The sequence below is a fragment of the Microbacterium sp. MYb45 genome (assembly GCF_002979655.1).
GTDB lineage: Bacteria > Actinomycetota > Actinomycetes > Actinomycetales > Microbacteriaceae > Microbacterium.
The window spans coordinates 57,423-113,612 of the sequence record NZ_PCPG01000003.1 but is presented as its reverse complement, the minus strand read 5'-3'; the positions used below and the strand labels follow the sequence as shown (position 1 = coordinate 113,612).

54 protein-coding genes (2 of these 54 running past the window's edge) are annotated in these 56,190 nt (G+C 69.7%); 25 read left to right on the top strand and 29 right to left on the bottom strand.

Going from position 1 to position 56,190, the window contains the following annotated elements; all coding sequences use genetic code 11:
- From CQ034_RS08405 to CQ034_RS08375, 8 genes are all read right to left on the bottom strand, one after another.
- Nucleotides 1-300, bottom strand: partial view of an iron-siderophore ABC transporter substrate-binding protein gene (locus CQ034_RS08405; RefSeq protein WP_105710679.1) — the start only. The gene continues 729 nt to the left of window position 1, outside the view; only the first 300 of its 1,029 coding nucleotides appear in the window; its start codon is at nt 298-300; the stop codon falls past the left edge of the window.
- A 192-nt stretch (nt 301-492) separates the two neighbouring features.
- Complete coding sequence (locus tag CQ034_RS08400) at nt 493-696, bottom strand: cold-shock protein (RefSeq protein ID WP_017831237.1); 204 nt, start codon at nt 694-696, stop codon at nt 493-495.
- Between the two features lie 74 nt (nt 697-770).
- Nucleotides 771-3,659, bottom strand: a complete 2,889-nt coding sequence (locus tag CQ034_RS19835) for an AAA family ATPase (RefSeq protein WP_181156256.1) — start codon at nt 3,657-3,659, stop codon at nt 771-773.
- Between the two features lie 56 nt (nt 3,660-3,715).
- Nucleotides 3,716-4,006: a hypothetical protein gene (locus CQ034_RS19565; RefSeq protein WP_181156255.1), complete on the bottom strand. Its 291-nt coding sequence runs from the start codon at nt 4,004-4,006 to the stop codon at nt 3,716-3,718.
- Nucleotides 4,007-4,173: 167 nt separating this feature from the next.
- A complete protein-coding gene (locus tag CQ034_RS08390; protein WP_105710677.1) occupies nt 4,174-5,073 on the bottom strand; it encodes an Abi family protein in 900 nt (299 codons plus the stop codon).
- A gap of 204 nt (nt 5,074-5,277) precedes the next feature.
- Nucleotides 5,278-6,339, bottom strand: coding sequence for a DUF998 domain-containing protein (locus CQ034_RS08385; protein ID WP_258134142.1), 1,062 nt, complete (start codon nt 6,337-6,339; stop codon nt 5,278-5,280).
- Nucleotides 6,340-6,418: 79 nt separating this feature from the next.
- Nucleotides 6,419-6,583, bottom strand: coding sequence for a hypothetical protein (locus tag CQ034_RS19560; protein ID WP_168380842.1), 165 nt, complete (start codon nt 6,581-6,583; stop codon nt 6,419-6,421).
- 71 nt (nt 6,584-6,654) lie between these two features.
- Complete coding sequence (locus tag CQ034_RS08375; RefSeq protein ID WP_029261433.1) at nt 6,655-7,110, bottom strand: SRPBCC family protein; 456 nt, start codon at nt 7,108-7,110, stop codon at nt 6,655-6,657.
- A gap of 130 nt (nt 7,111-7,240) precedes the next feature.
- On the opposite strand from CQ034_RS08375, the gene CQ034_RS08370 reads away from it, so the two are divergent.
- The 7 genes from CQ034_RS08370 to CQ034_RS08340 all read left to right on the top strand — a co-directional run bounded on the left by CQ034_RS08370 (nt 7,241) and on the right by CQ034_RS08340 (nt 14,109).
- Nucleotides 7,241-8,278 carry an aromatic acid exporter family protein gene (locus CQ034_RS08370; RefSeq protein ID WP_105710675.1) on the top strand — a complete coding sequence of 346 codons (1,038 nt, stop codon included), beginning with the start codon at nt 7,241-7,243 and terminating at the stop codon, nt 8,276-8,278.
- A gap of 23 nt (nt 8,279-8,301) precedes the next feature.
- Nucleotides 8,302-8,970, top strand: a complete 669-nt coding sequence (locus CQ034_RS08365) for a DNA alkylation repair protein (RefSeq protein ID WP_105710674.1) — start codon at nt 8,302-8,304, stop codon at nt 8,968-8,970.
- A 267-nt stretch (nt 8,971-9,237) separates the two neighbouring features.
- Nucleotides 9,238-9,609 carry a hypothetical protein gene (locus tag CQ034_RS08360; RefSeq protein ID WP_105710673.1) on the top strand — a complete coding sequence of 124 codons (372 nt, stop codon included), beginning with the start codon at nt 9,238-9,240 and terminating at the stop codon, nt 9,607-9,609.
- Nucleotides 9,606-10,256, top strand: a complete 651-nt coding sequence (locus CQ034_RS08355; protein ID WP_146114819.1) for a hypothetical protein — start codon at nt 9,606-9,608, stop codon at nt 10,254-10,256. The genes CQ034_RS08360 and CQ034_RS08355 overlap by 4 nt, the downstream gene beginning before the upstream one ends.
- Nucleotides 10,253-10,789, top strand: a complete 537-nt coding sequence (locus CQ034_RS08350) for a roadblock/LC7 domain-containing protein (RefSeq protein ID WP_051662392.1) — start codon at nt 10,253-10,255, stop codon at nt 10,787-10,789. Before CQ034_RS08355 ends, CQ034_RS08350 begins: the two co-directional genes overlap by 4 nt.
- A gap of 29 nt (nt 10,790-10,818) precedes the next feature.
- A complete protein-coding gene (gene deoD, locus CQ034_RS08345) occupies nt 10,819-11,532 on the top strand; it encodes a purine-nucleoside phosphorylase (RefSeq protein ID WP_105710671.1) in 714 nt (237 codons plus the stop codon).
- 42 nt (nt 11,533-11,574) lie between these two features.
- Nucleotides 11,575-14,109 (top strand): RNA helicase, encoded by a 2,535-nt coding sequence (locus tag CQ034_RS08340; protein ID WP_105710670.1) that lies wholly within the window; start codon nt 11,575-11,577, stop codon nt 14,107-14,109.
- 170 nt (nt 14,110-14,279) lie between these two features.
- Here CQ034_RS08340 and CQ034_RS08335 read toward each other — a convergent pair whose 3' ends face one another.
- The 3 genes from CQ034_RS08335 to CQ034_RS08325 are packed head-to-tail and all read right to left on the bottom strand — an operon-like array spanning nt 14,280 to nt 17,244.
- Nucleotides 14,280-15,296, bottom strand: coding sequence for an ABC transporter substrate-binding protein (locus CQ034_RS08335; RefSeq protein WP_105710669.1), 1,017 nt, complete (start codon nt 15,294-15,296; stop codon nt 14,280-14,282).
- Nucleotides 15,293-16,105 (bottom strand): ABC transporter ATP-binding protein, encoded by an 813-nt coding sequence (locus CQ034_RS08330; RefSeq protein WP_029261415.1) that lies wholly within the window; start codon nt 16,103-16,105, stop codon nt 15,293-15,295. Before CQ034_RS08330 ends, CQ034_RS08335 begins: the two co-directional genes overlap by 4 nt.
- On the bottom strand, nt 16,102-17,244 hold the full coding sequence (locus CQ034_RS08325; protein WP_105710816.1) for an iron ABC transporter permease: 1,143 nt from the start codon (nt 17,242-17,244) through the stop codon (nt 16,102-16,104). Before CQ034_RS08325 ends, CQ034_RS08330 begins: the two co-directional genes overlap by 4 nt.
- Nucleotides 17,245-17,330: 86 nt before the next feature.
- Here CQ034_RS08325 and CQ034_RS19830 point away from each other — a divergent pair, with 86 nt between their 5' ends.
- Both CQ034_RS19830 and CQ034_RS08315 read left to right on the top strand, forming a co-directional pair.
- Nucleotides 17,331-18,986, top strand: coding sequence for an ATP-binding cassette domain-containing protein (locus CQ034_RS19830; protein WP_105710668.1), 1,656 nt, complete (start codon nt 17,331-17,333; stop codon nt 18,984-18,986).
- Nucleotides 18,983-20,650, top strand: a complete 1,668-nt coding sequence (locus CQ034_RS08315; protein ID WP_258134141.1) for an ABC transporter ATP-binding protein — start codon at nt 18,983-18,985, stop codon at nt 20,648-20,650. The genes CQ034_RS19830 and CQ034_RS08315 overlap by 4 nt, the downstream gene beginning before the upstream one ends.
- Here the strand turns inward: CQ034_RS08315 and CQ034_RS08310 are convergent.
- The 5 genes from CQ034_RS08310 to CQ034_RS08290 are packed head-to-tail and all read right to left on the bottom strand — an operon-like array spanning nt 20,637 to nt 24,849.
- Entirely contained in the window at nt 20,637-21,026 is a 390-nt protein-coding gene (locus tag CQ034_RS08310) for a VOC family protein (RefSeq protein ID WP_029261411.1), read from the bottom strand. The two genes, CQ034_RS08315 and CQ034_RS08310, sit on opposite strands and share 14 nt — an antisense overlap.
- 40 nt (nt 21,027-21,066) lie before the next feature.
- Complete coding sequence (locus tag CQ034_RS08305) at nt 21,067-22,107, bottom strand: acyltransferase family protein (RefSeq protein WP_105710667.1); 1,041 nt, start codon at nt 22,105-22,107, stop codon at nt 21,067-21,069.
- The gene (locus tag CQ034_RS08300) at nt 22,104-23,054 is read right to left on the bottom strand and encodes a D-alanine--D-alanine ligase (protein WP_105710666.1); all 951 of its coding nucleotides are present in this window, start codon (nt 23,052-23,054) and stop codon (nt 22,104-22,106) included. The genes CQ034_RS08305 and CQ034_RS08300 overlap by 4 nt, the downstream gene beginning before the upstream one ends.
- Complete coding sequence (alr, locus tag CQ034_RS08295; RefSeq protein ID WP_105710665.1) at nt 23,051-24,172, bottom strand: alanine racemase; 1,122 nt, start codon at nt 24,170-24,172, stop codon at nt 23,051-23,053. The genes CQ034_RS08300 and alr overlap by 4 nt, the downstream gene beginning before the upstream one ends.
- A complete protein-coding gene (locus CQ034_RS08290; protein WP_105710664.1) occupies nt 24,169-24,849 on the bottom strand; it encodes a M15 family metallopeptidase in 681 nt (226 codons plus the stop codon). Before CQ034_RS08290 ends, alr begins: the two co-directional genes overlap by 4 nt.
- Before the next feature lie 87 nt (nt 24,850-24,936).
- Here CQ034_RS08290 and CQ034_RS08285 point away from each other — a divergent pair, with 87 nt between their 5' ends.
- Both CQ034_RS08285 and CQ034_RS08280 read left to right on the top strand, forming a co-directional pair.
- Nucleotides 24,937-25,608, top strand: a complete 672-nt coding sequence (locus CQ034_RS08285) for a response regulator transcription factor (protein ID WP_105710663.1) — start codon at nt 24,937-24,939, stop codon at nt 25,606-25,608.
- Nucleotides 25,609-25,618: 10 nt separating this feature from the next.
- Nucleotides 25,619-26,686 carry a HAMP domain-containing sensor histidine kinase gene (locus CQ034_RS08280; protein ID WP_105710662.1) on the top strand — a complete coding sequence of 356 codons (1,068 nt, stop codon included), beginning with the start codon at nt 25,619-25,621 and terminating at the stop codon, nt 26,684-26,686.
- A 178-nt stretch (nt 26,687-26,864) separates the two neighbouring features.
- Here CQ034_RS08280 and CQ034_RS08275 read toward each other — a convergent pair whose 3' ends face one another.
- Complete coding sequence (locus CQ034_RS08275) at nt 26,865-27,521, bottom strand: FMN-dependent NADH-azoreductase (RefSeq protein WP_105710661.1); 657 nt, start codon at nt 27,519-27,521, stop codon at nt 26,865-26,867.
- A gap of 77 nt (nt 27,522-27,598) precedes the next feature.
- Here CQ034_RS08275 and CQ034_RS08270 point away from each other — a divergent pair, with 77 nt between their 5' ends.
- Nucleotides 27,599-27,937, top strand: a complete 339-nt coding sequence (locus tag CQ034_RS08270) for a helix-turn-helix domain-containing protein (protein WP_105710660.1) — start codon at nt 27,599-27,601, stop codon at nt 27,935-27,937.
- A gap of 157 nt (nt 27,938-28,094) precedes the next feature.
- Here the strand turns inward: CQ034_RS08270 and CQ034_RS08265 are convergent, their stop codons facing one another.
- The 8 genes from CQ034_RS08265 to CQ034_RS08230 form a co-directional block, all read right to left on the bottom strand.
- A complete protein-coding gene (locus CQ034_RS08265; RefSeq protein ID WP_029261402.1) occupies nt 28,095-29,615 on the bottom strand; it encodes an SDR family NAD(P)-dependent oxidoreductase in 1,521 nt (506 codons plus the stop codon).
- Between the two features lie 179 nt (nt 29,616-29,794).
- Entirely contained in the window at nt 29,795-30,748 is a 954-nt protein-coding gene (locus CQ034_RS08260; protein ID WP_105710659.1) for an ROK family protein, read from the bottom strand.
- Nucleotides 30,745-32,412 (bottom strand): ABC transporter ATP-binding protein, encoded by a 1,668-nt coding sequence (locus CQ034_RS08255; RefSeq protein ID WP_105710658.1) that lies wholly within the window; start codon nt 32,410-32,412, stop codon nt 30,745-30,747. Before CQ034_RS08255 ends, CQ034_RS08260 begins: the two co-directional genes overlap by 4 nt.
- Entirely contained in the window at nt 32,409-33,287 is an 879-nt protein-coding gene (locus tag CQ034_RS08250) for an ABC transporter permease (RefSeq protein ID WP_244175958.1), read from the bottom strand. The genes CQ034_RS08255 and CQ034_RS08250 overlap by 4 nt, the downstream gene beginning before the upstream one ends.
- Nucleotides 33,284-34,303 carry an ABC transporter permease gene (locus CQ034_RS08245; RefSeq protein ID WP_081859906.1) on the bottom strand — a complete coding sequence of 340 codons (1,020 nt, stop codon included), beginning with the start codon at nt 34,301-34,303 and terminating at the stop codon, nt 33,284-33,286. The genes CQ034_RS08250 and CQ034_RS08245 overlap by 4 nt, the downstream gene beginning before the upstream one ends.
- A 12-nt stretch (nt 34,304-34,315) precedes the next feature.
- Complete coding sequence (locus CQ034_RS08240) at nt 34,316-36,124, bottom strand: peptide ABC transporter substrate-binding protein (protein ID WP_105710657.1); 1,809 nt, start codon at nt 36,122-36,124, stop codon at nt 34,316-34,318.
- Nucleotides 36,125-36,279: 155 nt separating this feature from the next.
- On the bottom strand, nt 36,280-37,767 hold the full coding sequence (locus CQ034_RS08235; protein WP_105710656.1) for a M81 family metallopeptidase: 1,488 nt from the start codon (nt 37,765-37,767) through the stop codon (nt 36,280-36,282).
- An 82-nt stretch (nt 37,768-37,849) separates the two neighbouring features.
- The gene (locus CQ034_RS08230; RefSeq protein WP_029261395.1) at nt 37,850-39,025 is read right to left on the bottom strand and encodes an ROK family transcriptional regulator; all 1,176 of its coding nucleotides are present in this window, start codon (nt 39,023-39,025) and stop codon (nt 37,850-37,852) included.
- Nucleotides 39,026-39,282: 257 nt separating this feature from the next.
- On the opposite strand from CQ034_RS08230, the gene CQ034_RS08225 reads away from it, so the two are divergent.
- Nucleotides 39,283-39,726, top strand: a complete 444-nt coding sequence (locus CQ034_RS08225) for a hypothetical protein (protein WP_105710655.1) — start codon at nt 39,283-39,285, stop codon at nt 39,724-39,726.
- Between the two features lie 115 nt (nt 39,727-39,841).
- Here CQ034_RS08225 and CQ034_RS08220 read toward each other — a convergent pair whose 3' ends face one another.
- A complete protein-coding gene (locus tag CQ034_RS08220) occupies nt 39,842-41,050 on the bottom strand; it encodes a hypothetical protein (RefSeq protein WP_105710654.1) in 1,209 nt (402 codons plus the stop codon).
- A 66-nt stretch (nt 41,051-41,116) separates the two neighbouring features.
- Nucleotides 41,117-42,337 carry an ABC transporter gene (locus CQ034_RS08215; protein WP_105710653.1) on the bottom strand — a complete coding sequence of 407 codons (1,221 nt, stop codon included), beginning with the start codon at nt 42,335-42,337 and terminating at the stop codon, nt 41,117-41,119.
- A gap of 215 nt (nt 42,338-42,552) precedes the next feature.
- Between CQ034_RS08215 and CQ034_RS08210 the strand changes: the two genes are divergently transcribed.
- From CQ034_RS08210 to CQ034_RS08185, 6 genes are all read left to right on the top strand, one after another.
- Nucleotides 42,553-43,623, top strand: a complete 1,071-nt coding sequence (locus CQ034_RS08210) for a M4 family metallopeptidase (protein ID WP_105710652.1) — start codon at nt 42,553-42,555, stop codon at nt 43,621-43,623.
- Nucleotides 43,598-43,906: a protealysin inhibitor emfourin gene (locus tag CQ034_RS08205; protein ID WP_029264107.1), complete on the top strand. Its 309-nt coding sequence runs from the start codon at nt 43,598-43,600 to the stop codon at nt 43,904-43,906. The genes CQ034_RS08210 and CQ034_RS08205 overlap by 26 nt, the downstream gene beginning before the upstream one ends.
- 79 nt (nt 43,907-43,985) lie before the next feature.
- A complete protein-coding gene (locus CQ034_RS08200; protein WP_105710651.1) occupies nt 43,986-44,192 on the top strand; it encodes a hypothetical protein in 207 nt (68 codons plus the stop codon).
- A 102-nt stretch (nt 44,193-44,294) separates the two neighbouring features.
- Nucleotides 44,295-45,116 (top strand): ribonuclease H, encoded by an 822-nt coding sequence (locus CQ034_RS08195; RefSeq protein WP_029264105.1) that lies wholly within the window; start codon nt 44,295-44,297, stop codon nt 45,114-45,116.
- Nucleotides 45,117-45,145: 29 nt separating this feature from the next.
- Nucleotides 45,146-45,535, top strand: coding sequence for a DoxX family membrane protein (locus CQ034_RS08190; RefSeq protein ID WP_046746984.1), 390 nt, complete (start codon nt 45,146-45,148; stop codon nt 45,533-45,535).
- 126 nt (nt 45,536-45,661) lie between these two features.
- The gene (locus CQ034_RS08185; protein ID WP_258134139.1) at nt 45,662-46,399 is read left to right on the top strand and encodes a Pr6Pr family membrane protein; all 738 of its coding nucleotides are present in this window, start codon (nt 45,662-45,664) and stop codon (nt 46,397-46,399) included.
- Nucleotides 46,400-46,466: 67 nt separating this feature from the next.
- Here CQ034_RS08185 and CQ034_RS08180 read toward each other — a convergent pair whose 3' ends face one another.
- Complete coding sequence (locus CQ034_RS08180) at nt 46,467-47,819, bottom strand: FAD-dependent oxidoreductase (RefSeq protein ID WP_105710650.1); 1,353 nt, start codon at nt 47,817-47,819, stop codon at nt 46,467-46,469.
- Nucleotides 47,820-48,014: 195 nt separating this feature from the next.
- On the opposite strand from CQ034_RS08180, the gene CQ034_RS08175 reads away from it, so the two are divergent.
- The 6 genes from CQ034_RS08175 (at nt 48,015) to CQ034_RS08150 (ending at nt 56,004) form a co-directional block, all read left to right on the top strand.
- On the top strand, nt 48,015-49,676 hold the full coding sequence (locus CQ034_RS08175) for an ABC transporter substrate-binding protein (RefSeq protein ID WP_105710649.1): 1,662 nt from the start codon (nt 48,015-48,017) through the stop codon (nt 49,674-49,676).
- A gap of 116 nt (nt 49,677-49,792) precedes the next feature.
- Complete coding sequence (locus CQ034_RS08170; protein WP_105710814.1) at nt 49,793-50,761, top strand: ABC transporter permease; 969 nt, start codon at nt 49,793-49,795, stop codon at nt 50,759-50,761.
- A complete protein-coding gene (locus CQ034_RS08165) occupies nt 50,758-51,654 on the top strand; it encodes an ABC transporter permease (protein WP_105710648.1) in 897 nt (298 codons plus the stop codon). Before CQ034_RS08170 ends, CQ034_RS08165 begins: the two co-directional genes overlap by 4 nt.
- Nucleotides 51,651-53,312: an ABC transporter ATP-binding protein gene (locus CQ034_RS08160; RefSeq protein WP_105710647.1), complete on the top strand. Its 1,662-nt coding sequence runs from the start codon at nt 51,651-51,653 to the stop codon at nt 53,310-53,312. Before CQ034_RS08165 ends, CQ034_RS08160 begins: the two co-directional genes overlap by 4 nt.
- Nucleotides 53,309-54,619, top strand: a complete 1,311-nt coding sequence (locus tag CQ034_RS08155; protein WP_105710646.1) for an acyl-CoA dehydrogenase family protein — start codon at nt 53,309-53,311, stop codon at nt 54,617-54,619. Before CQ034_RS08160 ends, CQ034_RS08155 begins: the two co-directional genes overlap by 4 nt.
- Entirely contained in the window at nt 54,616-56,004 is a 1,389-nt protein-coding gene (locus CQ034_RS08150; RefSeq protein WP_258134138.1) for an NtaA/DmoA family FMN-dependent monooxygenase, read from the top strand. Before CQ034_RS08155 ends, CQ034_RS08150 begins: the two co-directional genes overlap by 4 nt.
- Before the next feature lie 93 nt (nt 56,005-56,097).
- Here CQ034_RS08150 and CQ034_RS08145 read toward each other — a convergent pair whose 3' ends face one another.
- Nucleotides 56,098-56,190 carry the 3' portion of an SRPBCC family protein gene (locus CQ034_RS08145; RefSeq protein ID WP_105710645.1) on the bottom strand. Its footprint extends 885 nt past the window's final position, so the window shows 93 of its 978 coding nt (coding positions 886-978); its start codon lies off the right edge, out of view — the gene reads right to left on this strand; it ends in the stop codon at nt 56,098-56,100.

Sequence of the window (56,190 nt, the reverse complement as noted above, 5' to 3'; positions counted from 1 at the left end):
CCAGGGCAGCACGCCGTTGTCGTCGTCGTCGCCCCAGCTGGCCTTGCTCATGCCGACCGGGACGATGCCGAGCGCCAGCGGCACCTCGTGATTCGCCCAGGCGACCGTCGCGATGCGCTCGGGCTTCTCCGAGATGGTGGTCTCGCCGTAGGCGTGCTCCACCGTGACGGGGAAGGCATCCGCGGAGGCGGGGTTACCGCCGGCTGTTCCGGTCGATTCCGGCGCGGGGGACGCGCAGGCGGAGAGGCCGACGGCGAGTGCAGCGGCCGCGCCGATGGCGAGGATTCGAGAGATGCGCACAGGCGTTCCCTTCGGGTTCGGGGTGAGGGGGCGGCGCGAGAGGTGCGCCCAGCCTTTGGTAAGCCTGGCCTAATCTAACACGGAGGTTAGGGCGACCTCACTTCGAGTCCTGGAACCCCGCGCAGTTGCGGGCACAGAAAAAGCCGGCCGGATCCGTGAGGATCCGGCCGGCTTCAGGAAGTCAGCGCGCGCTCAGAGAGCGCGGATGTTCGCCGCCTGCATGCCCTTGGGGCCACGCTCAGCGTCGAATTCGACCTTCTGGTTCTCGCGGAGCTCCTTGAAACCGGAGCCGGCGATAGCCGAGTAGTGGGCGAAAAGGTCGTCCGAGCCGTCATCGGGAGCGATGAAGCCGAAGCCCTTTTCCGCGTTGAACCATTTCACAGTGCCAGTGGCCATGTGTTTCTACTTTCTGTTGACTTAGCCGTTTACACGGCCTACGCCGAATCGGAACATCCGAGACGCGCGCATTGTCACGCTACCACGGCAGGCTGACCAACAGCACTGTGCGACGGATTCTTCTGCAGAAGTGCCGCCTCGGTGCGCGTGCTGACCCCGAGTTTCCGCAGCACCGCCGACACATGGACGCTCACTGTCTTGACGCTGATGAACAGCCGCTCGCCGATCTGGCGGTTGCTCAGCCCCTCGGCGATGAGCTCGAGCACCTGCTTCTCCCGCGCGGTCAGCGGGTCGGTGCCGATGGAAGGCTCCGCATCGATGCGGAGCCCGAGCCCCGCATCGGTCGCGAAACGAGCGACGGCGGCCTGCAGCTGCGCGTGCCCCAGGGCCGCGGCGATCTCGGCCGCCTCGGCCAGCACGGTCGACGCCGCTGCGCGGTCGCCCGCCTGCACCCGCATCCGCGCCTGCTCGAGCCGGATCACGACGCGGAAGGTGACCGGAACGTCATCGCCGTCGGCACACCGCAGCGCCGCATCGAGCGAGTCGGGATGCGGGTCGAGCAGGGCCACGAGGATCGTCGACCAGGCGTCGTCTTGGAGCTGCGCGGGCTGCGCGAGCCAGGCGGTGCGAATCGCGTCGGCTGCGTCGGCGACCGCGGACCCCTCTGCCCGCAGCTCGGAGAGGAGCGCCCCGCCCTGCAGCATGAGTCGCCGCTGGTGCAGCAGGGCCGGCCGATCATCGCGGAGCATCTCGAGGATCGTGTCGAGAGCACCGCGGAGGTCGCCCGCGCTCTCGGCCACCGCGACCGTCATCATCACCCGGTCGTACCAGATCTGCCGCTCCGAGATGCCGGTCTCCTCGAACGCGGGCAACCACGTCTGCAGCAACTCCGCCGCCTCGGCTGACCGGCCGCGCCAGGCCAGCACCCGCACGTGCGTCATGCTCATGTACATGCGGAACACCCGCAGAGTGCCCTGCACGAAGTCGCGCGACAGCATGTCTTCGACCCGGTCGATCTCCCCCAGCTCGAGCAGCGGCACCACCATGTTCTGCGCCATGATCGAGCCCGATGTGCGTTCGACGCGGAGTTCGCGCGCCCGGCGCAGCCCCTCCTCGGCGACCTCGACGGCCTCGCGGTAGCGGCCGAGCAGAGTGAGCAGATCGGAGTAGTTGACGCGGTAGCGCATCTCGGCGTCCGAGCCCGTCGCGAGCTGCCGTGCATGTTCGTATTCGCGCACGCCCGCCTCGACCTCACCCAGGTGCGCGAGCGAGCCGCCGCGCACATTCGCGGCGACGGACAGCTGATCGGAGGAGCCTGCGCCCGCCGCCCTGCGCTCGGCCTCGTCCGCGAGACGGATCGCCTCTTCACGGTCGCCCGCGATCATGCGGCGGCTGGCGAGACGGTTGAGCAGCTCGGCGCGGAAGGCCTCATCGTCGATGTGCTCCTCGGCGATGGCCAAGGCCTGTTGCAGCAGCGGGATCGCCCCGAGGCGCCCGAGGTTGACCAGGTACAGCGCCTTGTTGCGCAGCAGCCGCGCATGCAGACGCGGATCCACCGTTTCGGGGTCGACCTCGGCGAGAGCGAGGTTCGCGACGGCGAGCGCCCGCTCACCATCGCCCGCGTTGCGGAGGATCGACCCCAGGACGAGAAGCAGATCGAGGCGCTCGATCCGCGCGGCCCCGGCAGCATCGGGGACGAGCGGCCACAGCTCCAGCACGAGCTCGCCGAAGCGGGCGGCGGTCGCGAACGCGTACTGCGACTTCGCGTGGCGCATCGCATCGGCGGCGGCGACGAGCGCCTTGCGGTCGTCTTGCGCGAGCTGCCAGTGGTACGCGAGCGCGGCGGCATCCCCCGAGTCACTGCCCGCGCCCTGGGCCTCGAGCGACTCGGCATAGGCGCGATGCAGCCGGGCGCGCTCACCCGGGAGCAGATCGTCGTGCACTGCTTCACGAAGGAGGGCGTGCCGGAACCGATAGTCGTCGTCGACCACGACCAGGATGCCGCTGCGCGTCGCCTCGCGGATCGCCTCGTCGAGCTGCTGCTCGGGGCGATCGGCGAGGCGCGTGATCAGCGGATGCGACAGCGGGCGCTCCGCACCGGAGGCGACCTTGACGACGTGCTGCGCATCGTCGCCGAGACGATCGAACCGGGCCAGCAGCAGGTCGCGGAGGCCATCGGGAAGAGAGCCGTTCGCGCATCCCGCGATCTCCTCGACGAAGAACGGCACGCCCTCGGCACGTTCCTGCATGCGGTCGAAGGCGGCTTCGGACAGCGGGCGACCGGTGATCTGCTCAGCCAGCTCCCGCACCGCGGCTTCGTCGAGCCGGGCGAGCGTGAGGCGCTCGAGCAGACGCGCACGGGTGGCCTCGCCGATGAAGCGGCTCACGGCGTCGCCACGCCGCACGTCGTCGCTCCGGCAGGTGAGGAGCAGCAGGATGCGACCGCGGCCGAGGGCGCGCAGGAGGAACGACAGGATCGCGAGCGTCGACTCGTCGGCCCAGTGCAGGTCTTCCACCACGAGCACCTGCGGAGCCCGTTCGGCGGCCGCCTCGATGAGGGAGGCGATGGCGTCGCGGAGCCGCTCAGGGCTGGTGCGCTCGCGATCGGTCGGAGCATCGACGAGCTCAGGCAGCAGCATCCCCAGCGCCTCGACGCCCACACCGACCGACTCGCGCACCCGTTCGATGCCCATGCGCGTGACGATCGAGCGGAGGATGCCGGTGAGCGGGCCGTAGGGCGTGCGGGAGGCCCCGAGGTCGAGGCACCAGCCCACATGGACGTCGGCGGTGTTCCTGATCTCGGTGGCGAACTCGCGCAGCAGCCGGGACTTGCCGATCCCCGCCTCGCCCTCGACGAGCAGCGCTGCCGGCACGCCCTCGCGCACGCCCTCGAAAAGACGGCGCACCTCGGAGAGCTCGGCCGCACGACCGACCATCGCGGCGCTCGGTGCGGAGGAAGGCATGGATTCATCGTGCCACCCTCCACCGACACCGGGGGCGCGTTCCGCGACGACGATGCTCACCGTGCGGGTGCCGCCGTCGGCTCGCATCCGGAGCTCGCCCGCTCCGAGGCCGCGTGCCCCACGCCGGGACGCGCGTTCGTGGCACTGCGGCCCGCGTCGCGTGCACCCACAGTGCTGGCCGTCGATCCACGGAAGATGCGCGTCAGCATCCGGCGCACCGCTCCCGGGGGACGGGGCACGATCTGGTCGGCGTGCTCGATGAGCATGCGCCGCCGCGCGGCTGCGCGTTCCATCTCCTCCTGCTGGTAACCGGTGTACTGCTCGGTGAAAAACGTGTGCTCGAACATGGGGATCTCCTCGGCGGTGTGCGGTATCCCTACACTCCGCTCTGAGGTACCCCGCCGACATCGGACGGATTCCCTATCTTTCTGCCGCCGATGTCTAGGGATGCCGGCGTCTAGGAATCGCGAAGCTGCTCGCGATGCGACGCCATCAGGCTCATTCGCGGTGAAACTCAGACGCTCCAGATGCTGAGAGTCCGCCAGCTGTCAGGAAACCCCATCTCATTCGGAGAGCGCTGCGCATGCATGCCGAAAATACTGTCCATCTCGTCCACGACCCTTGCCACCCATCTGGCCCCGGGCGACGTGGTCTCGAGAATAGTTGCCACGACGGAAAGCGCGCCGAAGACGTCCTCGCTCTGACCTGCAGGGAGGGATTCGAGGCCAGAGACTGTTCTCATCGCGCTTGTGGCTGCCGGAACCAGTGTTCGATTCCACAACCGTCCGTGGTGCGCAGTGATGTTTCGTAGGACGGTCAACTGTTCGAGCCACCGGGCGAGCGGGTGGTTCTTGAGCGCCTTCCGTCGTTGCGAGCTGCCGAGCTGATCAAGGTCGAATTTGATTCCGAGACCCTCGGCGACCTTGTACTGATCCCCAGCCCGCAGCGCCTCGAACAGCATGGAGACGTCCGCGAAGTCGAGCACGTCGACGAGGACCCAAATGGGGATGTCGCCGCCATATCTGTCTGTGTGGTGGCGAATGTACGCGGAGCTTCGGGCAGTCCGCGCCACCCGGACCCTCGCCTTCGTCATCCAGGCCGCGTGATCGAATTCTGTGCGAAATGTCGTGGGGTCTTCGTGAGCGAGCGGGTCGCGCGCGCCGAGCACGTAGCTGACGTGACTCCGGAGCGCCACCTCGATCCGCTCGATACCGTCATAGACCAGTGTGCGGAGCTTCCGGTCGAACTCGTAAAGCGCGGTTACGGCAGAGAACGTCGTTCCCTCCTGGAACTCGTCAGCGCGCGCAAACGTGCCGTCCCTCGTAACCACAGCCCGATAGACATACCAGTACCCGCTCAATCGGTAGTAGTTGACTGCGCGGAGCCACCGTTCGGGCTCTCCATCGAGTTGCATGCCTCGGCTTTTCAGCAAGCTGATCTGCTCGTCGACCGTGAGGTATTACTTCAAGGGTGCCGTCACACCGATGATCTTGCCACCCCTAAAGAAATCCAGCCCACACCGGGAATCCGGGCGGGCTGAATGATTGACATCAATCTAGCACGTTGGGCTGACATCAAGCCCAGTACCTCATTCAGCGCTCGCTCGAAGCCCCCCCAACTAGGTGCGCGGCGACTCGGCGCGCAGCGGTGACCGCCGGGCCGAGGGGCGGGACTGCGACGGCACGAGGATCGCCAGCACCCGCACGAGCGTGGCCATCCACAGCAGTCCGAGCCCGACGACGACGGCTTCGAGGGCAGTGGCCGAGTACAGGCCGAACGGGACCCACAGCACGACGGCCACCACGATGAGCAGGCCGACGCCGACCGACGTGATCAGCAGCGCGCGGGGAGGAGCCGGGATCGCGGCCACGGTCGCGGCCGCAGACCCGAGGAACAGGACGAGCGTCGCGACGGCGGCGATGTCGTGCGGAAGGGGCACCCGGTGCAGGGGCAGCAGCCCGACGGCCGCGAGCGCGACACCGGCCGCCGCCCACAGCGCGACCACCACGGCGATGCGGCGCAGAGCGGAGTCGCCGAGCATCCGGTGCAGGTCGCGGCCGATGTACGAGCCGACGGTCGCGATCAGCAGGCCGGCCACGACGAGGGTGCCGTTGAACGCCCATCCCGACCCGAGCTGCGAGAAGTTCTCCTCCCACCAGCGCGGGTCGGCGGAGGTGACCATGGCGAAGAGCGTACCGATCACGAGGAATCCGAACAGGAGCGCGGACAGGTCGGCGGTGCGCAGCCCGATGCCGGCCCCAAAGGCGAAGCGACCGCCGACGGCCGAAGCGACGCCTGCGAGCAGACCACCGCCGACCGCCGCGAGCTGCAGCCCCTGAAGGCCGACGGCGAGGATCTCGGCCGTGAGCAGCACACCCATCAGCGTGACTGCGCCGAAGGCCACGGTGAGCGCGACGGTCGAGAGGCCGGAGACCACGGCCTGCCAGCGCGGCATCGGCCCGGTCTCCGCGCGACGGTGCATCAGCGTGCTCACGAGGAATGCGGCGGCCGCGACGATCCCGGCGATCGTTGCGACGGGCGCCGCCAACGACCCCGGACCGGTGAGCGGGCGCGCATCGCCACGCAGGAGCAGGATGCCGGCGACGGTGCCGACGACGAAGCAGATCACGGTCGCCCAGACGGCCCTCGTCTCGCCGCGCAGCTTCTCTTCCTGCTCCATGAGCCCATGCAAGCACGCACCTCGGACGCGCGGAAGATCCCGCGCACTCCGCCCGGCAGCTCAAGCCTGAGCTGGTCCGTCAGGCGTGCTGCAGAGCCTTGGGGGTGAAGTAGGCGACCTCTCCGGTCTCGTCCTCGATGCCGAAGATGAACTGCCCGGAGGGCGTCGCGCAGATGTCGATGACCTTCCCCCGTGAACGCGGGGTGATGACTTCGTCCCCCGGCTTGAATGTGGTCTTCGTCATGGCGCGAGCGTACAACGATGACGCGAGGCCCGGATGCCGAAACGGCATCCGGGCCTCGCGTCGGATTCGCGTCAGGCGTCGACGTCGCCGCGCCAGGATCCGGTCTCGACGCCGCGGCCCTCGATGAACTCCTTGAAGTTCTGCAGGTCCTTCTTGACGGCGTGACCGCCGGCGCCGACGAGGGAGCCGAGCTTCTCGAGCAGCCCCTCCGGCGCCCAGTCCAACTGCACCGTCACGCGGGTCGACGTGTCGTCGAGCTTGTGGAACGTCACCACACCGGCGTGCTCGGTCTCGCCGCCGGTGCTGTTCCACGCGACGCGCTCATCCGGGTGCTGCTCGGTGATCTCGGCGTCGAACTCGCGGGTCGCGCCGCCGACCTTCACCTTCCAATGCGTGTGCGTGTCGTCGATCTGAGTGATCGACTCGACCTCGTCGAGGAACTTCGGGAAGCTCTCGAACTGCGTCCACTGGTTGTACGCCGTGCGCACGGGGACGTCGACGTCGATGGTCTCGATGATCTGCACCATGTGATGCTCCTCACTTCTCGTCGTTCGTGTTCCTCCATTCAGCCCGGAACGGCGAGGATCGGCGACGGGGTTGACATCCGCATCGCCGGACGACGATCATCCGCGACACCACGGCACTACCGTTGAGGGCATGCGCATCCCCGCCGCGATCCGCGCCTCCCAGCGCTCTCCGCTGCTGCAGGTCGTGAAGTCGGCCGCGGCGACGATCGCCGCGTGGCTCATCGCCGGATGGGTGTTCCCCGCGCAGCTGCCGGTGTTCGCCGCGATCGCCGCGCTCCTGGTCGTGCAGCCCAGCGTGAACCAGTCACTGTCGAAGGCGCTCGAGCGCAGCATCGGTGTGATCGCCGGCGTCGTGATCGCCGTCGCACTCGGCCTGCTGCTGGGGTCGCCGAGCTGGATCGTGCTGCTCGCGATCGTCGTCGCGATGCTGGTCGCGTGGATCTTCCGGGCCTCCCCCGGCACCGGCAACCAGGTCGCGATCTCGGCGATGCTCGTGCTGGCGCTCGGATCGTCGAGCCCGGAGTATGCGTTCGCGCGCATCGTGGAGACCTTGATCGGGGTGGCGATCGGCATCGTCGTGAACGCGCTGATCGTGCCTCCGGTGCTGGTCGCCCCCGCTCGACGCGATGTCGGACTGCTCGGGCGGGAGCTCGCCGCCAGCCTCGACCGCCTGGCCGTCGCGCTGCCGGAGCCGCAGACGGCCGCACAGCTCCAGGAGCTGATGCTGGAGGTGCGGCTGCTGCGTCCGATGAAGGATGCCGCCGACGCCTCCATCGCCGCGGGCGAGGAGTCGCTCACCCTGAACCCGCGGCGCTCGACCCACCGCACCGAGCTGCAGGAGATGCGGGAGCTGCTCGAGCGTCTGTCGCCCATCGTGACCCAGACGATCGGCATGACCCGTGCATACTTCGACCACTACGACGACACGATCGGCGAAGAGCCCGCCGTCACCGCGATCGCCGAGCAGCTGCGGCGCGCCGGGCACGACGTGCGCCTGGCCGTGCAGATCGCCGAGGCGTCGCCCGAACCCGACACGATGACGTCCGCGATCCCCGCGCTCACCGCCCCACTCGTGATCCGACCGCCGTCATCGCAGCACTGGATCCTGATCGGCTCGCTCATGGAAGACCTCCGCCGGATCCGGGGCGAACTACTCGACGAGGACTGACCGACTCCGCCTACGCTGGTGGCATGTCCGACATGACCGTCGCGGAGGCCCTGGGCGAGCTCGCCGCACTGGAAGATCCGAAGATGCGCGCCGCCAACGAGAAGCGCGGCGACGACCACGGCATCAACCTCAGCCGGATGCGCGCGCTCGCGAAGCGGATCAAGACCGACCAGCCGCTCGCGGAAGAGCTCTGGGCGACCGGCGAGACCCCGGCGCGACTGCTGGCCCTGCTGATCTGCCGCCCCCGCGACTTCAGCGCCGACGAACTCGACGCCATGCTGCGCGAGACCCGCCCGCCGAAGGTCAACGACTGGTTCGTGAACTACGTCGCCAAGAAGACGCCGCTCGCGGAAGAGCTGCGGCTGCGTTGGTTCGACGACGCCGACCCCACGGTGGCCGCGGCCGCCTGGTCGCTCACGACCGTGCGCGTGATGAAGGACGCGGACGGCCTGGACCTGCCGCACCTGCTCGACCTCATCGAGCGGGATATGAAGGATGCGCCGTCGCGTCTGCAGTGGGCGATGAACGAGACCCTCGCCAACATCGGCATCTTCCACCCGGAGTACCGCGCGAGCGCGCTGGAGATCGGGGAGCGCCTGCAGGTCCTCGCGGACTACCCCACCGCGCCCGGCTGCACCTCGCCGTTCGCGCCGCTGTGGATCGGCGAGCTCGTGCGGCGCCGCGAGGGCTGAGCGCGTTCAGGGTTGCAGCGTGCTGCCACCCACCTGGCGCGAAGGAGATCTCACGCTCTGAAGGAGAGCATCCGGGATCCACTCCTTCATTGCGTGAGTTCTCCTTCGGAACTCGCTTGACCCGGCATCCGCCTCGGTGACGGCAGGCGTGTCCCGCCCCGATTCCGCATTTGAGCCAGTAACGTTATACACTTTATGAGTCGCGGGGGCTCTGGGGTGATCGCATGGGGCGGTCTCTGCCGCGCGCGACACGACCTGGGGAGCAACATGACCACGCAAGACGAACTGAACACACTCATCGCCGACATCGCGCGCGACATCAACGGCTTCATCGGCGCCTCCGTCGTCGATCTGGAGTCCGGGATGCCGCTCGCCTCGAGCTCGGTCCGACCGGACTTCGACCTCGACGTGGCGAGCGCGTACAACAGCGAGATCGTCAAGAACAAGATGCGCACGATCGAGGCGCTCGGCCTCGACGCGACCCTCGAGGACATGCTGCTCACGCTCGACACGCAGCTCCACCTGCTCAAGATGATCACCGACGAGATGTTCATCTATCTCGCTGCCGACCGCCAGGCGACCAACCTCGCGCTTCTCCGTTCTGCCGTCAACCGCCACGTGGCGGCCCTGAACACTTGACCAGGGAGGCCGTGCGCAGCGACGGCCTCGAGGAGATCTCGTGGGTGCGCTCCGCGTCGGTGGAGACACCGATGCGGCGCGCGCGCTGGCGGCACGTGAATCTGCCGAACCGTTACCGGCTCATCTTCGCCGGGCCGGTCGGGGCGGGGAAGACGACGGCTGTCCGGGCGCTGAGTGACGTCCCGCCGGTCGACACCGACGTTCCCATCTCGGCCGGATCGGCGGAGTACGGCGACGGCGAGAAGACCACCACCACGGTGGGCCTCGACTACGGCGCGTGGAAACCCACGCCCGAGATCGCCGTCACGCTCATCGGGGTTCCCGGGCAAGACCGCTTCGCTCCCGCCCGCCGCAGATCCTCGACGGCAGACACGCGCATCCTGCTCTGGCTTCGTGCCGACCGGCCACACCTCGCCGCCGATGCCGCCACATGGATTCCGCGGTTCGCCGGCGACGGCCAACGAATGGTCATCGCGGTGAGCCACTGTGAGGAAGAGGCGCTGCCCACGGTGCGCCAGGAGCTCACCGAGGTCCTGGCGCGATACGGCATCTCCCCGAACCGCGTTCATGTCGCCGACGCGCGCGATCGCGACAGCGTGATGCGAGTCGCCTGCGTGGCCCTTGATCTTCCGGAAGAAGAGTCGTGAACACACACAACCGAACAGACCACCCCCCTCTCTCCCACGACGCTGCACATCGGCACGACGCGACCTACGGTGGCGACCCCGTGCTCATGCATCCGGAGATCGCGGCGCACTGGGAGCTCTGGTCGAGCGTGGTGAGCCAGGCCGCTCTCACCCGACTGCGTCATCTCCAAGAGCGCTTCCCGGAGCTGACGACGGCTGTCCTCTCGACCGCCGACGGCCTGCACATCGCCTCCGTCGGCGCACGGGACGAGACGGGAGAGCGGCTGGCGGCGATCAACGGTTCGCTGTTCGGCGTAGCCAGGGCCGAGGCCGAGATCATCTCCGGGGGAACCGAACCGAGCCTGTCGGCCGTCGTGTCGGTGTCGATCGGTCAGAGCCAGCTCTCGTTGCTCAGCTTCGTCCTGGCGCCCTACGGCCAGTTGCTCCTGTCGGTGTCGGCGGCCGGAGTCCAGGTCGGCACCGTGATCGTGCAGGCGCGCTCGGCGGCGTACGAGCTCATCACCGCGCTCGGGCTCGCCGGAACCCCCGGCTGAGGCATGGGGTCGCTGGCTACGCTGGGGCGATGAGCACGCACATCGCCGCTGAGCCCGGCCAGATCGCCCCCATCGTCCTGTTTCCCGGCGACCCGCTGCGAGCGAAGTGGATCGCCGAGACGTTCCTCGAGAACGCCGAGCTGTACACCGAGACGCGCGGCATGCTGGGCTTCACCGGCACGTGGGAGGGGCACCGCATCTCGGTGCAGGGTTCCGGCATGGGCCAGCCGTCGATGGCGATCTACGCCAACGAGCTGTTCGACTCCTACGACGTGCAGACGATCGTGCGGGTCGGGTCGTGCGGGGCGCTGACCGAGCGCGTCAAGGTGCGCGACATCATCATCGCCAACGGGGCTTCCACGGATTCCGGCATCAACCGCGTGCGCTTCCACGGACTCGACTACGCGCCGGTCGCGGACTTCGGGCTCCTGCGCGCGGCGGTGGAGGCGAGCGAGGCGGAAGACCTCGAGTCGACCGTGCACGTCGGGCAGCTGTTCTCGAGCGACCAGTTCTACAGCACCCGCCCCGAGCTCACGGAGCCGTTCGTGCAGCACGGCATCCTGGGCGTCGAGATGGAGGCGGCCGGGCTCTACACCCTCGCGGCCTACTACCGTCGGCGCGCACTCGCCATCTGCACGGTCAGCGACCACATCGTCACGGGCGAGGAGACCACGGCGCAGGAGCGCGAGCAGACCTTCGGCGACATGATCCGCATCGCCCTGCGCGCCGCCACCGCAGTCTGAACCGGTCTGGCCCGTCCTCGCGGATGGGATGATCGAGGGACCATGACTTCCTCTCCGCGGCTCGATCCCGCCCTCGTTCCGGACGCCGCGGATCCGGATGCCGTCTACCTCGCCTTCGTCGAGTGGGCGGAGTCGACCGGCATCAGCCTCTATCCCGCGCAGGACGAGGCGGTCATCGAGATCGTCTCCGGCAACAACCTGATCCTCTCGACGCCCACGGGCACCGGCAAGTCGCTCGTGGCGATCGGCGCGCACTTCGCCGCCCTCGTCGCCGGACGCCGCAGCTACTACACCGCTCCCATCAAAGCCCTGGTGAGCGAGAAGTTCTTCGCACTGGTCGATGTGTTCGGCGCCGAGAACGTCGGCATGGTCACGGGTGATTCCTCGGTCAACGCCGACGCCCCGATCATCTGCTGCACCGCCGAGATCCTCGCCAACCTCTCGTTGCGTCAGGGCACGGATGCCGACGTCGGACAGGTCGTGATGGACGAGTTCCACTTCTACGCCGACCCCGACCGCGGGTGGGCGTGGCAGGTTCCGCTGCTCGAGCTGCCGCAGGCGCAGTTCATCCTGATGTCGGCAACCCTCGGCGACGTCACCGAGCTGGCTGCCGACCTCACCCGCCGCACCGGTCGCGAGACGGCGACGGTCACGGGCGTCGAGCGTCCCGTCCCTCTGCACTTCTTCTACGAGACGACCCCGATCCACGAGACCATCGACGACCTGCTGAACACCGGGCAGGCGCCGATCTACGTCGTGCACTTCTCGCAGGCGGCGGCGATGGAGCGTGCGCAGGCACTGTCGAGCACGAAGGTCGCCACGCGCGAGCAGCGGGACGAGATCGCGGCGCTGATCGCCGAGTTCCGCTTCACGACCGCATTCGGCAAGACGCTCTCACGCTTCCTCCGCGCCGGGATCGGCGTGCACCACGCCGGGATGCTGCCGAAGTATCGGCGCCTCGTCGAGCAGCTCGCCCAACGCGGACTGCTGCGCGTGATCTGCGGCACCGACACTCTCGGCGTCGGCATCAACGTGCCGATCCGCACGGTGCTGCTCACTGCGCTCACCAAGTTCGACGGCACGCGGATGCGGCAGCTGAACGCCCGCGAGTTCCATCAGATCGCCGGACGTGCAGGACGAGCGGGATACGACACCGCCGGCACCGTGGTCGCCCAAGCCCCTGAGCACGAGAGCGAGAACGTCGCCGCGGTCAAGAAGGCCGGCGACGACCCGAAGAAGAAGCGCAAGATCGTGCGCAAGAAGGCGCCAGACGGCTTCGTCTCGTGGGGCGAGCCGTCTTTCCGCAAGCTCATCGACGCGGTGCCGGAGACCCTGACCTCGCACATGCAGATCACGAGCGCCATGATGCTGAACGTGATCGCCCGTGGTGGCGACGTCTTCGCGAATATGCGCGCGCTCGTATACGACAATCACGAGCCGCGGAAACGCCAGCGCGAGCTCGCGCTCCGAGCCATCGGCATCTACCGCACGCTCCGCGAATCCGGCATCGTCGAGAAGACTCCGGAGGGCGACATCCGCCTGACGGTCGACCTGCAGCCGAACTTCGCGCTCAACCAGCCGCTGTCGCCGTTCGCTCTCGCGGCGTTCGAGCTGCTCGATCCCGATCCGGCCGCCGGCACGGGCACCCGCTCCTACGCGCTCGACATGATCTCGATCGTCGAGGCCACGCTCGACGATCCGCGTGCCGTGCTCAGTCAGCAGGAGTTCCTCGCCCGCGGTGAGGCGGTCGCCGCGATGAAGTCGGAGGGCATCGAGTACGACGAGCGGATGGAGCTGCTCGAGCAGATCACGTATCCGAAGCCGCTCGACGAGCTGCTGACGGCCGCGTTCGAGACGTTCAGCGCCGCTCAGCCGTGGATCCGCGACTTCGAACTGCACCCCAAGTCGGTCGTACGCGACATGTACGAGCGGGCCATGTCGTTCGGGGAATATGTCGCCTACTACAAGATCGCCCGCTCCGAGGGCGTGGTCCTGCGCTATCTCTCCGACGCCTACCGTGCGGCATCCCAGACCATCCCGGAAGAGCTCAAGGACGAGGACCTGCGCGACCTCATCGAGTGGCTCGGCGAGCTCGTCCGCCAGGTCGACTCCAGCCTGCTCGACGAGTGGGAGGAGCTGATCGCCGGGGTCGACAACGGCCGCTTCGATCCGCACGCCCCCGACGAGCCGATCGTCCCGCCCGCGCCGAAGCGCCTCACGAGCAACATCCGCGCCTTCCGCATCCTGGTGCGCAACGAGCTGTTCCGCCGCGTGCAGCTCGCGGCGCGAGAAGACGTGACCGCCCTCGCCGAACTCGATCCCGGCTTCGGCGCCGATGCCTGGTCGGACGCGCTCGACGGCTACTACGACGACCACGACGAGATCCTCACCGGCGCAGACGCACGCAGCTCGAAGCTGCTGATCCTCACCGAGAGCACCACCTCGTGGACCGCGCGACAGATCTTCGACGACCCCGCCGGCGACCACGACTGGGGTATCACCGCGACGATCGACCTCGCCGCATCCGACGAAGCGGGTCAGGCCGTCGTCACCGTGACAGGCGTCGACCGGCTGTAGCGCTCCGCGGCCCGCGAACGCCTGGGGCGGAGACCTCCTGTGCGGGCGGATGCTTCGCGCGAGAATCTCCTCCCGATCCGGAGCTCACCGCCCGAGGGCGAAGAGCCCCCGACGCACGATGGCCCGGACCGCACGCATCGCGCGCAAGGTCCGGGCCCCCGGCACGGCGCTCAGGCGAAGGCGTCGGGGTACAGCGCCTGCGCGATCCTGTGGACGACCGAGATGTTCCCGAGCGTGCCGGGGAAGGTGTCCGAGGTGGAGATGGCGATCAGCCGCTCCTCCTGCACCGCCGGCATATCCGGGAACGTCGCAGTGAGGTACGCGCGCGCGGCGGCCTCGTGCGCGGGGTCGGTCGCGGCGAAGACGAGTGCGTCCGGGGCCGCGGCCGCGAGCGCCTCCGGGGTGATCTCGGCGGCGAAGAAGTCGGCGAAGGCCGGGTCCTCCGGGGTGAACACGGCCTCGGCGCCCGCACGCCGCAGGATGTCGTACTCGATGCCCGCGCCGATCGCGGTCAGAGTCGTGCCGTCGACGTACACCTGCGCCACGCGCAGCCGCTCGTCGACCTCCTCGACAGCCGCATCGACCTCGGCGAGGTCGGCCTCCGCGTCCTCGATGAGCGCCGCAGCCTCCTGCTCGACGCCGAAGATCGCGCCGAGGTTCTCGAGGTCGCCGAAGAGGTCGTCGACGGTTCCCTCCATGCGCCGATCGAAGCAGCCGCCGGTGGCGACGTAGGCGGCGACCCCCGCCTCTTCGAGCTGCTCGAGGCTCGCGAACCCCTGCTCCGCGGTGAACTCGTAGGTCGTCGGCGAGTACACGAAGTCGGGCTCGGCGGCGAGCAGGGTCTCGCGGTTCGGCGGGGTGTCGGCGCCGAGCACCGGGATCCCTTCCGCGAGGGCGGCGACGTCGTCCGGCAAGGCCTGCACGGTCGCCTGCGCCTGCCCGACGAGACGATCCGCCAGGCCGAGGCGCAGCAGCGACTCGGTCTGCGACGGGTGCAGGCCGACCACGGCGGACGGAGGCTCCGGCACGACGACGCTCCGTCCGCAGTTCTCGATCGTGACGGCCGTATCCGCCGATTGCGTGGGCGCGGCCGCGGTGACGCCTGTGCCGCAGCCGGTCAGGCCGAGGAGGGTCGCCCCTCCGAGCGCCGTCACGAGAATGCGGGCGGATCGATTTCGGGATGTCATTCGGTTCTCCTCGGTGATGCCGACGGGCGGGTCCCGTCGAAGGGGGTTCGGGGGTGGAATGTCATTGCACGGGCGCCGGTGCCCTCTTCGCGGGCAACGCGGGCGGTCACGCGGAACACGTCGCTCACCAGCTCCGGGGTCAGCACGGTGTCCGCCGCCCCGAAGGCGACCAGCCGCCCCTCGTCGAGCACGGCGATGTCATCGCAGAACGACGCCGCGATGTTCAGGTCATGCAGCGCGGCGACCACCGTTTTTCCCAGGCCGGAGACGACGCGCATCAGGTCGAGCTGGTGGGCGATGTCGAGGTGGTTGGTCGGCTCGTCGAGGATGAGGATCTCGCCGTCCTGCGCGAGAGCCCGCGCCAACATCACCCGCTGCCGCTGCCCGCCGGAGAGCTGACGCATCAGCCGGTCGCCGAGGTCGGCGACATCCGCCGCACGGAGGGACTCATCGACGATGCGATGGTCGTCGGGAGAATCACGCGTGAACGGTGGACGATGCGGGGCGCGGCCGACGAGCACGGTCTCGCGCACCGTGAGGTCGAACTCGGACGGCGCGTCCTGCAGCATCACCGAGACGGTCCGGGCCAGCGCCCTCGGAGCGAACCCCGCCACGTCGGCGCCATCGACGGTGACGTGTCCGCGCAGGGGCCGTCGTCCGGAGAAGAGCGTGCGCAGCAGAGTCGACTTGCCGCTGCCGTTGGGGCCGACGAGACCGACGATCCTGCCGATGCCGATCGTCAGGTCGACCCCGTGGAGCACGGTTCGGTTCCCGCGCGCGACGTCGACGCCGTGGAAGGCGATGGTCATCGGTCGATCCCCGCCTTCTCGCCGCCGCGGCGCATCAGCCACAGGAAGAACGGTGCGCCGACGAATGCGGTCAGGATGCCGAGGGGGATCTCCGACGGAGCCGCCACCGTGCGCGCCAGCAGGTCGGCGACCATCAGGAAGAGCATCCCCGCGAGAACGGTGATCGGGAGCATCCGACGGTGGTCCGAGCCGACGAGGATCCGAGCGACGTGCGGCACGACGAGCCCGACGAAGCCGATCCCTCCGCTCACAGCGACGATCGCCCCGGTGAGCAGCGACGCGATGACGAGGAGCAGCGCACGCAGCCGCGTCGTGCGCACGCCGACCGCGAGTGCCGACTCGTCGCCGGCGAGGAGCGCGTTCATCTGCCGAGCGAGGCCGAACACCGCGAGGCCGGCGATGATGAGCGCGATCGCCGGGATCAGCAGTGACGACATGGTCGCCGCCGACACGCTTCCGAGCAGGAAGAACATCACGCTCACGACGTTCTGCGCGTCGGTGGTGATGGTGAGGTAGCTCGTCACCGCGCTCAGGAGTGAACCGAGCGCCACCCCGGCGAGGATCATCCTGGTCGGGGAGAGTTCCCCTCGGCGCCGGGCGAGGAGGGCCACGAGGACGCACGCGACCACGGCTCCGAGGAAGGCGGCACCGCTCATCGTGAGTCCGGCGAGGGCGACCCCTCCGGAGACGATGACGAGCACGGCACCGACGCTCGCCCCCGAGGAGACACCGAGGATGTAGGGCTCGGCGAGCGGGTTGCGGACGACGACCTGCATGATCGCCCCGGCCAGCGCGAGTCCGGCACCGGCGAGCCCGGCGAGGAGGGCACGGGGCAGGCGGAACTGCCACACCGCCTGGTCCTGCAGCGTCGACAGACTGCCGTCCGACATCCACGGCATCCCGGGAACGAGGTGTCCGATCACGATGCGCGCCGCCTCGTCCACACTCACGGCGACCGGTCCGGTTGCGGCGGAGACGACGAGCACGAGAAGGATCGCGGCGATCAGCGCGAGAACCGGGGTCGTCGGCGCGACGGTCGACCACGACTGCCGCGAAGGACGGCTGCTCCGCGCGGCCGGCGCGGGCGGTGATGCACGGTCGAGGTCGCCGGCGAGCGCGGCGGAGGACGAAGGAGGCATGAGCAGCATGCTAGTAGATATTGAGAATCGTTATCATCTAGGGTCGAAGTCGTCCCTGAACATCCACCCGCCGGAGGCCCGCCGTGATGATCGTGCCCGAGCTGTGGCGAGAGGCCCGAGCCTTCCCCCGCGAGTTGGCCACAAGCACCGTCCTGCTCCTTCTCGTCTTCGCCACCTATCTCGTGCAGGCCGGAGCGCTGGCGGTGTCGCTGGCGGCGTTCGTCGGCGGCGATGTGCGCACAGCGCTCCTCGGCGGGGCGGTGATCCTCGCCGTGAGCGTCATCCGCATCCTCCTGTCACTGGCGAAGGCGGGCTCTGCCGCCGCGCTGGGCGGCCGAGTGCGCGAGCATCTTCGCGGTCGGGCGATCACCGCGGCGCTCACGCCCGCCCGGCTGCACGACCCCGCAGTGCGCGACGGGTCGGTGCAGGCGACTCTGGGAGAGGGGATCGACGGCACCGACGCGTACGTGTCGAAGTACGTCCCCGCGGTCGTGCTGCTGGCGGTCGGCAGTGTGGCGGCGGTCGGACTGCTGGCTGCTGTCTCGCTGCCGGCGGCCGCCTGCGTGACGGTCGGGATTCTCGTGGCCGTGCTCGGCCCGATGGCGTGGCAGCGGATGCTCGCAGGTCGTGGCGTAGACCACTGGGACACCTATGAGGCACTCGGGGATGACCTGCTCGAGTCGTTGCGCGGCATGGCCACGCTACGCACCCTGGGCGATGTCACCGGGACCCGCGAGCGGCTGCGCGAGCGCTCGGAGGCCCTGCGGAGCGCGACCGAGCGGGTGATGCGATCGTCTCTGGTGACGACCGCCGTGACCGACTTCGCCGTGCAGGCCGGGTACGTCGCGGCCGTCTTCGTGGCGGTCTGGGATGTGATGACCGGCGCCGCGCCCCGGGGCGAGGTCTACGCGATCCTGCTGCTGTCGTCCGAGGCGTTCCGCCCCGTGCGTGACCTCTCGCGGCACTGGCACGCGGGGTTCCTCGGCCTGACCGCCGTGCCGGGTCTCGTCGCACTGGGCGCGTTCGGCCCCCGCGGATCGCGTGCAGATGCGGATGCGGATGCCGGCGCGATGAGCGAGGTCTCCGGCGTCGCAACCACCCCCCGGGTGCTGCGGGTGTCGAACCTCACATATCGCTACCCGGGTGCCGACCACGACGTGCTGCTCGGCATCGACCTCCAGGTGGAGGTGGGCGCGGTGCATGCGATCGTCGGTGCGTCGGGGTCGAGCAAGTCGACCCTGTTCGATCTCCTGCTCGGATTCCTCACGCCCACCACGGGCACGATCGACCTGGACGGGCTCCCGCTGCGAGCGAGCGACATCGCCGTGGTCTCGCAGCGGCCCGTGCTCTTCTCCGGGACCATCCGGCAGAACGTGAACCTCGTCGGAGCCGACGACCGCGAGGTGGAGGCCGCGTGCGCCGCCGCCGGCATCCTGGCCGAGATCCGCGCGATACCCGGTGGCTTCGACGCGCCGGTCTCCGAGGCCGGGACGAGCCTCTCCGGCGGGCAGCGGCAGCGGCTGGCACTGGCCAGGGCGCTCCTGGCGCAGCGACCCGTGCTCCTGGTCGACGAACCGACGAGCGCACTCGACGACCGCGGAGCGCAGACGGTCGCGGAGACGCTGGAGCGGGTCGCCGCGGAGCGGATCGTCCTCATGATCAGCCACCGGACCGAAGCTCTCGAGCGCGTGACGTCGGTGCGCCGACTCGATGCCGGGATGCTGCAGGAGGTACGGACGTGACGGCTGCAGGGACCACGGCTGTGTTCACCGCCCTCCTCCCCCCACTGCGGCCCGAGTGGCGGCGGATCGCCGGAATCTACGTGCTCAGCACGACGAGCACGCTGGCACTGGCCGCCATCGCGGTGCTGTCGGCACTCGGTGTCGGCCAGGCCGTCGCGCTCGGCGTCTGGCCGACCGCGGCATGGTGGGCGGGGCTCGTGGTGCTAGTGCTGCTGCGCGCCGTGCTCACGTGGCGGGAGATGGACGTGTCGCATGCGCTCGCGTACCGGGTTCTCGCGCGGCTTCGCGGGGCGCTCTTCGACGCGTACGCCCGGAGTGTCCCCGGTCGTCGGCGAGAGCACTCCGGTCGCGCGGCCTCCGTGGCGATGACCGACATCGAGAAGCTGGAGTTCTTCTACGCCCACACCATCGCCCAGATCGGCGCCTCGCTCACGCTGTTCCTCGTCGCCCTGATCGGAACCGCGTGGGTCATGCCCACCGCGTCGGCGGTCGTCCTGCTCGGCGGCGCGCTCGTCGCGTCCACCGCGCTGTGGGGCGCCCGTCCGGTACGCCGGCTCGGGGCCGCGGAACAGGCGGAGCGCGAAGAGCAGGCGGAGCGTCTGGTCGACGCACTCGGTGCGATGCGGGAGATCCTCGCCTACGGACTGCGGGCGAGGATCGTGCGCGACACGGTGGCCCGCACGCGTCGCGCCGCCCGCACCTCGCTCCGCAGGGCGCTGCTCGGCGAGGCCGTCGACGGAGCCCGCGAACTCGTGCTCACCGCGGTCGTCATCGGAATCCTGCTGGCGGCCGTCGTCGCGAGCGGAGGAGCCGATGCGCGCACGCCGAGCCCGCAGATCGCCGGGATGCTTCCCGCCGTCATCGCCCTCGGCATCGCAGGAGTGGCCGCCATCGGCGAGGCGAGCCACACCCTCACCGAACTGCACCCGCTCACCGCGAGTGCCCGGCGCGTGACAGCGGCGCTCACCCGTCCGGCCGTCGTGACGATGGCCCTCGAGCCGCACCCGCTCCCGCACGGTCCGCTCGGCATCCGCTTCGACGCGGTCTCCTTCTCGTATGACGACGCGACGGACGCGCTGCGTGCCTGGTCGATGGAGCTCGCTCCGGGAGAGCACGTCGGTCTCGCCGGAGCATCAGGTGCCGGTAAGAGCACGGTGATCGCCCTGGCCGCGCGCCTCTGGGATCCCTCGTCCGGCAGCATCTCCCTGATCGACGCCGACGGCGGTCGGCATCCGCTTCCCGAGATCGCCGACGAGGATCTCCGCCGCGCCGTCGCTTTCGTGGAGCAGGATGCGCGACTGTTCTACGGGACGGTCAGGGACAACCTGCTCCGCGGCGCAGAGTACCGCGAAGACACCGCTCTTCAGGAAGCCCTCGCGCGGGTGGGCGTCGACGACGACATCAGGCTCGACGACCGGATCGGCGAGCACGGAGTCCGCCTCTCCGGGGGGCAGCGTGCACGGCTGGCCCTCGCCAGAGCGCTGGTACGGGACCCGCGGATCCTCGTCGTCGATGAGGTCACCGCGAGCCTCGACCCCGACACCGAGGCGCGGATCTCGGACGTGCTCGCGGAGTTCGACGGCACACTGCTCGTCGCCTCGCATCGGAGGGAGACGCTGGAGCGGCTGCCCCGCGTCGTCCGACTCCGCGTCAGGCCTGCATGACCGCGAGCACGTTCCCGGCGGGGTCGCGGAACCACGCGATGTCCGGGCCCTGCCCGTTGCCGCGCACGATGCCGCGCGCATCGGAGGGGAACTCCTCGTCGCTGTAGATCTTGGTCTGCACGCCGCGCGCGATGAGCTCGTCCACCGCGGCGTCGACATCCGCCACCGGGAAGTTCAGGATCGTGAAGCTCGCCGGCGTGTGGTTCGGCTTCGCGTACACGAGGATCGACCCGCCGCTCGGCAGCCGCAGGTCGAGGAACCCCATCGCGTTGACCTCGACGTCAAGGCCGAGCGTCGTGCCGTAGAACTCTTTCGCCGCGTCGATGTCGTCGACGCTGAATCCGCTGAATGCGTTGTCCGCTGTGAAGGCCGCCATGACTCCATGGTCCGCCGTCGCCCGGCGGTTGTCGAGGGGGTCATCGCCGGACGCGGGTCGTGAGCCGATCGGTCACCCGCAGCGGATCGAACAGTGCCCCGAGTCCGATGCGCACCAGCAGCGCGTGAACCGCCAGGCACACGGCGATCACCACCGCCGTCAGCACAAGAGGTCCGACGGTCTCGAGCACCGGTGTCGTCCGCCACCCGGCCGCCCGCAGCCCGGCATCGATCAGCGCGAGCGGCATCATGTGCAGCACGTAGATCGGTAGGGTCCGTCGGCCGATCCACCGCAGCGGCCGCGCGACGACCTCGGCATGCCTGTCGATGAGCACGCTGAGCGACACCCCGAATGCCACCGCGACCAGGCAGAGCAGCGGCCAGGTTCCGGGCACGAGCCGGATGCCGAGCACGGAGACGACGGCGAGTGCCCCCGCGTACCCGGCGGCGAGCGCGACCGCGACGCCCACGCCACTCCTGTTTGCGAAGTGCTCGACGATGGCCCGCAGCCGCAGCCCGATGAGGAAGAAGAACAGGTTCTGCACCAGCTGCCACAGGTTGCCGAGATCGGGGATGAGGCCGGCCCCGGCGAGCGCGGCGATCACGAATGCCACCGAGAGCACGGCGGCGGTCGGGAGCCCGCGCGTCAGCCGCCCGACCGCGAGATACACGGCGAGCGCGAGCAGGTACCAGAGGTTCGTCGGACTGATGGTGAGCTGCGCGAGCAGCTCCCACCCGCTGGTCGCCCGCGCCGTGTCGAACTCCGGTGCGAGCGCGAGCACGGCCGTCTGGATCAGCACCCACACGAGGTAGAGCAGTGCGAGCCGGCCGGCCCGACGTCGCCAGGAGGCACCGTCCCCGGCGAGCACCGCCCGCGCCGCGAACATCCCGGAGACCAGGAAGAACAGCGGGATGCGCAGCGGCAGGAGCTGGGCGTTGAGCATCACCCAGGCATCCGTCACCGCTCCGGCGCCGGGGATGCCGACCACGACCTTCGTGACCACGTGCCAGAGCACGACGAGCAGGATGCAGATGCCCTTCGCGACATCCGGCCATCCGACCCGGGGCGCGGGCGCGGTCACGAGGCCGCGCGCACGAGTCGCGAGACCAGGTCGACGTAGGTCACACCCGCCGCGGCGAACATCCGCGGCACCTGCGAGGCGGCGGTGAGCCCCGGCATCGTGTTGACCTCGTTCAGCACCGGCCCCCGCTCGGTGAGGAAGAAGTCCATGCGCGCGACGCCGTCGCACCCGAGGGCATCGAACACGGCGATCGCCGCCCGCTTGAGCGCGGCCGTCTCGGCGGCATCCAGCTGCGCCGGCACCGTGAACCGCGCGCTGCCGTCGTACTTCGTTGCCGTGTCGAACAGCCCGGTCGCGTGGATCTCCAGCGGCGGCGCCGCCCACCGGATGCCACCCTTCTCGCGCAGCACCGCCACGTCGATCTCGCGCCCCCGCACGACCTCCTCGACGAGGACGCGCCGGTCGAAGCGCGCCGCCTCCCGCAGCGCCGCGAGCAGCTGCCCCTCATCCGTGACGAGGCCGACACCGTGACTCGAACCGGCCGACACCGGCTTGACGACGACCTCCCCCTCGAACTCCACGTCACCGATGTCGTCGGCGGCGACGAGTCGGCCGCGGGCGGTGCCGAGACCCACGGCATCCGCGACGAGCTTGGTCGTCCACTTGTCCATGCCGATGGCTCCCGCCCGCAGCCCCGATCCGACCACCCGCACTCCGGCGAGCGCACACAGCGCCGCGAGCGCGCCGTCCTCCCCGAGAGCGCCGTGCACGGCCGGGAACACCACATCCGTGCGGGTGAGCAGCGGCAGCGCGAGCGCGAGCGACTCGGCCGCCGATCCCCCGTTCGGCCGTCCCTCCACGCGCCAGATCCCGTCGCGGTCGATCGTCACGGTCGTCACGTCGTGATCGCCCATCCGCAGCGCCGCGGCCACCGCCGCCGCGGAAGCCAGGGAGACCTCGTGCTCGGGGTTCTGTCCGCCCCCGATGACCAGCACCTTCGTCGTCATGCCACGCTCCTCTGCACTCGTGCGCCGATGCCGGTCACGATGGTGTGCGGGATGCTGCCCGCCCACCGCGCCCACTCCTGCACCGATGGCACGGCCCCACCCTCCGGCCCGAACACGGTCGCGACCACCCCGCGCGGGAACAGCACCGATCCCGTGTCGACGACGATCTGGTCCATCGAGACCCTCCCCACGATCGGATGCCGCGCCCCGCCGATCTCCACCCCGGCGCCGGGCGCGAGCTCGCGCGGAATGCCGTCGGCGTATCCGACGCCGACCACGCTGAGGTGCGTCTCCCGGTCGGTCGTGTGCGCACCGCCGTAGCCGACCGCGGTCCCCGCCGGCACGAGCGCGCTGTGCACGACGGGCGCCGTCCACCGCGACGCCCCGGCGAGCACGGTGGCCTCCGAGGGGTCGATCCCGACCAGCCCCGCGCCGACCCGCACCAGGTCGAAGTGCGTCGCCGGATCGGTCAGCGCGCCGGAGGTCGCGGCGAGATGCACGAGCACCGGGCCGAAGCCCGCGCGCAGCACGGCGTCCCTCCCCTGCCGCAGACGCAGCACCGCCGCCGCGTTCGCTGCCGGATCGGCCTCGTCCGCCCGGGGCAGATGCCCCATCACCCCGACGAGCTCCGCCCGTCCCCGACCGGTGCGCGCGAGTCGGAGCAGCTCCGGCCATTCCTCCAGCGGCGCTCCCCCACGAGCCATGCCGGTGTCGAGCTGCAGGTGCACGCGCACCGGATCCGCGGCATCCGCGATCAACTGCCGCAGCTCTTCGACCGAGCCGACCGCGATGTCGACGCGGTGCTCGGCTGCGGCGGCAGCGTCGACGCCGGAGGGGTTCAACCAGGAGAGGATCGGCACCGTGAGCCCGGCGTCGCGGAGTGCGACGGCCTCGGCGACATCTGTGACGCCCAGCCAGTCGGCGCCGGCATCCACCGCGGCCCGCGCGACGGTGACGGCACCGTGCCCGTAGCCGTCGGCCTTGACCACGGCCATGATGCGGGCGGTCGTCGCGGCGCGCACCCGCCGCAGATTCTCGGCGACGGCATCCGGGACCGTCTGCAGGGTGGGTGCGTGCAGGCGCGAGAGGGTCACGCGCTCGGGGGAAAGAGTGGTCATCGCTGCATCCTCGGGTCGGCGGTCGGGTCGGCGAGCATCTCGGGACAGCCGTCGTCGGCGGCATCCGGACGCAGTTCGTAGTGCCAGGTCTCGTTGGCGTAGATCTGGCAGAGGCCGTAACGCCATCCCCGCTGCGCGAGCCAGTCGAGCGCGGGCAGCGGGCCGAGGTCGACGGCGTCACCGGTCACATGCTCCGAAGTCTCGGGCGTGGCCACCCAGCGCCGCGCTTCGGACTCCGATCCGTACTGCACGATCGCGTCCTGCAGCATCCGCTCCTGCAGCGCCGGTGTGCGCCATCCGCTGTTCACGCGGAACGTGACGCCGTCGCCTTCGGCATCCGATGCGGCACGCTGCAGAGCCGCGAGCAGGGCGGGGTCGAGGTTGCCGACCGCGACCCGGTCGACGTCGAATACGGTGGGCTGGTCGCCGTCGCGGATCACGCCGTCGGCCTCGCCCGGGGCGATGACCGTGCCGGTGCCGGTGCCGGTGGTTCCGCCCTCGGCGGGCCGGTCGGTCGGCACGGGGAGGGTGCCGGGGCGGGCGGCATCGGCGAAGGCCACGGACAGCGACTGCTGCACAGCGAACGCGACGATCACGGCGAGAGCGAGGGCGGCAGCGGTGACGGCGAGCCGACGACGGCGCATTCGTGGGGAGCGGGAGGTGGTGCGGGTGTTCATGCTTCCAGTGAAGAAGCACGCCGGTTGCGAGGGCGTATGCGCTTTTCCATATGCTCCCGATATGCCGCACTGCGTAGGATCTCAGCCATGCGTGTGCTGATCGTCGAGGACGAGCCCTACCTCGCCGAGGCGGTCCGTGATGGGCTGCGCCTGGAGGCGATCGCGGCCGACATCGCCGGCGACGGCGACGCCGCGCTCGAGCTGCTGAGCATCAACTCCTACGACATCGCCGTGCTCGACCGCGACGTGCCCGGCCCGTCGGGCGACGACATCGCCCGGTGGATCGTGGCCTCCGGCAGCGGCATCCCGATCCTGATGCTCACCGCCGCCGACCGGCTCGACGACAAGGCGAGCGGCTTCGAGATCGGCGCCGACGACTACCTCACCAAGCCGTTCGAGCTGCGGGAACTGGTGCTGCGCCTGCGCGCCCTCGACCGCCGCCGTCAGCGCAGCCGCCCGCCGGTGCTCGAGGTCGCCGGGCTGCGGTTGGACCCGTTCCGCCGCGAGGTGTACCGCGACGACCGCTACGTCGCGCTTACCCGAAAGCAGTTCGCCTTGCTGGAGGTGCTGGTCGACGCGGAGGGCGGGGTGGTCAGCGCCGAAGAGCTGCTGGAGCGGGCCTGGGACGAGAACGCCGACCCGTTCACGAATGCCGTGCGCATCACGGTGTCGTCGCTGCGCAAGCGACTGGGCGAGCCGTGGCTGATCCTCACGGTGCCGGGTGTCGGGTACCGGATCGGGACGGATGCCGATGCCTAGGCGCCGCGGGATGAGCGCCCGCCTCAAGCTCACGCTGAGCTACGCGGTGATCGTGGTGGTGTCGGGAGGTCTGCTCCTCGCCGCGGTCGGGTTGTTCCTGCTGCGCTACGTGCCGGACACCGTCGACTTCTTCCCCAACCGCGGCGACCTCAGCCGGGCCTTCGTGCCGGTGGCCTCGATGGTCATGCTGGTGCTGCTCGCGTTCGGCCTCGGCGCCGGGTGGCTGCTGGCCGGACGGATGCTGGCGCCGCTCGACCGCATCGGCGACGCCGCCCGGCTCGCCGCGCAGGGATCCCTGTCACACCGCGTGTCGCTCGCCGGCCCCCGCGACGAGTTCCGCGACCTGGCCGACGTCTTCGACTCGATGCTCGAACAGCTCGAAGCGCACGTCGCCGAGCAGCAGCGGTTCGCCGCGAACGCCTCGCACGAGCTGCGGACCCCGCTCGCGATCTCGCAGACACTGCTCGAGGTCGCCGAAGCCGATCCGGACCGCGATGTCGATGCCCTGATCGCGCGGCTGCGTGAGGTGAACACCCGGGCGATCGAGCTCACCGAGGCCCTGTTGCTCCTGAGCCGCGCCGACCGCAGGACGTTCCCGCGCGAGATCGTCGACCTCTCCCTGCTCGCCGAAGGGGCGGTGGAGGCGCTGCTGCCGCTCGCCGACCGCCGAGGAGTGGCCGTCGAGGTGGGCGGTGCACCCGCGCCGGTACTCGGGTCGGCGGCGCTGCTGCCGCAGTTGGTCACGAACCTCGTGCTCAACGCGATCGTGCACAACCTGCCCGCCGGAGGGGCTGTGGCCGTGCGCACGCACTCGATGCCGCAGGCGGTAGCGCTGGTGGTCGAGAACACCGGCGAGGTGCTGCCGGCGCCTCTCGTGGCGACCCTCGTCGAGCCGTTCCAGCGCGGCGCCGAGCGCACCCGCGGCGACGACCATGCCGGGGCGGGACTGGGCCTCGCGATCGTCGACCGCATCACCCAGGCGCACGGAGGCACCCTGGTGCTCACCCCGCGCCCGGACGGCGGTCTGATCGTGACGGTGTGGCTGCCGCATCCGTACCCGGCGGCGCCTCCCGCCTGACCGACGGCGGTTCCGGCATCCGTCCGCCCCGCCGTCCCGCCGTTCATCTGTCGGGACTTTTCACGGATGTCGGACCGGAACGCGGTTTCCGGTCCGACATCCGGACATTCTCCCGACAAGTGGACGGGGGCCGGACCGGACGGATGCTGCGACCGGCGGATGCCGGACCCTGGCCGGGTCAGGCCACGCGGGGGTCGCGCGTCGCGGCGAGCTCGCGGCCGAAGGTGCGGGCGTCGGCCTCGGCGTTCTCCTTGAGCTCGCGCGCCGTGTCGGTGAACGCGTCGAGCGCCGGGTTCACGCCGACGAGGGTGAAGGGACGCTGCACGACGCGCAGGTCGAGGCCCCAGACGTCTTCGAGCACGCGGCGCAGCCAGCCGGTCGAGTGGTCCCAGCCCTCCTTGGGTGAGCCCGGGGCGTAGTTGCCGCCGAGCACCGTGACGAGCGTCGCGGGCTTGCCGTTCAGCGCGGTGCCGGTCGGGTCGATGCGCGGGTCGGTGTAGGCCAGGTCGAACCAGGTCTTGAAGTGCTGCGAGACGCCGTAGTTGTACAGCGGAACGGCGAACAGCAGGGCGTCGGCGCCGATCAGCTCGTCGGCGAACGAGGTCGCGAGCGCGCGGGCGTCGTTCTGCGCGGAGGTGCGCTGGGCCTCGTCGACGAAGCCGCCGGTGACGGCATCCGCCCAGGCGGTCGCGGGCACGGGGTCGCTCGCCAGGTCGCGGCGGGTGACGGTCGAGTCGGGGTGGGACGCGGTCCACTCGGCCTCGACGAGGTCGGCGAGCGCGCGGCTGGCGGACGACGCGGGAAGGATGCTGGCATCCAGGCGGAACAGGGACATGGGCCTACCTCTCGTTTTCGTAGTCGCTAGGTTTTTATTAGCGACATCGGTTAACGTAGCACGGGTAGGATGTGGTCATGGCCGAGGTCGAGGAAGAACGTCAGGTGTGCGACGCCGCCGTCACACTGGCGTTCAGCGTGCTCGGCAAGCGGTGGAACGGCATGATCGTGTCGACCCTCGGCGGCGGCCCCTCGACGTTCGTGGCACTGCGCCGCGCGGTCGCCGGTATCAGCGACACCGTGCTCTCCGACCGGCTGGCCGAACTCGCCGATGCCGGACTCGTGGCGCGCACGGTCGACGCGGGCCCGCCGATCACGGTGTCGTATGCCCTCACCTCCAGCGGCGAGGGACTGCTGCCGATCCTCGACCAGCTCGGCCGCTGGGCATCCGCCAACCTCGCCGAGCGCGCACACTGACGCGGCACGTCCGCAGCACTATCCCCACCTCCGGCTCGCGCGCACTGATACGGCATCCGCCCCTCACCTGCATGACCGAACGACGGATGCATGCGAAGACACCGAGGAATCCTCATTCATCCGGGTTTTCCTCATGCGTGTGGACGCCCCACCGCCGTCACCAGGGGCTGGGCTCGTAGTCCTTCAGGAACACGCCGTGCACATCTTCGCCGGCCTCGCCGCGCACGATCGGGTCGTACACGCGGGCGGCACCGTCGACGAGGTCGAGCGGGGCGTGGAACCCCTCCTCGGCCAGGCGCACCTTCGTGTAGTGCGGGCGCTCGTCGGTGATCCATCCGGTGTCGACGGCCGTCATGAGGATGCCGTCCTTCTCGAGCATCTCGCCGGCGCTGGTGCGGGTGAGCATGTTGAGCGCGGCCTTGGCCATGTTCGTGTGCGGGTGCCCCGGACCCTTGTAGCGGCGGGAGAACTGCCCCTCCATGGCCGACACGTTCACCACATACTTGCGGTGCGAATCGGATGCCGCCATCGACGCGCGCAGCCGGCTGATGAGCAGGAACGGCGCCGTCGTGTTGGCCAGCTGCACCTCGAGCATCTCGAGCGGGTCGACCTGCTCGATCGACTGCACCCAGCTGTTGACGCGGTTCACGTCGGGCACGAGTCCGCCGGCGTCGATCGCGGTACCGTCGGCGTGCTTCTCGAGCGACGACGACCCGGGAGCCATCGCGAGCCGCGCGAGGTCTTCGGCCGTGAGCGCCTGACCGCCCTGCTCCGCGACCGTGCCACCGAGGGCCGCGACCGAGAGGAGCGGATGCGCGTCGACCGACGCCTGCAGCGCCTGCGGGTGCGGGTCGGCGGTGTGCCCGAAGGTCTCCATCTCGGGAAGCGGTCCGTCGGGCAGCGGCTGCAGCTCGGCATCCGCCAGCAGCGAGTACGCACCCGGTGAGCGGCGCACGGTCTGCGCGGCGTTGTTGATGAGGATGTCGAGCGGACCCTGAGCCGCGACCGAGTCGGCGAGGCCGATCACCTGGGCGGGGTCGCGCAGGTCGATGCCGACGACGCGCAGGCGGTGCAGCCAGTCGCCCGAGTCGGGCAGGGCCGAGAAGCGGCGAACGGCGTCGCGCGGGAACCGGGTCGTGATCGTGGTGTGCGCGCCGTCGCGCAGCAGCCGCAGCGCGATGTGCATGCCGATCTTGGCACGGCCGCCCGTGAGCAGGGCGCGCTTGCCCGTGAGGTCGGTGCGGGCGTTGCGCTTGCCGTGGCTGAAGCGGGCGCAGTCCGGGCAGAGCTGGTGGTAGAACGCGTCGACCTGCGTGTACGGCTGCTTGCAGATGTAGCAGTTGCGGGGCTTGAGCAGCTCGCCGGCGATGGGGGCGTCCACCACGCTGGTGGCGAGGTCGTGGCCGCGGGTCTCGTCGTCGATGCGGTCGGGCGCTCCGGTGGCGGTGCGGGCGACCACGGCCTTGTCGGCCTCGGCGATCGCGTCGCGGATCTCCTTGCGGCGCACGCGCTTGACGGCCTTGAACATGGCCGCGGTCGCGTGGCGCACGGCGACGAAGTCCGGGTGCTCGTTGTCGATCTGGTGCAGCTCGGCCAGCACGCGAAGAGTCGTGGCGAGATCGTCGGGGTCGACGCCCGGTCCGAGGTCGGGTGCAGCGTCGGAGGGGGCGTCGGTCATTGTGCTGATTTTACGCGAGTGTCCTGGGCATCCGCCCCGCCGCCCCGCCGGCATCCGCCCCCCGTTGCCGAGTGCACGGCTTGTCGCCGAGTGCACCGGCTGTCGACGCAGGCAAGCCGTGCGCTCGGCAAGAATCCGTGCACTCGGCGGGATGCGACGCGCACGCGGAATGCGCCGCGTCAGACGAGGGCGCGCTGGCGGCGGAGCGCGGTGAGCACGGCGCCGTTCGCCCCGGCCCACTCGCCGAGCGTGGCCGGCACGATGGGCGGAACACGGTGGAACGAGGCGCGCTCGCCGACGTAGCGCGCAGCGAGCGTCACGAGCTGGTGCGGCGCCTGCGCGAGGCCGCCGCCGATCACGATGCACCCCGGATCGACGAGGGCGCACAGGGTGAGGATCGCCTCCGCGAGCGCCGACGACGCCCGTTCCACGATCGCGGTGGCCACGGCATCGCCGCTGCTGCTCGCCGCCAGCAGCCCCTCCGGACCGCCCTTTCCGCCGACCGCGGCCCACGCCCGCCGCAGGGCGGGCGCGCCGATGATGGTCTCCAGGCAGCCGCGGCGTCCGCACGAGCAGATGCTGCCGTCGGGTTCGATCGTGATGTGTCCGAGTTCGCCGGCCGAGCCGTGCGCTCCGGGGATGACTTGTCCGTGCGCCACGTGTGCGCCCGCGATCCCGGTGCCCAGCGCGAGCACGAAGACGTCGTCGACACCGGCGCCCGCGCCCCACGAGGCCTCGGCGACCGCGGCGGCGTGACCGTCGTTGATGACGTCGACCGGGATGCCGAGTTCCGCGCTGAGCTGTGCGCCGAGCGGGCGGCCGTCGAGCGCCGGGATGTTGGTCGAGCGCACGACCACTCCCTCCGCCTCGTCGACCAATCCGGGGATCGACAGCACCACGCGTTCGAGGTCGGCATCCCCCCGGAGCGAGTTCGCGATGGCGGCGAGCCCGTCCACGGGTGCGTCCTTGGGCGTCGCGTGGCGGCCGCGGGCGAGGGGCGTCGGCGGTGCGTCCAGCGAGATGCGCGCCGGCGCGAGCAGGTGCTTGACGCTCGATCCGCCGACGTCGAGCCCGAGCACGACAGGGCCCGCACCGTGCACAAGGGTCGATCGGGTCGGCTCTCCCCCGGTCACGGGGCCATCACCCGGGCGGCCGCACGGGCCTCCCGCCGCAGCGCCTGCTTGTCGGGATCGGGAACCGGTACCGAGGCCAGCAGCCGTCGGCTGTACGGATGCTGCGGAGCCAGGAGCACGTCGTCGGCGGAGCCCGTCTCGACGATCTCGCCCTTGAGCATCACGGCGACCCGGTCGGAGATCTCGTGCACCACGGCGAGGTCGTGGCTGATGAAGAGGCACGCGAAGTGCATCTTCTCCTGCAGGGTGCGCAGCACCTCGAGCACGGCAGCCTGCACCGAGACGTCGAGCGCCGAGGTGGGCTCGTCGGCGATGATCAGCTCCGGTTCCAGAGCGATGGCGCGGGCGAGGCCGATGCGCTGACGCTGCCCTCCGGAGAGCTCGTGCGGGTAGCGCGAGGCGTAGTTCGCGGGCAGCTCGACGGCGTCGAGCAGCTCGGCCACACGGGTGCGACGCGTGCTCGCCGAGGTCGGGAAGCGCCGCCGCTGCACGAGCAGGGGTTCGGCGATGGCCTCGCCGACGGTCATACGCGGGTCGAGGCTGGAACCCGGGTCCTGGAAGATCGCGCCGACGCGACCGCGCAGCGCGCGCTCCCGACGCCCGGAGACACCGCCGCGTCCGACCTTCTCGCCGAACAGGGTGATCCCACCGCTCGACAGCGGCAGGAGTCCCAGTGCCGCGCGTCCGAGGGTCGACTTGCCCGATCCGGACTCGCCGACGAGGCCCAGGATCTCGCCCGGGGCGATGCGCAGGCTCACGCCGTCGAGCGCGAGGAACGGTCGTCCGCCGCGGCGGTAGGTGACGCTGGCGGCATCGAGCTCGAGCACCGCGGCGGGGACCTCGGTCTCGGGCTCCCGTTCGATCACGCTCGCGAGGTCGGGCAGCGAGGGCACGGCGCTGAGCAGCTTCTTCGTGTAGTCCTCGCGCGGCGCGGTGAGCACCGTGCGGGTGTCCCCGACCTCGACCATGGTGCCGCGGAACATCACCGCGACCCGGTCGGCGATGTCGGCGACGACGCCCATGTTGTGCGTGACGAGCAGGAACGCGGTCCCCGACTCGGCCGCGAGACCGCGGATCAGGTCGAGGATCTCGGCCTGCACGGTCACGTCGAGCGCGGTCGTCGGCTCGTCGGCGATGATCAGCTGCGGCTCGCAGGCGAGGGCGATCGCGATGACCACGCGCTGGCGCTGCCCACCGGACAGCTCGTGCGGGTAGCTCTTCGCCCGACGGGCGGGCTCGGGGATGCCCACGCGCCGGAGCATCTCGACCGCACGCTCCCAGGCCTCCGCCTTGGAGATGCTGCGGTGGTTGAGGATCGCCTCGGTGATCTGGTCGCCGATCCGCATGCTCGGGTTCAGAGCCGTCATCGGCTCCTGGAACACCATCGAGATCTCGGCGCCGCGCACGGCGTTCATCTCGGCTTCCGCGAGCGGCAGGAGCTCGCGCCCGGCGAGCTTGATCGACCCGGTGACCGTGGCCGAGCGCGGCAGCAGCTTCAGGATGGCCATGGCGGTGACGGACTTGCCCGAACCGGACTCGCCGACCAGCGCCAGCACCTCGCCGGGGCGCACCTCGAGGTCGATGCCCTTCACGGCCTCGACCGACCCGTCTTCCGTGCGGAACGTGACCGTGAGGTCGGAGATCTCCAGCAGTGCGTCGCTCATGCGGCACGCCCCTTCACGTCGAAGAAGTCGCGCAGGCCGTCACCGATGCTGTTGAAGGCGCAGACGGTCAGCACGATGCAGAATCCGGCGGGGAAGATCAGCCACCAGGCGCCCGCGTACGTGTAGGTGATGCCGCTGGTGAGCATGGCGCCCCAGTCGGTCGCCGGCTTCTGCAGCCCCATGCCGAGGAACGAGATGTAGGCGACGAGCAGGATCGCGTCGGCGACCTGGAACGTGGCGTTCACGACGATCGTGCCGACGGTGTTCGGGACGATGTGCTTGAGCACGGCCCGGGAGTGCGTGCCGCCCATCGCCCGCAGCGCCAACACGTACTCGCGCGACTTCAGCGAGATCGATTCGGCGCGCACGAGACGAGCCGGGACGAGCCAGGAGACCAGGCCGATCACGCAGATCATCAGCGGGACGCTCGGGCGCAGGATCGCCGAGAGGATCAGCAGCAGGAAGGTCGCGGGGATCGCGATGCCGGCGTCGACGACGCGCATCATCACGGTGTCGACGGCACCGCCGACGTAGCCGGCGATCGCGCCCCAGAGGGTGCCGATGACGGTGGCGAGGATGCCGGCGGCGAGGCCGATCAGGATCGAGATCTGACCGCCCATCATGAGCCGACCGAGCACGTCGTAGCCGACGTCGTCGGTGCCGAGCGGGTGGCCGGGGCTCCCCGGCGGCAGCATGGTGCTGCGCAGGTCGGTGTGGATCTGGTCCGTCGGGTGGATCAGCGGACCCAGGAAGCAGAAGAGCAGGAACAGCACGATGGTCACGATGCCGAAGACGGCGAGCTTGTTCTGCAGGAAGCGGCGCGTGCCCCGCTGACGCGGGGTCAGCGTGCGCATCACGATGGTCGTGGTGCTCACGAGAGCTCCTCTCGGGTGCGCGGATCGAGCAGCGCCTGGATGATGTCGGCGAGGAGCGATCCGATGACCGTCGCGAGCGCGATCACCAGGATGCAGCCGATCAGCACGGGGTAGTCGGAGGTCTGCGCCGAGGTCCAGAACAGCAGGCCCATGCCGGGGTAGTTGAAGAGCGATTCGACGACGATCATGCCGCCGAACATGACCGGCAGGTAGTAGCCGAGCATGGCGATCACGGGGGTCAGGGAGTTGCGCACCACGTGGCGGGTGATCACCACGGGTACCGAGGTGCCCTTCGCCCTGGCGGTGCGGACGTAGTCCTCGGAGAGGTTGTCGATCGTGGCGGAGCGCATGTACCGCGAGAACGTCGCGATGATGCCGAGCGCCGCGGTGAGCACCGGCAGCACGAGGCCGGCCGGGTTCGCCAGCACGTCGCCGACGGTCTCACCCTGCGGCGCCTGAGCGGGCACGAGCCGCAGCCACTGGGCGAACACGATCACGAGGATCAGGCCGAGGAAGAACGACGGCGTCGAGTAGACGATGAAGTTCCAGGTGGTCAGCGCGTAGTCCGCGGCCTTGCCGCGGCGCACGGCCTGGAAGATGCCCATCGGGATCGCGATGATCAGTGCGAAGAGCATCGAGATGAGGGCCAGGATCAGCGTCTTCGGAAGACGCTGGCCGATGGCATCCGCCACCGGTCGGTTCAGTTTGAACGAGTCGCCCAGGTCTCCCTGCACGAGCTGCAGCAGGAAGTTGAAGTACTGCTGCCACAGGGGCAGATCGAAGCCGTTCTCCTTGTTGAAGGCGTCGATCTGCTCCTGCGATGCCTGCATGCCGAGGATGCCGGCGGCCGGCCCCTGCGGCATCGCGAGGTGGAGCAGCGCGAACACGATCAGCGTCACGATGAGGATGACGATCCCGCCCTGGCCGACCCGTCGCAACAGGTACCACCAGAACCGCGGGCCGCCGGCCCTCTCCTTCTTCTGCTGCGCGTTCTGCGCTGCTTCCACCACGCTCATGTCACCTGCTCGTTACTTGGTCCAGGACCAACGCTGGGGAAGGAACGACGCGCCCGGGTCCTGGTGGGCGATGTCGAGTCCGTCACGGACGACGGAGACCTGGTACACCGGGTTCGGCATCCACATGACCGGGAGGTCGGTGGCGAGGTACTCGGAGTACTTCTTCGCGATCTCGGGGTCGGTCGAGAAGGCCATCGCCTGGACGAGCTCCTCGGCCTCGGGGTTGTCGTACTGTCCGGCGTTCCACTTGGTGTCCTTCGCGAAGACGCGCTCACCGGTGGCGTACGGCGGGAAGTACCAGCTGCCCGCGGTGCCGAAGAAGACGAGCTCCCACGTGCACGAGCTGCCGGTCTTGCACTCCTGCGCCTGCGTGAGGACGGTGTCGAGCGGCTTGGAGTCGATCGTCATCTTGACGCCGATCTTGCCGAGCGACGACTGGATCTCCGCCATCATGTTGTCGGTCTCCTGCGAGCCGTTCTGCGTGGTGACGACGATCTCCGCCTTGTCACCCGCGGCGATGCCCTCGCCGCACTGACCCTCGGCCGCGCCGGCTTCGGCGCACTCGAGCGTGCCGTCGGATCCCTTGACCCAGCCGTTGTCGGTGAACAGCTTCTCGGCCTTCTTCAGGTCGAACGGGTACGGGTTGTCCTTCTGCACGTCGGACAGCCCGCTGGAGTCCGCGGTCTGCGGGATGGGACCGTAGTCGGGAGTCGCGGCACCGTGCCAGACGACCTCGGAGATGGTCTCCTGGTCGATGGCGTGCTGCAGTGCCTGACGCACGTAGAGCTGCTTGTAGAAGGAGCCCTTCTCGGGGTTGGCGAAGTTGTACGGCATGTACGTGATCGACCAGCCGGCCCACGGCTCGATGCTGTAGCCGAGGTCGGTGAACTGCTTCTCGTTCGTGAGCTGCGAGCTCGTGACGTAGCCGTAGTCGACGTCACCGGAGCGCACGACGTTCATCTCGGCGTCGGCCGACGTGAACGGCAGGAACTCGACGTTCTCGATGCTCGGCTTGTCCTCGCCGGTGTACTCCTTGTTGGCGGTGAGTTCCACCAGGCCCGAGTCCGACCAGCTCTTGACCGTGTAGGGACCGGCGACGGTCTTCCACAGGTCGTTGGTGGCGTAGGTCTTCATGTCCTCGGCCTCGGAGAAGAGGTAGTCGAGCACCGCGGTCGCACCGGCCTGGTCGCGGTCGTGGTCGCCGATCTCGCCGTCAGCGCTGGTCTTGTCCCAGACGTGCTGCGGCATCGGGTAGATGAGGCTGAGCTGGTTGCCGAGGAGGAACTCCTCGTTGTAGACCTTGTCCATCGTCAGCGAGAACGTCTTGTCGTCGATGGTGGTGAACTCGGTGATGTTGTCGGGCATCAGGCCGGCGGAGTAACCACCGGTCTTCTCGCCGTTGAAGCGCACCAGGTTGTACCAGAACTCCACGTCGCGCGAGGTGACGGGCTCGCCGTCCGACCAGTCGAGGTCGTTCAGCGTGATGGTGATGGTCTTGCGGTCCTCGGAGAATTCGTAGGACTTGGCGGCGGAGGCCAGCTCGTCCCAGCCCATCTCGCCGTCGACGCCGTTGTACTCGAACAGGCGCGGCCACATGGTCGCCTTGATGGCGCTGTTGTGCGTGGCCATCTTGTCGGGCGACGAGATCGGCAGGATCCAGTTGGGTCCGGTGCCGACCTGCAGCGCGAAGCTGACGGTGTCCTTCTCGCCCGAGCCGGTGTCGCCCGAGGCGCCACCCTGACAGGCGGTGAGGGCGAGCGTCGCGACGGCGAGCGCACCCAGGGGGGCGAGCAGCCGGCGGCGCAGCGACTGAGATCGCATGTAAACCTCCTTGTTCAACGCCTCACAACCAAGGCGTTCGTCCGATTTATGACGTACTTTGAATCATGCCCGAACTAAGTTCAGGGCAGAAGACGGTCTTGTTACGTTTAAGTAACTAACTTTGTTCGATCGCGGCGTAAAGCTGCGGAAGCTCGTCAGCCGACCATCTCGGCCGCGAGATCCGGCGCCTCATCGAACGCGTCGAACGGATGCATCGGACGCTGGATGCGGTGGTGACCGAGCCGCTCGAGGTCCTGATCCACCCCGCCAGGGGTGAGGGCGAGCGTCCAGCCGCGCATGATCGCGTACAGCTCGGGCTCGAGGTAGCCGATCTTGGTGACGACGATCTGCGCCGCGACCGGGTCGAGTCCGATCGAGGTGAAGTCGGAGACGTCGTGGTACGCCTTGCGGAACTCCGTGACGATCACGTGCAGGCCACCGACGCGGATGACCGCGATGCCGCCGGCATCCACATCGCCCTCGTGCAGGCTGTGCAGCACGCCCTCGACGAGGACCGGTCCGTGCGGGCCGCTGTCGACGCGCGCGCCGACCTCGACCGACACCCGCTCGCCCACGGTGTGACCGCGGAGGACGTCGAGCGCCCCCTTGTCGAAAACCGAGCCGCACAGCGTGACCGGGGCGTCGTCGGAGGTGAGCTCGGGCTTCTGCAGCAGCTGCGCGAGGGTCCAGGTGACGTCGCCCGTGCCGCCGGCGCCGGGGTTGTCGCCCGAGTCGCTGATGAAGTACGGGGTGTCGGTGGCGGCGAGGCCGGCCGCGACACCCTCGTCGAGGGTTCCGGGAGGGCCCACGAACTCGAAGTCGTCGCGCACATCCCAGAACGCGCGACCGAGCTCCTCCGCCGCACGCGCGGTCGCCGCGTCGTCGGTGCCGGTCACGACCACGGTCGCGTGGCAGCGGGGCTCGTCGGCCCAGGCATAGCCGATCCAGATCGCGGCGTCGGTGATGCCGGGGCGCGCCTCGATCTCGGGGATGCGGGCGTACAGGCTCTTCGCCGGCTCCACGCGGGTGCTGGTCTTCTCACCGGGGAGCAGGATGGGCACGCGCACCCAGGCGCGACGCGGGGTGACACCGCTCTCGAGCGCCTCGACGAGGTTGCGGATCGCGCGGTCGCGGGTCTCCCACGTGTCTTCGTGCGGAGCCAGGCGGTAGCAGGTGATGATGTCGACGTTCTCGATCAGGGTGCGCGACACGTTGCCGTGCAGGTCCATAGATGCCGACACCACGACGTCGGCGCCGATCACCTCGCGGATGGCGGTGATCAGGTCGCCCTCGGCATCGTCCATGCCTTCGACGCTCATCGCCCCGTGGATGTCGAAGAAGAGGCCGTCGAGCTTCTCGCCGTCGGCCACGAGGGCCCGCAGCCCGTCGCAGATGCGCGCCTTGATGCTGTCGTAGACCTCGCGCAGCACGGCACCGCCGGGGATCGATCGGGCGTAGTAGACCGGCAGCCACTCGGCGCGGCCGCGCATGTCGCCGTCGCGCAGGGAGTCGTAGCGGGTGATGAGCTCTTCGCCCTCCACGCGCAGGAAGTCGCGTTCGCCGGCGCGATGCGGCGAGAAGGTGCTGGACTCGATGGCCATGCCGGCGATGGCGATACGCGGGAGCGGGGACGTCTCGGTCATACTCCGAGTCTAGATCGGACCTCGAACCAAAACTTGCATCTTGTTCCGCATGGTCGCGAACTTGAGCCGATAATCGAACCTACTACGCGGCGGTCGTGCGCAGTTCCTCGTCGATCCGGGCCGGGTCGAGCATCCGCTCCAGCAGCTCCCAGGCCACACCGCGCGCACCGGCGAGCGCGCCGGCTCGGCTCACGCCGATCTCGAGAGCATCCGTCGACATGGGCAGGCAGAGGGTGAAGAGCGCCTGTCGCACGCCGGCGACGAACGCGTCGGCCGTGGCCAGTCGCCCCCCGAGCGCGAGAGCCTGCGGGTTGAAGAAGTTGATGATCGTGGCGAGCACCTCGCCCGTGCGCGCGCCGGCCTCGCGCAGCGCGGAGGTGGCTTTGGGGTGAGCGTCCTGCGCGAGCGCGAGCACGTCGTCGAGGGTCTCCACCGCGACGCCGGACTCGCGCAGCGCATCCACGATCGCCGCACCGCTGGCGACCACGTCGAGGCAGCCGACCCGACCGCACGAGCAGATGATGGGCGGGGCGTTGTGCAGGGCGACGTGGCTGATGTCGCCGGCGACCCCACGGTACCCGCGGTAGACGGCACCGTCGAGGATGATGCCGCAGCCGATGCCGCTGCCCGCCTTCACGAAGACCAGCTGCTCCTGCTCGCCACCGCGCTCAATGAACTCGCCGACGGCCATGGCGTTCGCGTCGTTGTCGATGAGGAACGGGAGCCCGGTGACCGAGCCGAGCACCTCACCCACGTCGACGCCGTTCCAGCCGGGCATGCGCATGGGCGCCAGCAGGCGCGAGGTGCGCGAGTCGACGGGGCCGGGCAAGCTCATGGCGATGCCCTCGACCGTGAGGCCGCCGTTGTCCTTCGCGAGCGTGCGCGCGCACTCCCACACCTGGTTCACGACGCTCTCGACGCCGTCGAGGAGCGACACCTGCGCGACGGTCGAGGCGACGACCTCGGCACGCCGGTCGAACAGCGCCACCGTGGCGTGCTGCTCGCCGAGCTCGACTCCGGCGACCACACTCCCGCCTGCTTTCACCGTGAGCACGCGGGGGCGACGGCCGCCGCGCGACTCGCCCTCGCCGTTCTCCTCGATGTAGCCGTGGGCGATCAACTCTTCGACGCGCAGCGCGACGGTCGAGGGGGAGAGTCCGGTCAGGCGGGCGAGGTCGGCGCGGGACTGGGCCGCCCCGGTGCGCACCAGCCGGAAGATCTCACCCTCGGAATGTACGGTCTGGGTAGCCGGCGCCACGGTGTCCTCGAATCATCTTGTTTCGGTAGTCAAACAAAGATAGCCCCAGGACTGGAGGAGTGTCACCCCCTTGCGCGTCACGCTCCGACTCCCGGTTCGACTCCCGGTTCGACTCCCGCCCTCCGCCGAGTGCATGGGATGCGGCCCCGTGCACGGGATCTTCACGCGAACGCGCCGTGCACTCGGCAGCACGCCGTGCACTCGACTCGACGAAGGGGTGCGGGCGGTGCAGACGGCACAGGGCGCAGACTGGACGCATGACCGAACCCGACCCGTACCTGCTCGGCCCCGGACTCCTGCCGACGCCGTTCACCGCCGCCGAGATCCGCGATGCCACCGGATCGGGGAAGCTGATCCGGCTGCTCCTGGAGGGGCCCGACGGCCCGCTGGGCGAACACGTCAACCGCTTCCGCGACACCGACGACGAGGGCGCGACCCTCGACCGCTGGGCCGCCGCAGACCCGAAGGCCGTCGTCTCGAACCGGGTGACCTGGGCCGAGCTGCAGGGGCACGCCGCCTTCGATGCGGGGACGACGAGCGTGTCGACCGTCACACTGTCGACGCCCCTCGGGCAGCTCACCTGCCGCCGGTACGACACCGACGACGGCGTCTTCTGGTTCTCGATCGATCACCCCGGGATGCCGGTGCAGTACGAGTCCGACGGCATGCGGACGACGGTGCTGAGTATCGAGTCGGACTGAGTCCGGCCGCACGAACGATTCGCCGAGGTGCGGACGAATCGCGGAGCTTCCCGTGGGGATTGTTCCGCTCATCGTCGGCACCTCGGCGAATCGTCACGCCGAACCGGCGCCGAGATCAGTGTCCGGCGGCGCCGACCACCACGAACTCGTTCGGCACGACGTCGAGGGTCGCCTCGGCCGACACCGCACCGGTGTGCAGGTCGACCGCGAGGATGCGGTCCTTCGCCGGCTGGGTCACGTAGGCGATGTCGCCGACCACGTGCAGGCCCGGGTGCGGCTGCTGCCACTCGGTCGGGCTCTCCCACGGATCGATCACATCCCAGGTGTCGACGAGCTCGCCTGACTCGTCGAGCAGCGACAGGCTGCCGTCGGCCCCGAGCACCACGACGTTGTCGTGTCCGTCGCGTCCCACCCCGCGCCAGGTGTACTCCACACCTTCCGGGAGGTCGACGATCGACATCGTCTGCGTCGCGGTGTCGATGCGCGCGAGCTGCGACAGCAGGTAGCCCTCCTGGTCGGGGTCGGTCTTGTAGTCGCCGAAGGCGATCGCGCTGGTGTCGCTCACGTACGCGTTGCCGGTGCGACCGAACTCGTCGGGGGCGTCGATCTTGGTGAACGCGCCGCCGTCGAAGAGCAGCACGCCGTCTTCGCAGCCGAACATCACGACCTCGCCCTTGACCGCGCCCTCGCCGTGCACGCTCGGGCACTGCTCGTTGCGCGTGAGCTCGGTACCGTCGGCCGCGAGGTGACGGACTCCGCTGCGCGCGTCGGCCGTGCCGATGGTCGAGAGGATGCTGCCGTCGGCGAGCTCGAGCGCCACACCGTGATGGGCGGCCTCCGACGTGATCGTGTCCGCCTCGGGAAGGGTGCCGGTGCCGACGGCATCCGTGTCGAAGATCCGCACCTCGCCGGTGCCGTCGTCGAACAGGGCCGTGCGTCCGGCATGCGGGACCGCGTGTCCGGCGGCTTCAGCGTCGAACACCTCGCCGGTGAACTCGACGGTGCCGGACGCCAGTCCGGAGTCGAGCACGTGGAACCCGTCTTCCGCGGTGACGAAGACGTGCCCGTCATGGTCACCGGCGCCGTTGACGCGCAGGAAGCCGCCGAGCTCGACCTGCCCGATCGTGTCGAGGGTCTCGCCGTCGAGCACGAGCACACCGCCGTCGTAGGTCACGGCGACGCGGGTGTCGCCTTCGTGGTGGTCTTCCGGTGCGGCGCCTGCGGTGTTCTCGGCGGCAGGCCCGGGGGTCGCACATCCGGCGAGCGCCACGGCGGCGATCACGCCGAGGGCGCCGATCGCGAGGCGGCTGCGGGGTCGGGACATGAATCGTCTCTCTTTCTTCTGGGTGGGTGCGCGGGATGCGCGGTGACGACCGGAGTCGTCGAGGGCTCAGCCGACCTGCTGCACGAACCAGGGGTCGAGGTCGGCGAAGGTCCGAGTGACGGTGCCGTCGCCGTGGTCGATCTCGTGCACGACGCCGGTCGCGGGGTCGGTCACGTAGGCGTGCCGGGCATCGACGAGCAGCTGCACGCGGTCGCGCAGGGCGGGGTCGGCGACGGATGCCGCCAGCAGCGGTTCCGTGCGGGCCAGCACCGCGCCGTCCGCGGCGAGCACCCGCACGCGACCGTCGGCATCGATCACGACCGTGCGACTGTCGTCGTCACCGAGCGCGACCGCCCGCAACAGCGGCACGTCGGAGGGGAGCAGCATCCACTGCCGCTGCCGCACGTCGAGTAGCCAGGCACCCTGCTCGCCCGCGACTCCGGCGAGGTCGGGGCGGTCGGCGCGGCCGGAGAGGCTGCTCGTCGGGGTGGCGTTCACGGGGTACGGGATGGCCTCGGCGGCGATGGTGCCGCCGACCCCGCGGGTGAAGAGCACGGCTCCCTCGGCGCAGGAGAAGACGGCGCCGACGCGGGTGAGGTCGGCGTCAGAGGGGTCGGTGCACGGGACTGCCACACCCGGGACGCGATCGCCGGCGGCGTCGAGCAGCTCGATCGTGGCACCGGCGGTCGGTACGAGCAGGTGCTCGGCGAGGAACGCCACGGGGCCGGAGGTGTCGGCAGTCACGTGCGGGGCGACTTCGAGCCCCTCGCCGAGGGCGTCGTGGGCGAGCAGGACCAGTTCCCCGCCCGCGAAGGCGACGGTCGCCCGCTGTTCACCGGCGACGACCGTGACGTCTCCTTCGCCCTCGAGGGTTCCGAGTGTCTGCGGGGCGCCACGGAAGGAGTGCGTGTGATCGCCGTGCGGCACGGTCCAGCGCGCGGAGTCGAACACCTCGACCGCGGTACCACCCTCCGCGTCGTGCGCGCGGTAGACGAGACGGCCGTCCCCGAAGAGACCGGCGATGCCGCTGCGGCCTGGCGCGAGGGTCGAGCGCTCTTCGGTGGCGAGGTCGAGGAGCGTGAGCTCGCCGCGCCCGTCGGCGATCACGAGCGCGCGGGCCGGGGAGGCGACCTCGGCCGCGCCACCCGCGTCGATGCCGTGCGCGTCGGAAGCGGTCGCGGCGGGTGCGGCGGGCGTGGGCGCTGCGGCCGGGGCACAGGCGGTGAACGCGAGCGACAGCGTGAGCGTGGCGGCGACGGATGCGGTTCGGCGGGGAGGTGGGTTCATGACGCTCTCACACTATTGAGAACGATTCTCGTTATCAAGTCGGGTGGCATCTCAGCCCGCCGCCGCGAGGCCGAGGCGCACGGAATGAAGGAGAAAACGTGAAACGAAGGAGCTGTGAGGCGGATGGCGCCTTCGAAGCGCGCGATCTCCTTCATTTCACGTCATGCCCACGGCCGGTCAGCCCGAACGTCGGCACCCCGGCGTAGGGTCGCAACATGAGCAGCACAGCATCCGGAGAAAGTCATGGAGTGGTCCCCTCCTACCTGCTCGCGCGCCTGGCCGAGTCGGGGCGTTTCCCCAAGGCCGCAGCCGCCGCGCGGCAGACGCTCACGGCGGGCCGCCCGCCGTTCCGCGCGCGCATCGACCTGTCGATCGACGAGAACGGCGACCTCGTCGCCCAGCTTTCGGATGCTCCGAACCGCACGATCAGCGACGCCGGCAACACGCAGCAGCTACCCGGAGCGGTGGTGCGTGGCGAAGACGACGGCCCGGTGGAAGACACCGCGGTGAACGAGGCCTTCGACGGGCTCGGCGCCACATTCGAGATGCTGCTGGCCGCATTCCAGCGCAACTCCCTCGACGACGCCGGCGCCCCGCTGGACGCGACCGTGCACTACGGCGTCGACTACGACAATGCGTTCTGGGACGGCGAGCGCATGGTGTTCGGCGACGGCGACGGTGAGGTGTTCCAGGGGTTCACCGGTTCGCTCACCGTCATCGGACACGAGCTCGCGCACGGCGTCGTGCAGCACACCGCGAACCTCGAGTACCAGGGACAGCCCGGGGCGCTGAACGAATCTATCGCCGATGTGTTCGGAGCCCTGACCGAGCAGTACGCCCTCGGCCAGACCGCCGACCAGGCGACCTGGCTCATCGGCGCCGAGATCTTCACCGATGCCGTCGAGGGTGCGGCGCTGCGCTCGATGATCGCACCCGGCACCGCCTACGACGACGACGAGCTCGGCAAAGACCCGCAGCCCGACCACATGAGCGGTTTCGTGCGCACGACCGAAGACAACGGCGGGGTGCACATCAACTCCGGCATCCCCAACCGCGCCTTCGCCCTGTTCGCGACCGACCTCGGCGGCAAATCCTGGGAGCGGGCGGGCACGGTCTGGTACCGGGCTCTCACGGGAGGCCTGCCGAGCACGGCGACGTTCACGGAATTCGCCGACGCCACGGTCGCCGCCGCCACCGCGCTCGACGATGCCACGGCCGAAGCGGCTCGACGCGCCTGGAGTGCCGTGGGAGTCTATGAGGATGAGCGAGTCCCCTCCACCGACTGACACGCACGTCGTGATCGCGGTGGTGCGCACCGGCGGCATCGCGGGCATCCGTCGTCAGTGGCGGGTGGAAGCCGAGCCCGACGAAGCCGGGGAGTGGATCGACCTCATCGACGGCTGCCCGTGGGACGAGGAGACGGATGCCGGCACCGGCGCCGACCGGTACGTCTGGAGCATCCGGGCCCGCACACCCTCCGAGCGCCGGGAACGCGACGTGCCCGACTCCGCTCTCGACGGCCCCTGGCGCACCCTCGTCGAAGCGGTGCGCACGGCCGCCAGGCGCTGAACCCGCATCCGCTCCGGCTCCCGATCAATCCGGTGTGAATCCGGCCCCGTCGCCGCCGGGCAGGTTCACAATGGAGACCATGGGACTGTTCCAGCAGAAGCCGGAAGAACAAGAGAACCAGTGGGTGCTGCCCTCTGAGCCGCTCGAGCGCACGGAGGCGGACGTGCTCGACACGGCGCCCGTCGTCGACCCGCTCTCGATCGGACTCGGCGCGGAGACCAGCGGCGACCTGAGCTCGGTCCTGTTCCCGGTCGCACCTCCCGCCCCCGAGGCCGAAGAGGACTGACCTGCACCACGTCGCAGTTGCGCCACCGCGACGCAGGGCAACCATCGATTGACTGCGACCCGAGTGCGAATCGACGAGGGGCTGCGCGGCTACGGTTGAGGGATGACGATCACCGCCGCCGCAGACGGCTCCGCCCTGGGCAACCCCGGCCCCAATGGCTGGGCCTGGTACATCGACGACGCGAACTGGGCTGCGGGCGGTTCCCCACACGGCACCAACAACCAGGGCGAGCTGCGCGCGGTCCTCGAACTGCTGCTCGCGACCGCCGGCACCGACGAGAAGCTGCTGATCGAGTGCGACAGCCGCTACGTGATCGACTCCGTGACCAAGTGGATGCCGGGCTGGAAGCGCAAGGGCTGGCGCAAGTCCGACGGCGGGCCCGTGCTCAACCGCGACCTGCTCGAGGGCATCGACGAGGCGATCCGCGGCCGTGACGTCGAGTTCTCGTGGGTCAAGGGGCACGCCGGACACCCGCTCAACGAAGCGGCCGACGAACGCGCGAATGCCGCCGCCAAGGCATACCAGGCGAAGCAGGAACCGCGACGAGGACCGGGCTTCACGAGGGGAACGGATGCCGGCGCTGCCGTATCCGGATCCGCGTCCGTCGCCGCATCCGCACCGTCCGCATCGGCCGGTTCCGCGGCTGCCGGGACGAGTTCCGCGGGCGCGAGTGCGGTCACGACCGAGGACCGCGCCCGCTCGACCGCGGCAGCGGCAGCATCCGCCCCCTCTCCCGCCGCGGCCGCCTCGCTCGCGGAGCCGCTCTGGGCCGAGGCATCCGATCTGCTCGACGGCCTGGACTCCCCCGACGACGACCCGATCGAGCTGCGGATCCCCCTGTCCTCCGACGAGCACGCCCGCCTGCGCGACCGCGCCGAAGCACAGGGCGTCTCGCTCGAAGAAGCCCTCCGCCGCCTGATCTGAGCGTGGCTGCCGAGGCGTAAACTCGCCCCATGTCGACTCCTGCCCGCACCATCGGCCGCATCTTCCTCGGCGCCTCCCTCGTCTTCGCGGGCGTCTCCCACCTCACGGTGGCTCGTGAGGAGTTCCAGGCCCAGGTGCCTGAGTCGCTCCCGCTCGACCCCGACACGACCGTGCTCGCCTCCGGCGTGGCCGAGGTCGCGCTCGGCTCTGCTCTGCTGCTGGCACGACGCCGTCGGCGCACGGTCGGCACGATCGCCGCGCTGTTCTTCGTCGCCGTGTTCCCCGGCAACGTGGCGCAGTGGATGCACCACCGTGACGGTTTCGGCCTCGACACGGACATGAAGCGTTTCGTCCGGCTGTTCTTCCAGCCTGTGCTCGTCGCACTGGCGCTGTGGTCGACCCGCGAACCCCGACGCTGACACGCCGACACAGGGTCATCGGCGCGGACCCACGCCCGTCGGGACGGGCGCCCTCTGCGGCGCGACGGAACCTCGGAGGTCCGATCCGTAGACTCGGCGGATGAGGAAAAGGCGGGTGACGCAGCGGTGAAGGCGCGTACCGCCTTCGGCCTGCTCCGCCTCGGCGCTGCCGCCGTCTGCCTCGTGGCGCTCATCCATCGACTGAGCTGGGGGCTCGCGTCGCACACGATCGCGAGCCAGAACTTCTTCGCCTACCTGACCAACCAGTCCAACATCGCGTTCGTCGTGCTGCTGACGATCGCGGGGGTCATCGCTCTGCGCGCGGCGCGGGATCCGCGGTGGCTCACGGTGGCACTGGCACTCGTGCTGACCTGGACGATCACCGCCGGACTGGTGTTCGCGATCCTCGTCTGGCAGGCCGGCATCCGCGGCATCCGCATCGATGTGCCGTGGTCGGATCAGGTGTTGCACTTCTGGCTGCCGGCGCTGACGGTGGCGGCATGGGCCCTGGCGCCCGGCCACCGATCGGTGCCGTGGCGGGTGGTCCCGGTGTCCCTCGCCTACCCGGTGCTCTGGGGGGTCGCGACGATGATCCGCGGGCCGATGATCGGCTGGTACCCCTATTACTTCCTCGACCCGCGACAGGTGAGCGGGCCGCTGGAGTTCCTCGCCTCGGCGGCGATCGCGCTCGGCAGCTTCGCCGTGGTCTCGACCGTGCTCGTGCTCATCAGCCGGATGCCGCTGCCGAGACGGCTGCGGACGGATGCCGACGACGACCCCGACGCGCCGGACGACTCGCCTGCGGTCGACGGGGAGCACGTGCCGGAGGAATCCGCGCGGGAGACGGCGACCGCGCGGAGCTAGACGCGTCAGACGTCGCGGCGCCGGACGGCGCGGCGACCGTGGAACCGGCGCCAGACGACGACGGCGGTCAGATCCAGAGCGTGAGCGAGGCGAGGGCGGCTTCGAGGGCCGCCTTCTCGTCGAGGGCGGCGAAGTCCGCGGCAGCGGTTCCTCCGACGAGGCCCACGAGCACGTTCTCTCCCGTGGATGGCTGCAGGTTGATCCAGGTCGGGATCAGCACATCGGCGCCCACGGCGTGCCAGATCGACTCCTCGCTCTGCCAGAACGGCTCGTCCCACCGCAGCCAGACGGTCTCGATCGCACCCATGCCGAGGGCGGCGATCGCGCCGCGCTGCGAGAACGGGAGCGCCGGGTCGAACTCGATGCTGCGCTTCTGGAGCACGCCCAGCGGCACCGTCACGACGACCCGGTCGAACGACAGGGCCTCACCGGTGCCGAGGCGCACGCTGACGCCGGAGTCGTCGTACGCGATGCGAGCGACCGGGGAGCTCAGCCCGACCTGCACGCCGTCGAGCGCGTGTTCCACGAACGGGGTGAGGTCGTCGCGGGCCGCCTTCGGCTCACCGGTCGGCAGCGGCGGGGCCAGCCAGCTGGAGAGCGCATCGGCATCGGCACCAGTGCGGGTGGCGAGGATCGCGAGCAGTGCGGCGGTCGCGGGGTCGGCGGGATCGACGCCCGCCACGGTCAGGGCTTCGGCGACCGAGGAATCCTCGGGGGCCGCCTGCGCCGTGGTCATCGCGGCGGTGAACGGCTGCGGGTCGACCGGGTCGATGTCGGCATCCGGTGTGCGCCAGAGTTCGCCGGTCAGCTCGTCGATGCCGACATCGCCGCTGGTCAACTGATCGAGGACCTCGGAATCGTCTTCGCCGAAGAGCCAGGCGCCGAGCTGCACCGGCACCGGCCACGAGTCGTCGACCTGCGAGTGGACGCGTCCGCCCACGCGGTCGCGCGCCTCGAACACGGTCACCTGCACGCCGCGTTCGGCGAGCAGTGCCGCAGCCGTGGCGCCCGCGAGGCCGGCGCCGACGACGGCGACCCGCTCGCCGGAGCTGCCCGGGATCATGAGTTCCTCCGCGGCGCGCGCACCGGAGGCGATGGCCCCGCGCACCGTGCCGGGAGCATCCTCATCGGTCGCCTCGCCCGCGAAGAACACGCGGTCGTCGATGGGCAGACCCAGCGCGGTGCGGGTGCCGGCGACGACCCCGACGGGGGTGAAGCTGGCGGCGCCGAGGGCGAACGGGTCGGTGCTCCAGGTGCTGCGGACGCTGCCGGCCGGCGCGGGAACTCCGGGCGGAGGCTCGGGTTCGCGGGTGCGCGTGGGCGTCGGCGTGGGCGCGGGTTCGGGGGTGCAGGAGGCGAGAAGCACCGAAGCGACGCCGGCTCCGGCGCCGAGGAGCAGAGTGCGGCGCGTGATCCTCATCGTGTCGCCACTTTATCCCGAGCCGGGCGGTTCTCGATCCCGCCGAGCGGTCTGGACCCTCCGCCGATGCGACACAGAACGACGGCGCGGGTAACCCGGCGTAACCGCCGGTAACCCCTCGACTCCCCCGCCGACCGGTTCTCGCACCTCACATAGCGTTTCACCACCAAGACCCCCACACAGCAAGGAGAGGCCATGACGGCATCCCGAAATCGGTTGCTCGGAGCGATCGCGGCGACCGTGCTCACCATCACGCTCGCCGCCTGCTCGACGAGCACCGGCGGCTCCCCCGGCCCCACCAACAGTGACGAGCCCGAAGCGGGAGGAACACTCAAGGTCGCTCTCAACGCCTGGGCGCCGACGAACCTCGACCCCCACCAGCAGGGGAACTCGAATGACCCGCTCATCTTCCGTGCGATCTTCGACACTCTGTTCTGGCAGAAGGAGGACGGCACCTTCGAGGGCTTGCTGGCCGAGTCGTACGACCTCTCCGACGACGGCCGCGTGTACACGATCCACCTGCGACCCGACATCACGTTCCAGGACGACTCACCGCTCACCGCCGAGGTCGTGCAGCAGAACATCGAGCACATCTTCGATCCTGCGACGGCGGCGCCGCTGCAGGCGTCGTACCTCGGGCCCTACGAGAGCTCGAAGGCCATCGACGACCTGACCCTGGAGATCACCCTCTCCGAGCCGTACTCCGCACTCATCAACGTGCTGTCGCAGGCGTACCTGAGCATCATCTCGGGGAAGCAGCTCACCGAGGCGCCCGAGACGATCGTCGATCACCCGATCGGCACAGGACCGTTCGAGGTCGTCGACTGGCGGGCGGACGAGTCCCTCACTCTTGAGCGCAACGACGACTACGCCTGGGCGCCGGAGTCGGATGCCGGGAGGACGGGCGCCGCCTACCTCGACGGCATCGAGATCAGCTTCGTCGCCGAAGACAGCGTGCGCTACAACGGCCTGGTGGCCGGCGACTTCGATGTCATCGACTGGACTCCGCCGCAGAGCGTGGAATCGGTGCTGAGCAATGACAGCCTCGAGTTCACCAAGTTCGACCGTCCCGGCCACCCGTATTCGCTGTGGCTCAACGAGAACAATGCTCCTCTCGACGACCAGGCGGTGCGGCAGGCGATCTTCGCCGGCCTCGACCGCAAGGCGATCATCGACGCGGTCTCGTTCGGGCAGTGGACGGTGGCGGATGGCTTCCTCGTTCCTTCGACGCCGAACTACGCCGAGAACAGCACCGCCACGTTCACCTACGACGTCGATCAGGCCAACGAGATCCTCGACGACGCCGGCTGGTCCGAGGTCGACTCCGACGGATTCCGCACGAAGGACGGCGAGCGCCTGTCGCTCTACTTCCCGACGACGGGCGACGTGACGCAGGCCAACCAGATCCTCGAGATCGTCCAGGACCAGCTCAAGGAAATCGGTGTCGAGGTGCAGATCGATCTGCTCTCGTCCGAAGATCAGCAGGCCCGCGTCGCCGCAGGCGAGCAGGACATCAGCGCCGGCATCTGGACCACGAACACCGCCGACGTGCTGTTCATCAAGTACAGCTCGACCGAGGTCACGACGCCTGAGCGCCGCGGGACCAACCAGACCAACACCGCCGATGCGGAACTCGATGAACTCGTCGCGGCGGCACGGGCATCGACCGACGCCGACGAGATCGCGGATCTGTACGCACAGGCGCAGGAGCGCCTGACCGAGATCGTCCCCTCGATCCCGCTGTACTACCGCCCCTCGCTGGTCTCGTCGCAGGACAGCGTGCACGGTCTCGCATTCGACCGCGCCTACGGCAACCTCTGGTTCTACAACACCTGGAAGGAGGGCGCAGGTTCCTGACCGGAACCCGTCAGCTCCCCGCCGGGATGCTGCCGCCGGATCACACGACGATCCTCCGGCAGCATCCCGCGCCCATCACCCCTGACCTTCCGTCGGCGACCATCCCCCGGAGCCCCATGACCTCGACACGAACCGCCCACCACGTGGCCGGGTATCTGCGCCATGCGGCGCTGCGCGCCCTCGCCGGCATCGGAGTGCTCTTCGGCGCCATCAGCCTCGCCTTCGTGGCCCTCTACGTCCTCCCTGGAGACCGGGTCTACGCCGTCGTCGGCGGCGCGGAGGTCAGCCTCACCGCCGATCAAGAAGCGGCGATCCGCGAGCAATACGGTTTCGATCAGCCGCTCTGGGTGCAGTACGGCACCTACCTCGGACGGCTTCTCACCGGAGACCTCGGCACCTCGTATCAGCGCGACCTTCCGGTCGTCGACATCATCGGGGAGCAGCTCGGCCCGACGCTGCAGCTCTCCGGAGCAGCAGCGGTCGTCTCGATCGTCCTCACCGTCGCCGTCGCGCTGCTCACCGCGAAACGTCCGATCCCGCACCGCGTCTCGTCGGTCGTCGAGATCTTCTTCCTGTCGGCACCGGGATTCTGGATCGGCATCGTGCTGCTGACGATCTTCTCCTACTCCCTGCACCTGCTGCCGTCCGTCGGCAGCGACGGCCCCGCGACCCTGGTGCTCCCGGCGCTGATGATCGGTCTGAGCACTGCTCCCGCTCTCATCCAGGTCTTCCGCGGGGCATTGGAGGACGCCCTCGACGAGCCGTTCATCATCACCGCGCGCACGCGCGGTGTGAGCGAGGTGACCGTGCGGCTCCGTCACGCGCTGCGCCATGCGCTGATCCCCCTCAGCACGCTCTCCGGCTTCCTGATCGGGGGCCTGCTCGGGGGTGCGGTGATCGCGGAGACGCTCTTCAGCCGGCAGGGCATCGGCCGCGTCCTGGTGACGGCCGCGAATGCGAGCGATGTCCCGCTCGTTCTCGGACTCGTGCTCCTGGCCGCGGCCGCCTACGTCGGCGTCAACTTCATCGTCGACCTGCTCTACCCGCTCATCGACCCGCGCATCCGAACGGAGGCACACGCATGAGCGTGACAGAACTCGCCCGACCCAGTCTCGTCCTCGAGCAGATGCCGACCACCCCCGTGGACGAACAGCGCCCCCGGCGGCGCGCCCTTCGCGGATACCCGGTCGGTTTCTGGATCTCCGTCGCCTTCTTCGCCGTCGTCGTGGTCGCGGCCATCGCACCCGCCACCCTCGCCCCCTTCGATCCGCTGTCGACCGACACCTCGAACGTCCTCGCGCCGCCGAGCATCGCTCATCTGCTCGGTACCGACGAAGCCGGACGCGATGTGCTCAGCCGCATCATCTACGGCGCCCAGCCGGCGCTGTTCCTCGGCATCGGCGCGACGATCATCGCGCTGGGGATCGGAAGCCTGATCGGGCTCGCCGCCGGACTCGGCAATCGGTTCCTGGATGCTCTGCTGATGCGCGTGACCGATGTGTCGCTCGCGTTCCCCGAGCTGCTGCTCGCTCTGCTCATCATCTCGATCTTCGGCGGAGGGCTGCTCAACACTCTGCTCGCGATCGGCATCGCGGGAATCCCCAGCTACGCCCGACTCGTCCGCGGCCAGACCCTCGCCATCCGCAATGCGGGCTATGTCGAGGCTGCGCGCGGCATCGGTCTCAGCCCCACGCGGATCGCTCTGCACCATGTGCTGCCCAATGCGATCCGCCCGGTGCTCGTGCTCGCGACGATCGGCGTCGGCACGGCGACCCTCGCCGGAGCGGCGCTCACGTTCCTCGGTCTCGGCGTCGCACCCCCCACCCCTGAGTGGGGATCGATGCTGTCGATCTCACGCAACTTCCTCGAGCGAGCCTGGTGGTACGGCATCTTCCCCGGGCTGACGATCACCGCTCTGGTCGTCTCCACGACCACGATCGGCCGAACACTGCAGCGACGTCTGGAGGGAAAGCGATGAGCCGACCCCTTCTCGAAGTCGCCGGCCTGCGGATCGCTTTCGGGGGCCACTCAGATCGCCTCGATGTCGTCCACGGGATCTCGTTCTCGATCAACGCCGGCGAGACCCTCGCGATCGTCGGCGAATCCGGCTCCGGCAAGAGCGTCACGGCACGCACGCTCGTCGGGCTCACCGGCCCGGACAGCGGCGTGAGCGCGAGTACGCTGCGCTTCGGCGACCACGATCTCCGGACGGCCTCGAAGCGCACCTGGCGCGGCATCCGCGGAGGCGAGATCGGGTTCGTCCTCCAGGACGCGCTCGTCTCGCTGGACCCCCTCCGGACGATCGGCCGGGAGATCGAGGAGCCGCTGCGCGAACACTTCGCATGGGACGCCGCGCATCGGCGCGAGGAGGTGCTCGCGCTGCTCCGCGACGTGGGAGTGCCCGAGCCGGAGCTGAGACGTCACCAGCTCCCCCACGAACTCTCCGGCGGCCTGCGCCAGCGAGCCCTGATCGCCAGTGCCATCGCGGCACGGCCACCGTTCCTCATCCTCGACGAAGCGACGACCGCGCTGGATGTGACCGTGCAGGCGCAGATCCTCCGCCTGCTCGAACAGTTCAAGGAACAGGGGCGCACGCTCCTGCTGATCACCCACGATCTCGCCGTCGTCTCGCAGATCGCCGACCGCGTGATCGTGATGAAGGACGGAACGATCGTCGAGACCGGCACGACCGCCGACGTGTTCGCCGCAGCCGAACACCCCTACACCCGCCGGCTCATCGCCTCGATCCCCTCGCACCGCCCACGGCGGGCCGCGACCGTCGTGGATCGTGCCGCACCCGAAGCCGGGCCGGGCCCCTCGGCCACCGTCGCCGTGGCGCAAGTGGACCACATCAGCCGCACGTTCCGCCTTCCCGGCTGGTCCGAGCTGCGGGCGCTCGACGATGTCTCCTTCACCCTGCACCCGGGTCGCACGCTGGGGCTTGTCGGAGAGTCCGGATCGGGCAAGACCACGGCGGGCCGCATCCTGTTGGGCCAGGAGAGAGCGGATACCGGAGAGGTCCGAGTCGTCGGCACCCGCTGGGCGGATGTCGAGCGACGCGAGCGATCCGCTCTCCGTCAGCGCATCCAGGCCGTGTATCAGGACCCGCTGAGCTCATTCGATCCCCGGCATTCGATCGATCGGATCCTGACCGAGGCGGTCGGGGTGCTCGGTCGCCACGATCGCACCGGCCGTCGGCTGCGCGTCCGTGAGCTCCTCGACCACGTCGAGCTGAGCGCGCAGCTGCTCGAGCGGCGACCGCTGCAGCTTTCCGGTGGACAGCGCCAGCGCGTCGCGATCGCCCGCGCTCTCGCCCTGGAACCGACGATCATCGTCGGCGACGAACCGGTATCGGCTCTGGACGTGTCGATCCAGGCGCAGATCCTCGATCTCCTCGTCCGCATCCAGCAGGAGACGCAGGTCGCCCTCTTGCTGATCTCGCATGATCTCGGCGTCGTGAACGCGATCAGCGATGAGGTGCTCGTGTTGAAGAACGGCAAGGTCGTCGAGCACGACTCGGTGTCGAACGTCTTCGACCGCCCGCAGGCCGACTACACGAAAGAGCTCCTCGCGGCTATCCCGCGTATCCACGGCGCTCCCCCGCCCATCTCCCCCACGATTGGAAGCACCATATGACCGCCCCCACATCGACCGCACCGGTCAGCACCTACCAGCGCCTCGCCGAACGGTTCCGTCCGGTGTTCGCCGAGATCGCCTCCGGCGCGACGGACCGGGAGATCAACCGCACGCTCCCCTTCGAACAGATCCGGCTGCTGCGAGATGCCGGATTCGGGGCCGTCCGCGTGCCCGAGGAGTACGGCGGCGACGGGGCATCCGCGGTGGACCTCTTCCGTCTGCTCATCGAACTCGCCAGAGCCGACTCCAACGTCGCCCACATCTGGCGCGGACATTTCGCCTTCCTCGAGGTGCGACTCACGCATGAGAATCCGGAGTACCGCCGGCATTGGGGGGAGCAGGCCGTCGCCGGCGTGGTGGTCGGCAATGCACAGAGCGAGCCGGGGAGCGGGGCACCGACCGAGAGCAACACCGTCATCACCGAGAAGGATGACGGCGCCCTCGTGCTCAACGGTGAGAAGTACTACAGCACAGGCACGATCTTCTCGGACTGGGCGAACGTCACCGCGCGATACCAGGATCATCACGCCACCATCGCGGTTCCGCTGAATGCCCCCGGCGTCACGATCCACGACGACTGGGTCGGGTTCGGCCAGCGCCTGACCGGAACCGGGACGACCGCCTTCTCGGAGGTCGTGGTCGATTCCGCACACCTCACGGTGTACTCGCCCGGAGCGCGCGACCGGAGCTACATCTCCGGCTTCTACCAGCTCTTCCTCCTCGCCGTGGTGGCCGGCATCGGGCATGCGGCCGTCGACGATGCCGCGGACTACGTGCGCTCGCGCACGAGACCACTGCTCAGCGGTGCGGCGGCGCAGGACGACCCGTTGTCGCAGGCCGTACTCGGCAGAGCTGCGGGATCCGCCTTCGCGGCCGAGGCGGCCGTGCTGCACGCCGCGCAGCGGATCGACGATGCGTACCGCGCTGCGCTGGACGGCGTCTCGGAGAGGGAGCCCTTCGAGGCGGCCGACGTTGCCGCCTACGCGGCGCAGATCGCCGTGATCCCCCTGGTGCTGTCGGTGACCACGGATGTCTTCGACGTCGGCGGATCGTCATCCGTCGCGCAGAGCCGAGCGCTCGACAGGCACTGGCGCAACGCCCGGACGATCGGCGTGCACAACCCGATCGCCGCGCGACAGCGCGCGGTCGGGCACCGGGTGCTCTTCGGTGCACTGCCCGATCCGTTCGCCGAGCGTGAGGCGCGGGAGAGCGAAACGGATGCCGTGCAGGATGCTGCGTCCGATGATGCCGCGGCCGGTGCCGCGGACGAAAGTGCCACCGTCTCGGAGAGCGAGGGCATCGCGTGAGCGAGCGTGATCGGCCTCTCGTCCTGAGCCTGTTCGAGATGGCATCTCCCGTGCACCTGTCGCACGGGCTGTGGACTCACCCGCTGGATCAGCGTCACCGCGTCGCCGACATCGGGTTCTGGCGCGAGCTCGGCTCCCTGCTCGAGTACGGAACGTTCGACGAGCTGTTCCTCGCCGATGTGCTCGGCGCGTACGACGTGTTCGACGACGGACTCGGCACCGCCGTGCGGGAAGGTTTCCAGATCCCGGCGCTCGATCCCCTCATCGTGCTGAGCGCGCTCGCGGACGCCACCGACCACCTCGGGCTGGTCGCGACGTTCTCGACGACCTACGAGCCGCCTTTCACGTTCGCGCGACGGCTCGCCACGCTCGATCACCTGTCGAATGGGCGCATCGGCTGGAACATCGTCACCTCGTACCTCACGAACGCGGCGAGGAACTTCGGTCTCGCGGATCAGATCGAGCACGACGCCCGGTATGAGATCGCCGACGAGTTCCTCGAAGTCGTGTATCGCCTGCTGCTGCAGTCGTGGGATGACGACGCGATCACCGCCGACCGCGACCGGCGCGTCTACGCCGAGCCGGACGCCGTGCGCTACATCGACCATGTCGGCTCTCGGTTCCGCGTGGCCGGCCCCAGCCTGACCGCACCCAGCTCCCAGCGCGTGCCCGTGCTCTTCCAGGCTGGCAGCTCGCTTCGGGGGCTCTCCTTCGCGGCGAAGCACGCGGAGGTCGTGTTCGTCGGCGGATCGACCCTCGACGACATCCGTGCGAACGTCGACGCGATCCGCGCGCAGGCGGCGGAGTTCGGTCGCGATCCCGACACGATCTCCTTCCTCGCGGGCGCGCACGTCGTCGTCGCGGAAACCGAGCAGGCTGCGCGCGAGAAGGCAGCGGACTACGCCCGATATCGCACACCCCGGGAGGCTCTCACGCAACCTGCCCGCACCCCCGACCTGAGTCGCTACGAGCCGACAGAGCTCGTCGAACACATCATCCGACGCGAGGATCACGGGTACCGGCTGCTGATCCGGGAGTGGCGTCCGGGGCAGACGGTCGGCGAGCTCGTCGCGAAGGCGGCGAGCGCGCGGAAGGGCATCGCAGGTGACTGGTCGATCGTCGGCGATCCGGTGCAGGTCGCCACCCGGCTCGAGCAGATCGCCGACTACGCCCACCTCGACGGTTTCAACTTGAGCCAGGATGTGAGCTTCGAGTCGGCGCGCGACTTCATCGAGCTCGCCGTGCCGGAGCTGCGGCGACGCGGTCTCGCCCGATCAAGCTATCGCGACGGGGAGACGCTGCGGGAGCGTCTGTCGCGCGACCGGTCCGGAGCCCGTCCGCACCCGACCCACCCCGCATGGCAGGTGTCGTCACCCGTGCGGTGAGCAACTCAGGAACACTTTCCGTCGGAACTCGAAAACCGGCCGGTCCCTGGGCGGACCGGCCGGTTTTCCTGAGTTGTGAACGCGGTGCTGGGGTCAGACGGCGAGCAGCTCCCGCTCCAGGCGGGCGAACGACGACTCCATGCCGTCGGCCATGCCGGTGGCGAGGATCATGTCGCGCGTCTCCTT

Coding starts and splice junctions, on each gene's coding strand:
- CQ034_RS08335 (WP_105710669.1), bottom strand. CDS start 15,296: ATGACATCCCGAAATCGATCCGCCCGCATTCTCGTGACGGCGCTCGGA.
- CQ034_RS08190 (WP_046746984.1), top strand. CDS start 45,146: ATGTCGACTCCTGCCCGCACCATCGGCCGCATCTTCCTCGGCGCCTCC.
- CQ034_RS08285 (WP_105710663.1), top strand. CDS start 24,937: ATGCGTGTGCTGATCGTCGAGGACGAGCCCTACCTCGCCGAGGCGGTC.
- CQ034_RS08165 (WP_105710648.1), top strand. CDS start 50,758: ATGAGCGTGACAGAACTCGCCCGACCCAGTCTCGTCCTCGAGCAGATG.
- CQ034_RS08375 (WP_029261433.1), bottom strand. CDS start 7,110: ATGGTGCAGATCATCGAGACCATCGACGTCGACGTCCCCGTGCGCACG.
- CQ034_RS08385 (WP_258134142.1), bottom strand. CDS start 6,339: ATGGAGCAGGAAGAGAAGCTGCGCGGCGAGACGAGGGCCGTCTGGGCG.
- CQ034_RS08205 (WP_029264107.1), top strand. CDS start 43,598: ATGAGCGAGTCCCCTCCACCGACTGACACGCACGTCGTGATCGCGGTG.
- CQ034_RS08390 (WP_105710677.1), bottom strand. CDS start 5,073: ATGCAACTCGATGGAGAGCCCGAACGGTGGCTCCGCGCAGTCAACTAC.
- CQ034_RS08195 (WP_029264105.1), top strand. CDS start 44,295: ATGACGATCACCGCCGCCGCAGACGGCTCCGCCCTGGGCAACCCCGGC.
- CQ034_RS08235 (WP_105710656.1), bottom strand. CDS start 37,767: ATGACCGAGACGTCCCCGCTCCCGCGTATCGCCATCGCCGGCATGGCC.
- CQ034_RS08210 (WP_105710652.1), top strand. CDS start 42,553: ATGAGCAGCACAGCATCCGGAGAAAGTCATGGAGTGGTCCCCTCCTAC.
- CQ034_RS19560 (WP_168380842.1), bottom strand. CDS start 6,583: ATGACGAAGACCACATTCAAGCCGGGGGACGAAGTCATCACCCCGCGT.
- CQ034_RS08280 (WP_105710662.1), top strand. CDS start 25,619: ATGAGCGCCCGCCTCAAGCTCACGCTGAGCTACGCGGTGATCGTGGTG.
- CQ034_RS08370 (WP_105710675.1), top strand. CDS start 7,241: ATGCGCATCCCCGCCGCGATCCGCGCCTCCCAGCGCTCTCCGCTGCTG.
- CQ034_RS08155 (WP_105710646.1), top strand. CDS start 53,309: ATGACCGCCCCCACATCGACCGCACCGGTCAGCACCTACCAGCGCCTC.
- CQ034_RS08400 (WP_017831237.1), bottom strand. CDS start 696: ATGGCCACTGGCACTGTGAAATGGTTCAACGCGGAAAAGGGCTTCGGC.
- CQ034_RS08215 (WP_105710653.1), bottom strand. CDS start 42,337: ATGAACCCACCTCCCCGCCGAACCGCATCCGTCGCCGCCACGCTCACG.
- CQ034_RS08245 (WP_081859906.1), bottom strand. CDS start 34,303: ATGAGCGTGGTGGAAGCAGCGCAGAACGCGCAGCAGAAGAAGGAGAGG.
- CQ034_RS08365 (WP_105710674.1), top strand. CDS start 8,302: ATGTCCGACATGACCGTCGCGGAGGCCCTGGGCGAGCTCGCCGCACTG.
- deoD (WP_105710671.1), top strand. CDS start 10,819: ATGAGCACGCACATCGCCGCTGAGCCCGGCCAGATCGCCCCCATCGTC.
- alr (WP_105710665.1), bottom strand. CDS start 24,172: ATGACCACTCTTTCCCCCGAGCGCGTGACCCTCTCGCGCCTGCACGCA.
- CQ034_RS08200 (WP_105710651.1), top strand. CDS start 43,986: ATGGGACTGTTCCAGCAGAAGCCGGAAGAACAAGAGAACCAGTGGGTG.
- CQ034_RS19565 (WP_181156255.1), bottom strand. CDS start 4,006: ATGTTCGAGCACACGTTTTTCACCGAGCAGTACACCGGTTACCAGCAG.
- CQ034_RS08180 (WP_105710650.1), bottom strand. CDS start 47,819: ATGAGGATCACGCGCCGCACTCTGCTCCTCGGCGCCGGAGCCGGCGTC.
- CQ034_RS08360 (WP_105710673.1), top strand. CDS start 9,238: ATGACCACGCAAGACGAACTGAACACACTCATCGCCGACATCGCGCGC.
- CQ034_RS08220 (WP_105710654.1), bottom strand. CDS start 41,050: ATGTCCCGACCCCGCAGCCGCCTCGCGATCGGCGCCCTCGGCGTGATC.
- CQ034_RS08240 (WP_105710657.1), bottom strand. CDS start 36,124: ATGCGATCTCAGTCGCTGCGCCGCCGGCTGCTCGCCCCCCTGGGTGCG.
- CQ034_RS08160 (WP_105710647.1), top strand. CDS start 51,651: ATGAGCCGACCCCTTCTCGAAGTCGCCGGCCTGCGGATCGCTTTCGGG.
- CQ034_RS08255 (WP_105710658.1), bottom strand. CDS start 32,412: ATGAGCGACGCACTGCTGGAGATCTCCGACCTCACGGTCACGTTCCGC.
- CQ034_RS08330 (WP_029261415.1), bottom strand. CDS start 16,105: ATGACCATCGCCTTCCACGGCGTCGACGTCGCGCGCGGGAACCGAACC.
- CQ034_RS08340 (WP_105710670.1), top strand. CDS start 11,575: ATGACTTCCTCTCCGCGGCTCGATCCCGCCCTCGTTCCGGACGCCGCG.
- CQ034_RS19835 (WP_181156256.1), bottom strand. CDS start 3,659: ATGCCTTCCTCCGCACCGAGCGCCGCGATGGTCGGTCGTGCGGCCGAG.
- CQ034_RS08290 (WP_105710664.1), bottom strand. CDS start 24,849: ATGAACACCCGCACCACCTCCCGCTCCCCACGAATGCGCCGTCGTCGG.
- CQ034_RS08275 (WP_105710661.1), bottom strand. CDS start 27,521: ATGTCCCTGTTCCGCCTGGATGCCAGCATCCTTCCCGCGTCGTCCGCC.
- CQ034_RS19830 (WP_105710668.1), top strand. CDS start 17,331: ATGATCGTGCCCGAGCTGTGGCGAGAGGCCCGAGCCTTCCCCCGCGAG.
- CQ034_RS08175 (WP_105710649.1), top strand. CDS start 48,015: ATGACGGCATCCCGAAATCGGTTGCTCGGAGCGATCGCGGCGACCGTG.
- CQ034_RS08270 (WP_105710660.1), top strand. CDS start 27,599: ATGGCCGAGGTCGAGGAAGAACGTCAGGTGTGCGACGCCGCCGTCACA.
- CQ034_RS08265 (WP_029261402.1), bottom strand. CDS start 29,615: ATGACCGACGCCCCCTCCGACGCTGCACCCGACCTCGGACCGGGCGTC.
- CQ034_RS08325 (WP_105710816.1), bottom strand. CDS start 17,244: ATGCCTCCTTCGTCCTCCGCCGCGCTCGCCGGCGACCTCGACCGTGCA.
- CQ034_RS08310 (WP_029261411.1), bottom strand. CDS start 21,026: ATGGCGGCCTTCACAGCGGACAACGCATTCAGCGGATTCAGCGTCGAC.
- CQ034_RS08300 (WP_105710666.1), bottom strand. CDS start 23,054: ATGACGACGAAGGTGCTGGTCATCGGGGGCGGACAGAACCCCGAGCAC.
- CQ034_RS08225 (WP_105710655.1), top strand. CDS start 39,283: ATGACCGAACCCGACCCGTACCTGCTCGGCCCCGGACTCCTGCCGACG.
- CQ034_RS08170 (WP_105710814.1), top strand. CDS start 49,793: ATGACCTCGACACGAACCGCCCACCACGTGGCCGGGTATCTGCGCCAT.